Origin of the sequence: Actinoplanes oryzae (assembly GCF_030757795.1) — a bacterium.
Taxonomy (GTDB): Bacteria; Actinomycetota; Actinomycetes; order Mycobacteriales; family Micromonosporaceae; genus Actinoplanes.
In genome coordinates this window covers 1-57,671 of the sequence record NZ_JAUQWH010000029.1, presented here as the reverse complement: position 1 = coordinate 57,671, position 57,671 = coordinate 1, and the positions used below count along the sequence as shown (strand labels likewise).

46 protein-coding genes and 1 pseudogene (1 of these 47 running past the window's edge) are annotated in these 57,671 nt (G+C 74.6%); 20 read left to right on the top strand and 27 right to left on the bottom strand.

Features of this window, described 5'->3' with window-relative positions; all coding sequences use genetic code 11:
• The 3 genes in view from RBH18_RS12850 to RBH18_RS12840 are tightly spaced (each overlapping or abutting the next) and all read right to left on the bottom strand, a layout consistent with a single transcriptional unit that may run on beyond the window.
• Positions 1-2,484: the 5' portion of an SbcC/MukB-like Walker B domain-containing protein gene (locus tag RBH18_RS12850; RefSeq protein ID WP_306207227.1), read on the bottom strand. The gene continues 1,722 nt to the left of window position 1, outside the view; only the first 2,484 of its 4,206 coding nucleotides appear in the window; its start codon is at positions 2,482-2,484; the stop codon falls past the left edge of the window.
• On the bottom strand, positions 2,484-3,635 hold the full coding sequence (locus RBH18_RS12845; RefSeq protein ID WP_306207224.1) for a TIGR02678 family protein: 1,152 nt from the start codon (positions 3,633-3,635) through the stop codon (positions 2,484-2,486). Before RBH18_RS12845 ends, RBH18_RS12850 begins: the two co-directional genes overlap by 1 nt.
• Positions 3,632-5,299: a DUF2397 domain-containing protein gene (locus RBH18_RS12840; protein ID WP_306207222.1), complete on the bottom strand. Its 1,668-nt coding sequence runs from the start codon at positions 5,297-5,299 to the stop codon at positions 3,632-3,634. The genes RBH18_RS12845 and RBH18_RS12840 overlap by 4 nt, the downstream gene beginning before the upstream one ends.
• 187 nt (positions 5,300-5,486) lie before the next feature.
• Between RBH18_RS12840 and RBH18_RS12835 the strand changes: the two genes are divergently transcribed.
• Positions 5,487-6,272: a hypothetical protein gene (locus tag RBH18_RS12835; protein WP_306207220.1), complete on the top strand. Its 786-nt coding sequence runs from the start codon at positions 5,487-5,489 to the stop codon at positions 6,270-6,272.
• A 10-nt stretch (positions 6,273-6,282) separates the two neighbouring features.
• On the opposite strand, the gene RBH18_RS12830 is transcribed toward RBH18_RS12835, so the two are convergent.
• Complete coding sequence (locus tag RBH18_RS12830; protein WP_306207218.1) at positions 6,283-7,227, bottom strand: helix-turn-helix transcriptional regulator; 945 nt, start codon at positions 7,225-7,227, stop codon at positions 6,283-6,285.
• Between the two features lie 62 nt (positions 7,228-7,289).
• On the opposite strand from RBH18_RS12830, the gene RBH18_RS12825 reads away from it, so the two are divergent.
• Positions 7,290-7,655: a VOC family protein gene (locus RBH18_RS12825; RefSeq protein WP_306207216.1), complete on the top strand. Its 366-nt coding sequence runs from the start codon at positions 7,290-7,292 to the stop codon at positions 7,653-7,655.
• Here the strand turns inward: RBH18_RS12825 and RBH18_RS12820 are convergent.
• Positions 7,652-8,188 (bottom strand): hypothetical protein, encoded by a 537-nt coding sequence (locus tag RBH18_RS12820; RefSeq protein ID WP_306207213.1) that lies wholly within the window; start codon positions 8,186-8,188, stop codon positions 7,652-7,654. The two genes, RBH18_RS12825 and RBH18_RS12820, sit on opposite strands and share 4 nt — an antisense overlap.
• A 68-nt stretch (positions 8,189-8,256) precedes the next feature.
• Here RBH18_RS12820 and RBH18_RS12815 point away from each other — a divergent pair, with 68 nt between their 5' ends.
• Entirely contained in the window at positions 8,257-9,081 is an 825-nt protein-coding gene (locus tag RBH18_RS12815; RefSeq protein ID WP_306207211.1) for a L,D-transpeptidase, read from the top strand.
• 134 nt (positions 9,082-9,215) lie between these two features.
• Complete coding sequence (locus RBH18_RS12810) at positions 9,216-9,422, top strand: hypothetical protein (RefSeq protein WP_306207209.1); 207 nt, start codon at positions 9,216-9,218, stop codon at positions 9,420-9,422.
• Here the strand turns inward: RBH18_RS12810 and RBH18_RS12805 are convergent.
• Positions 9,406-10,197, bottom strand: coding sequence for an SAM-dependent methyltransferase (locus tag RBH18_RS12805; RefSeq protein ID WP_306207207.1), 792 nt, complete (start codon positions 10,195-10,197; stop codon positions 9,406-9,408). The genes RBH18_RS12810 and RBH18_RS12805 overlap by 17 nt on opposite strands.
• Before the next feature lie 9 nt (positions 10,198-10,206).
• Complete coding sequence (locus RBH18_RS12800; protein WP_306207205.1) at positions 10,207-10,755, bottom strand: TetR/AcrR family transcriptional regulator; 549 nt, start codon at positions 10,753-10,755, stop codon at positions 10,207-10,209.
• Between the two features lie 80 nt (positions 10,756-10,835).
• On the opposite strand from RBH18_RS12800, the gene RBH18_RS12795 reads away from it, so the two are divergent.
• The 3 genes from RBH18_RS12795 (at position 10,836) to RBH18_RS12785 (ending at position 14,308) form a co-directional block, all read left to right on the top strand.
• The gene (locus tag RBH18_RS12795; RefSeq protein WP_306207203.1) at positions 10,836-11,729 is read left to right on the top strand and encodes an NmrA/HSCARG family protein; all 894 of its coding nucleotides are present in this window, start codon (positions 10,836-10,838) and stop codon (positions 11,727-11,729) included.
• A 97-nt stretch (positions 11,730-11,826) separates the two neighbouring features.
• A complete protein-coding gene (fdhA, locus tag RBH18_RS12790; protein WP_306207201.1) occupies positions 11,827-13,071 on the top strand; it encodes a formaldehyde dehydrogenase, glutathione-independent in 1,245 nt (414 codons plus the stop codon).
• Positions 13,072-13,111: 40 nt separating this feature from the next.
• The gene (locus tag RBH18_RS12785; RefSeq protein WP_306207199.1) at positions 13,112-14,308 is read left to right on the top strand and encodes a 4-hydroxybenzoate 3-monooxygenase; all 1,197 of its coding nucleotides are present in this window, start codon (positions 13,112-13,114) and stop codon (positions 14,306-14,308) included.
• Here the strand turns inward: RBH18_RS12785 and RBH18_RS12780 are convergent, their stop codons facing one another.
• Positions 14,309-15,223 carry a LysR family transcriptional regulator gene (locus RBH18_RS12780; RefSeq protein WP_306207197.1) on the bottom strand — a complete coding sequence of 305 codons (915 nt, stop codon included), beginning with the start codon at positions 15,221-15,223 and terminating at the stop codon, positions 14,309-14,311.
• A gap of 93 nt (positions 15,224-15,316) precedes the next feature.
• Here RBH18_RS12780 and RBH18_RS12775 point away from each other — a divergent pair, with 93 nt between their 5' ends.
• The 4 genes from RBH18_RS12775 (at position 15,317) to RBH18_RS12760 (ending at position 18,821) form a co-directional block, all read left to right on the top strand.
• Positions 15,317-16,489 (top strand): MFS transporter, encoded by a 1,173-nt coding sequence (locus tag RBH18_RS12775; protein WP_306207195.1) that lies wholly within the window; start codon positions 15,317-15,319, stop codon positions 16,487-16,489.
• Positions 16,486-17,313, top strand: coding sequence for a M55 family metallopeptidase (locus tag RBH18_RS12770; protein WP_306207193.1), 828 nt, complete (start codon positions 16,486-16,488; stop codon positions 17,311-17,313). Before RBH18_RS12775 ends, RBH18_RS12770 begins: the two co-directional genes overlap by 4 nt.
• Positions 17,314-17,441: 128 nt before the next feature.
• Positions 17,442-18,203 carry a hypothetical protein gene (locus tag RBH18_RS12765; RefSeq protein WP_306207191.1) on the top strand — a complete coding sequence of 254 codons (762 nt, stop codon included), beginning with the start codon at positions 17,442-17,444 and terminating at the stop codon, positions 18,201-18,203.
• A gap of 63 nt (positions 18,204-18,266) precedes the next feature.
• On the top strand, positions 18,267-18,821 hold the full coding sequence (locus RBH18_RS12760; RefSeq protein ID WP_306207189.1) for a GNAT family N-acetyltransferase: 555 nt from the start codon (positions 18,267-18,269) through the stop codon (positions 18,819-18,821).
• Between the two features lie 83 nt (positions 18,822-18,904).
• Here the strand turns inward: RBH18_RS12760 and copC are convergent, their stop codons facing one another.
• The 4 genes from copC to RBH18_RS12740 all read right to left on the bottom strand — a co-directional run bounded on the left by copC (position 18,905) and on the right by RBH18_RS12740 (position 23,010).
• Positions 18,905-19,534, bottom strand: a complete 630-nt coding sequence (gene copC, locus RBH18_RS12755) for a copper homeostasis periplasmic binding protein CopC (protein WP_306207187.1) — start codon at positions 19,532-19,534, stop codon at positions 18,905-18,907.
• A gap of 172 nt (positions 19,535-19,706) precedes the next feature.
• Positions 19,707-20,447, bottom strand: coding sequence for a hypothetical protein (locus tag RBH18_RS12750; protein WP_306207185.1), 741 nt, complete (start codon positions 20,445-20,447; stop codon positions 19,707-19,709).
• A gap of 179 nt (positions 20,448-20,626) precedes the next feature.
• A complete protein-coding gene (locus tag RBH18_RS12745; RefSeq protein WP_306207183.1) occupies positions 20,627-22,720 on the bottom strand; it encodes an ATP-binding protein in 2,094 nt (697 codons plus the stop codon).
• A 92-nt stretch (positions 22,721-22,812) separates the two neighbouring features.
• A complete protein-coding gene (locus RBH18_RS12740; protein WP_306207181.1) occupies positions 22,813-23,010 on the bottom strand; it encodes a hypothetical protein in 198 nt (65 codons plus the stop codon).
• 122 nt (positions 23,011-23,132) lie between these two features.
• On the opposite strand from RBH18_RS12740, the gene RBH18_RS12735 reads away from it, so the two are divergent.
• Positions 23,133-23,984 carry a hypothetical protein gene (locus tag RBH18_RS12735; RefSeq protein ID WP_306207179.1) on the top strand — a complete coding sequence of 284 codons (852 nt, stop codon included), beginning with the start codon at positions 23,133-23,135 and terminating at the stop codon, positions 23,982-23,984.
• On the opposite strand, the gene RBH18_RS12730 is transcribed toward RBH18_RS12735, so the two are convergent.
• On the bottom strand, positions 23,981-25,009 hold the full coding sequence (locus tag RBH18_RS12730) for a glycoside hydrolase family 43 protein (RefSeq protein ID WP_306207177.1): 1,029 nt from the start codon (positions 25,007-25,009) through the stop codon (positions 23,981-23,983). The genes RBH18_RS12735 and RBH18_RS12730 overlap by 4 nt on opposite strands.
• On the bottom strand, positions 25,006-27,507 hold the full coding sequence (locus tag RBH18_RS12725) for an alpha-L-arabinofuranosidase C-terminal domain-containing protein (RefSeq protein ID WP_306207174.1): 2,502 nt from the start codon (positions 27,505-27,507) through the stop codon (positions 25,006-25,008). Before RBH18_RS12725 ends, RBH18_RS12730 begins: the two co-directional genes overlap by 4 nt.
• 110 nt (positions 27,508-27,617) lie before the next feature.
• Between RBH18_RS12725 and RBH18_RS12720 the strand changes: the two genes are divergently transcribed.
• Positions 27,618-28,172 (top strand): pyridoxamine 5'-phosphate oxidase family protein, encoded by a 555-nt coding sequence (locus RBH18_RS12720; RefSeq protein ID WP_306207171.1) that lies wholly within the window; start codon positions 27,618-27,620, stop codon positions 28,170-28,172.
• Here the strand turns inward: RBH18_RS12720 and RBH18_RS12715 are convergent.
• On the bottom strand, positions 28,163-30,352 hold the full coding sequence (locus RBH18_RS12715; protein WP_372338905.1) for a glycoside hydrolase family 9 protein: 2,190 nt from the start codon (positions 30,350-30,352) through the stop codon (positions 28,163-28,165). The two genes, RBH18_RS12720 and RBH18_RS12715, sit on opposite strands and share 10 nt — an antisense overlap.
• A 100-nt stretch (positions 30,353-30,452) precedes the next feature.
• On the opposite strand from RBH18_RS12715, the gene RBH18_RS12710 reads away from it, so the two are divergent.
• Both RBH18_RS12710 and RBH18_RS12705 read left to right on the top strand, forming a co-directional pair.
• The gene (locus tag RBH18_RS12710) at positions 30,453-31,040 is read left to right on the top strand and encodes a hypothetical protein (RefSeq protein ID WP_306207169.1); all 588 of its coding nucleotides are present in this window, start codon (positions 30,453-30,455) and stop codon (positions 31,038-31,040) included.
• Positions 31,041-31,116: 76 nt separating this feature from the next.
• Positions 31,117-31,923, top strand: coding sequence for an SAM-dependent methyltransferase (locus tag RBH18_RS12705; protein WP_306207166.1), 807 nt, complete (start codon positions 31,117-31,119; stop codon positions 31,921-31,923).
• Positions 31,924-31,926: 3 nt separating this feature from the next.
• Here RBH18_RS12705 and RBH18_RS12700 read toward each other — a convergent pair whose 3' ends face one another.
• Together RBH18_RS12700 and RBH18_RS12695 are read right to left on the bottom strand one after the other, a co-directional pair.
• Positions 31,927-32,928 carry a Gfo/Idh/MocA family oxidoreductase gene (locus tag RBH18_RS12700; protein ID WP_306207163.1) on the bottom strand — a complete coding sequence of 334 codons (1,002 nt, stop codon included), beginning with the start codon at positions 32,926-32,928 and terminating at the stop codon, positions 31,927-31,929.
• 49 nt (positions 32,929-32,977) lie between these two features.
• On the bottom strand, positions 32,978-35,662 hold the full coding sequence (locus RBH18_RS12695) for a S9 family peptidase (RefSeq protein ID WP_306207161.1): 2,685 nt from the start codon (positions 35,660-35,662) through the stop codon (positions 32,978-32,980).
• Positions 35,663-35,762: 100 nt separating this feature from the next.
• Here RBH18_RS12695 and RBH18_RS12690 point away from each other — a divergent pair, with 100 nt between their 5' ends.
• Positions 35,763-36,722, top strand: a complete 960-nt coding sequence (locus tag RBH18_RS12690; RefSeq protein WP_306207159.1) for an ion transporter — start codon at positions 35,763-35,765, stop codon at positions 36,720-36,722.
• Positions 36,723-36,944: 222 nt separating this feature from the next.
• On the opposite strand, the gene RBH18_RS12685 is transcribed toward RBH18_RS12690, so the two are convergent.
• Positions 36,945-37,526 (bottom strand): dihydrofolate reductase family protein, encoded by a 582-nt coding sequence (locus tag RBH18_RS12685; RefSeq protein ID WP_306207157.1) that lies wholly within the window; start codon positions 37,524-37,526, stop codon positions 36,945-36,947.
• A gap of 67 nt (positions 37,527-37,593) precedes the next feature.
• A complete protein-coding gene (locus RBH18_RS12680) occupies positions 37,594-38,427 on the bottom strand; it encodes an AraC family transcriptional regulator (protein WP_306207155.1) in 834 nt (277 codons plus the stop codon).
• 62 nt (positions 38,428-38,489) lie between these two features.
• On the opposite strand from RBH18_RS12680, the gene RBH18_RS12675 reads away from it, so the two are divergent.
• Positions 38,490-38,660, top strand: coding sequence for a hypothetical protein (locus RBH18_RS12675; RefSeq protein WP_306207153.1), 171 nt, complete (start codon positions 38,490-38,492; stop codon positions 38,658-38,660).
• Positions 38,661-38,669: 9 nt separating this feature from the next.
• Here RBH18_RS12675 and RBH18_RS12670 read toward each other — a convergent pair whose 3' ends face one another.
• The 4 genes from RBH18_RS12670 to RBH18_RS12655 all read right to left on the bottom strand — a co-directional run bounded on the left by RBH18_RS12670 (position 38,670) and on the right by RBH18_RS12655 (position 42,604).
• Positions 38,670-39,641 carry an arabinan endo-1,5-alpha-L-arabinosidase gene (locus RBH18_RS12670; protein ID WP_306207151.1) on the bottom strand — a complete coding sequence of 324 codons (972 nt, stop codon included), beginning with the start codon at positions 39,639-39,641 and terminating at the stop codon, positions 38,670-38,672.
• Positions 39,642-39,720: 79 nt separating this feature from the next.
• On the bottom strand, positions 39,721-40,914 hold the full coding sequence (locus tag RBH18_RS12665; RefSeq protein WP_306207149.1) for a cytochrome P450 family protein: 1,194 nt from the start codon (positions 40,912-40,914) through the stop codon (positions 39,721-39,723).
• Between the two features lie 35 nt (positions 40,915-40,949).
• On the bottom strand, positions 40,950-41,672 hold the full coding sequence (locus RBH18_RS12660) for an ABC transporter permease (RefSeq protein ID WP_306207147.1): 723 nt from the start codon (positions 41,670-41,672) through the stop codon (positions 40,950-40,952).
• Positions 41,673-41,677: 5 nt separating this feature from the next.
• Entirely contained in the window at positions 41,678-42,604 is a 927-nt protein-coding gene (locus RBH18_RS12655) for an ABC transporter ATP-binding protein (RefSeq protein ID WP_306207145.1), read from the bottom strand.
• Positions 42,605-42,656: 52 nt separating this feature from the next.
• Here RBH18_RS12655 and RBH18_RS12650 point away from each other — a divergent pair, with 52 nt between their 5' ends.
• Complete coding sequence (locus tag RBH18_RS12650) at positions 42,657-43,199, top strand: PadR family transcriptional regulator (protein ID WP_306207143.1); 543 nt, start codon at positions 42,657-42,659, stop codon at positions 43,197-43,199.
• 195 nt (positions 43,200-43,394) lie between these two features.
• Here the strand turns inward: RBH18_RS12650 and RBH18_RS12645 are convergent, their stop codons facing one another.
• The 3 genes from RBH18_RS12645 to RBH18_RS12635 all read right to left on the bottom strand — a co-directional run bounded on the left by RBH18_RS12645 (position 43,395) and on the right by RBH18_RS12635 (position 54,554).
• Positions 43,395-44,531, bottom strand: a complete 1,137-nt coding sequence (locus RBH18_RS12645; RefSeq protein WP_306207142.1) for a glutamate--cysteine ligase — start codon at positions 44,529-44,531, stop codon at positions 43,395-43,397.
• 44 nt (positions 44,532-44,575) lie between these two features.
• The gene (locus tag RBH18_RS12640; RefSeq protein ID WP_306207140.1) at positions 44,576-54,298 is read right to left on the bottom strand and encodes a hypothetical protein; all 9,723 of its coding nucleotides are present in this window, start codon (positions 54,296-54,298) and stop codon (positions 44,576-44,578) included.
• A gap of 64 nt (positions 54,299-54,362) precedes the next feature.
• On the bottom strand, positions 54,363-54,554 hold the full coding sequence (locus RBH18_RS12635; RefSeq protein WP_306207138.1) for a hypothetical protein: 192 nt from the start codon (positions 54,552-54,554) through the stop codon (positions 54,363-54,365).
• A 197-nt stretch (positions 54,555-54,751) separates the two neighbouring features.
• On the opposite strand from RBH18_RS12635, the gene RBH18_RS12630 reads away from it, so the two are divergent.
• Together RBH18_RS12630 and RBH18_RS12625 are read left to right on the top strand one after the other, a co-directional pair.
• On the top strand, positions 54,752-56,002 hold the full coding sequence (locus RBH18_RS12630; protein ID WP_306207135.1) for an NAD(P)/FAD-dependent oxidoreductase: 1,251 nt from the start codon (positions 54,752-54,754) through the stop codon (positions 56,000-56,002).
• 22 nt (positions 56,003-56,024) lie between these two features.
• Positions 56,025-56,744 (top strand): annotated as a pseudogene (locus tag RBH18_RS12625) (serine hydrolase domain-containing protein); the annotation flags it as partial.
• Here the strand turns inward: RBH18_RS12625 and RBH18_RS12620 are convergent.
• Positions 56,741-57,671, bottom strand: a 931-nt coding sequence (locus RBH18_RS12620) for a zinc-binding dehydrogenase (protein ID WP_306207133.1), incomplete at its 5' end; no start/stop codon positions are given. The pseudogene RBH18_RS12625 and the gene RBH18_RS12620 overlap by 4 nt on opposite strands.

The following is a 57,671-nucleotide window of genomic DNA, read 5'->3' as shown; positions in this document are numbered from 1 at the left end:
GGCGCGGTCGCGTTCCACGGCGGCGGCCGCGCGGGCGCTGCCGGCGGCGGTGACGTCGACGTCGTCGGGTGCCTGGGCGGCGACGGCACGCAGCTCGGCGATCTTCTGCGCCTCCGCGGCGGCGGCGTCCCGGGCCTCGGCCGCCGCGGTCCGGGCGGCATCGGCCTGGGCCCGCAGCTCGGCGACGCGGCGCCGGCGGGCGGCGGCGCGGGCCGCGGTGCCGAGCAGGGACGCGCCTCCGGGGGCGGGCCCGGCCCGGCCCGCGGTGATCGGGGTACGCCACCGTCCGTCCCCGGAGATCGCCACGGTCGCCTCGGGATCGAGCGGCGCACCCGGGTCGGCGTAGGCGACGGCGGCGAGGACGGACCGCACCGCCGGGGCCAGCTCTCCGGCGTCCTCGGCGACCCGCAGCGGCGACGCGCCGGCCGAGCCCGAGGCGACCGCGACCGCATCCCGGCCGTCACGCGCCGGATCCCAGGTGCCGTCGGCGGTGATCCAGGCGTCCAGCAGCCCGGCGGCCGCGAGCGCCGCCTCCACGTGGTCGAGCACGTCCTGGTCGAGGCCGTCGACCGGATCCACGAGCCGCCACAGCGGCGCCCCGGCGGCGGCACTCCGGTCCCGGCGGAACCAGTCCACCGGTGCCGGCGGGGTCACGTCGGCGGTCGGGCTCAAGGAGGCGGCGTCCGCATCCAGCGCGGCGGCCCGCGCATCCCCTTCCGCCGCCTGCGCGCGCAGCGTGCCGATCCGCTCGGTCAGCGGCGTGATCACGGGATCCAGCCAGGCCGTGGTCAGCAGCGTCCGCAGGACCTGCCGCGGCCGCGGTCCGGTCGCCGACGCCGTCACCTCGCGCAGCCACTCCTCGCGCACGGCCGCCGCGGGCGCGGTGTCGCCCAGCTTCTCCGCCCAGCGTTCGAGGTCGTCCGACAGCGACTGCAGGGCATCCGTCAGCGCCTCGGCGGCATCCGACGCGGCGGAGGCGCGCGCGTCCAGCTCCGCCGCCGCGCCCGACGCCGCGTCCTCGGCGGACCGGGCGGACGCGACGGCCGTGGCCGCCGTCCGCAGCAGCTTGCGCAGCACGGCGACCCGCCCCCGGCGGGCGGTGATCGCGGCGGTCAGCCGGTCGGTGTCGGCCACGGCGGCCCACGACGCCGAGGAGTCGCCCAGCCCGGCCCGCGCGGCGGCCGACGCCACGTCCTGCGACAGCGCCGAGACGGCGGCACGCGCCGCGGCGAGCGAGGACGACGCGCGCTCGTGGGCGTCGGCGGCCCGGGCTGTCTCCGAGGCGGCCCGGTCGGCCTGGGCGCGGGCGGCGGTGGCCCGGGTCCGGGCGGTGCCGGCCTCGCGGGTCAGCTGCTCGGCCCGGGCGGCGCGGGCGGCGGCGTCGCGGTAGACGTCCGAGCGCAGCAGTTCCTCGTACGCGGCGTGGGCGTGCTTGACCGCCTGCTCCAGCGAGGCGGTGTTCTCGCCCTCGGCGAGGGAAGACGCCCGGGCGGAATCCAGTGCCGACGTGGCGTCGTCCACCGCGCGAGAGGCGGCATCCACGGACCGGGACGCCGCCAGCAGCGCATCGGCGTGCTGGCGCTGCACGGCGTCGGCCCACGGGCGCCACGCCTTGGCCAGGTAGACGGCGACGGCGTCCCGGGCCCCGGCGGCGTGGTCCCGGTCGCGGCGCAGCTGTTCGAGCTGCTGCCAGCCCTCGGCCAGCTCCTCGACCTCGGTCCGCGCGATCGGCGGCAACGCGGCCCGGATCTGCGCGGTGAACCAGTCCGGGTTGAGCCGCTGGCCCAGATGCGGGGTGCGCAGGACCTTGAGCATCTCGAGCACGGTGGCGTACCGGTCGGTGTCGGCGAAGCCGAAGAGCTCGGTGGCGAGCCGCTCGGCGTACCTCTTGCCGCTGTCGCAGACCGTCAGACCGGGCACGCCGGACAGGTCGCGCGGCTCGACGACGGCCTTGCCCGCGGCCAGGTGCAGGCCGGCGCGGACCCGGTCGGTGCCGTGGCAGATGAGCCACACCGGGGTGAGCTGGCTGACGCCGCGCTTGGCCTGCGCGTACAGCAGGGTGGTGTAGAACTCCGGGCCGCGCGCGCCCAGCCGGCCGTACTCGACCCAGGCCCAGCCCCGGTTCGTGCCCGCGCCGGTCTCGCGGCGGTCCCGGGCGTCGTCGGTGGGCTCCACGTAGTAGCGGAACGACTTGTCGGACTGGCCGAAGGTGTCCACGTACTGCCGGTCCAGGCCGCCCGCCAGCATGATCAGCGTGGTGAGCGCCATGAGCGTGGACTTGCCGGACTGGTTGGCGCCGACGAACTGGGCCCGGCCGTCGGCGAACCAGTACTCGGCCGCGTCGAACTCCCACAGATTCACCACGCCCGCGCGCAGGATCTGCCACCGCTCGCGGGTGGGCGCGGGCAGCTCCCCGCCCGCGGCGGCGTCGCGCCACCGGGCGAGGTGGGCGTCGGAGAGGTCGGGTCCGACAGCGGTCGTCATCAGGCCTCCGTGGCGTCGGTGATGGTCACGCCGGGCGCGCGGTAGCGTCCGGCGACCGGCAACAGGGTCCAGCTTCCGCCGGGGTGGGTCCGCAGCAGGCCGAGCTCGGTGAGCTGCTCCTCGGCCCCGGCCCGCAGCGCGCCCGGCACCTCGCGCTGCGCCTTGTTGAGGTAGTCGCCGCGCCACTCGACGAGGTCCGCCACGACCTCCTCGACCTGCGCGTCGGTGAGCGTGACGGTGCCGTCGGGCTGCCGGGTGCCGTGCTGCCCGGCGCCGTCGGCCATGAGCAGCGCCACCCAGTCGGCGGCGCGGGCCCGGGGCCAGTCCGCCACGGTCGCCGGGGTCTCGTCGCCGGTCAGCACCAGCACGAGCCCCTCCGCGCGCGCCTCGACCTGCCCGCCGGTCATCCGCGCCACGTCGCCCGCGCGCGGCCCGCGGGCCGCCCTCCAGGCCTCGGCGTCGTCGGGGTCCAGGTCGGCGTAGAGCACGGCCGGCGTCTCGGTCAGGCTTCTCAACTGCCGGAGGGTACGGGTGGCGGCCCGCTGTTCCGGCGTGTCCTCGTCCGGTGTCAGGGCCGCGGCCAGCACGTCCGGGCTCGTCATGAGCAGCAGCGCGTCGCGGTCCACGTCGTAGCCGGCGCCCGGGCCGTTGCCGCGTTCCGTCCACTCGTCGAGCAGGTGCTCGTCGCTGGTCCGCCGGCGCAGCACGCCCCAGGACTCCAGGACACTCGCCGCGGCGCGCAGCAGCTTGCGTTGCGGGCGGTCCTCCGGGTCGTACGGCTGGATGCGGACGCCCGCCGTGGCGCTCAGGTCCCGGACCAGATCGGACAGGCGCTGCAGCGTCACCGGCCCGGCGATCTCCTCGCAGCAGGCGGCCAGGCAGCACGTCAGCGCGAGGATCCGCCGGTCGGGCGCGGCGGACGGGCGCGGGGGCGCGGTCACGCCGCCGGCGATCGGGACCCGGATCAGGCGGATCGTGCGCCCGACCCGCTGCACGCGGTAGCCCAGGCGTCCGGCGCTCTCGGTGACCGCGCGCAGGTGGCGCAGCACGAGCCGGTGCAGCGCCGGATCGGTCGCCGGGGTGATCATCGGGGTTTCGAGGAGCCCGAGGAAGGCGCGCTGGGCGTCGCGGGTGTCGGCGCTCGTGCTCATGACCGGGCCTCGATGTGCAGCGTGATGTCGGGGTGGACCAGCCGCCCGTCCGGCGTGTGGACGACGGCCGCGGGCGCACCGGCGGGGGCCGGCTCGGCCCGCACGTACCAGCGGGAATCGCCCGTCACGGCCTCGCGCACACCGTCGCTGCCGGGCCGCGCCGAGGCGACCACACCCAGCAGGAGCAGCAGCATCTGCGTCTCGCCGCCGGTCGGCGACGCCCACTGCGACAACCGGTTGCCCGAGCGGGCCAGCACCGCCGCCTCGGTGCGCGCCGCCTCGCTCTGGGTCTCGGCGGCACGCTGCCGGGCCGCCCGGCGCGCCTCGGTCCGATCCGGGATGCGCGCGGCCGAGCCGGTGGTCGCCTTGGGCCCGTGCTTGCGCAGCCGGGCCTCCACGGGTACGGGCTCCGCGTCCCAGAACGACGTCGCCCCGGGACTGCCCGCCGGGGCGGGCGCCTCCCCCGGCAGGTGCCGCGCCGAGAACAGTCCCGTGGCGGCGCACCACAGCTCCCAGCCGGCCTGCTCGGTCGGCGTGGCCTCGAGCCGGGCGGCGAGCGCGAGCAGCTCGGCGCGCCGGGAGACGTGGCCTCCGACGGCGGCGAGGGTGCGCTGGCCGCGTACGAGCGGGGTGATGGTGTCCCGCATCTGCCGCCGCAGCACGCGAGCCTGGCACCCGGGCCCGTCGAACCACCGGCGCAGCGTGTCGAGGGTCTGCGTGTAGCTGCGCCGCAACTCGTCGATCGCGGCGTCGTCGGCGGCCGGCCCGAGATGGTGCACGGCGATGCGACGCCACCCCGCCTCGCCGGTACGCCGGAGGTCGCGCACGAGTGCCGTGATCGTGTCCGAGTGCGTGTCGACGCCCGCGCCCCACATGTCGACGTACCGGCGCAGGGTCTCCTGCACGAGCGCGAGCTTGTCCGCGTCGGGTGCGCCCGCGAGCGCCCCGGCCAGCCGGGCCTGCCACCCGGCAGCGGCCGCCGCCATCGCCTGATGGGTGGTCTGGATGACCGACCACGCCCCGGCAGCCGCACCCGGATCGCCGGCGGCCGCGTCGCGCAGCGTGGTGAGCTGCGCCGTGAGCACGGACGGCGCCATCGTCGCCGCCGCGGCCGTCGCCAGGTCGTCCTCCCCCAGCCGCCGCACCGCACTGTGCAGCGCCGCCGCCGTCGGCGTCAGCTGATAGCGGTCGAGGTTGCGCAGGAAGTCCTCGTCCCGCCGCGCCCGGTCCTGCCAGATGTCCACCACGTGCCAGGCGGCCAGGCGCCGCATCCGCTGCTCCAGCGCGAACCCCGGGTCGTCGACGAGCCCGGCGTCGAGCCCCCGCCCGCGCAGATGCTCCCGCAGCAGCCCCGGCAGATCCGCGGCGGGCACGCCGGTCAGCGTGTGCTGCTGCTGGTCGAGCAGCACGTCGACGACGAGCCTGTACTGCGCGGCGAGCGGGCCGGTCAGATAGCTGGCCTCCACGAGCCCGCCGGGCAACCCGGCCATCCGCCCGAGGTCGAGCTGACCCTCCGCCTCGTCGCCGCTGTCCGCGGGCAGCATGCCGAACCCCCCGTCCCCGTCGCCGATCGTCTCGCCCCTGCCGGCGAACGCACGAGCATAGGCGCCGGGGTCCACCGCCCCGCCCCGCACGTCACCGCCGTGCGACATTGCCCACTGCACCACGCGATGATCAACGCCCGGCAGCCCCCGACGACACGCGGCGCCCGTCCGCGCCGGCGCCACCCTGGCACACCTCGCCCCCGACCAGCCCTTTCCCGCCCGATCGCGGGCACCGCGACCCGTCACGAGCCGATGATCGCTGATTCGACGATGATCGACATTGCTAGGAGTATTCACGATGGCAGTCGTGCCGACGCCTGCCCGATGGAGCTTCGCCGCGCTCTTCGCCCTCTTTCTCCTGCTGTCGCTCCCCGCCTGCACCGACGACCCCGCGGTCCACCCGGAAGTGCACTTCAAGCCGGTCCTGCTCCCGGTGAAGTTCACGATCGGGCCCGACGGCGTCGACGTCTCCGGCGAGAGCACCATGGTCACGCCCGTCGGCGTCTTCTCGATCAACGCCAAGTACAGCCTGCCCGACCGGCCGCGGGACGCCGTCTACGTCGTGATCCGCGACCGGAGCAGGAATCGGGGCGTGGACGACATCTACCTCGTCGACCACGGCGGTGGGTCGCTGCGGGCCGTGGTCGACGGGCGCACCACGATCGAGGTCCAGGACGGCCGGGTGACCATCGACGTGACCGGCGGCAGGGTCGGCGTGGTCCAGCTCAGCCGGACTCCCTCCGCCGCGTCCGCGTCCCGGCCGAACGCCGTCCGGTCCTGGTGGGACAACGGCACCCGCAAGTGGGACGCCGGCTGGGACCGGTCGCTCTACAAGCCTTTCGTGCTGACCCGCTGGGCGTACGACGACGCGACGCTCGGCAAGTGGCACGGCCTGGGGTTTCTCTGGTTCCTGGCGCGCCTGGCCGTCGCCCTCCTGATGATCCCGCTCGATGTCGTTTGCAGCGTCGTGTTCCTTCTCGCCCAGGGCGCGTACTACTTCTGGGGGCCGACGGGGCAGAACATCGTCTACGGCGTCGGCCTGCTGGCCGTCCTGGGCCTCGGCGCCATGGGGTGGGTGGGTGCTCGCGGCTGACGGCGGGCCGTCAGCGGTGGTTGCGGACGAGGGCCCGGGCGAGGTCGCGGATCCGGGCGCGGGCCTCGGGCGGGGCGATCACCTCCAGGTGGTCGGCGAACTGCAGCAGCTGGCGGACGCCCTCCAGCTGCTCGTATGCGACGGTGATCGTGACCTTTCCCGAGGTGGCGGGGCCGGCCGAGCGCAGGCGGGCGCCGAGGACGCGGCGGGCCAGGTCGAGGCGGTCGGCGGCCAGGCGGGCGGTGATCTCGATCTCGCCGGGCTGTTCGAGGCGGCGGGCCAGGTCGCGGGCGACCGTGTCGAGAGTGGCTCCCTCCCGCAGCCGGCGCGGGCCGGGCAGCGGTTCCCAGGACTCGAGGCGGCTCAGGGCGAAGAGGCGCGGGCTGCCCGCCACGTCGGCGACCAGGTACCAGCGGCCGGCGCGCAGGAGCAGCCCGTAGGGATCCGTGTCCGAGGATCCGGCGGCCGGGTCCCCGCTGCGCCGGTAGCGGATCCGCAGACGCCCGCCGCGGCGCAGGTCGGCGGCGAGGCGGGACACGTCGACGGCGTCGTCGGAGGCGAACCAGCCTCGGTTGTCCACGGTCACCACGTCGGCCAGCGACAGCGGCGGGCCGCCGGGGAGGCGCTTGGGCGTCAGCTTGCCCAGTGCGGCGCGGGCGGCGGGCGCGGCGCCGAGCTGGGCGGCGCGGTCGAGGTCGACGCCCACGGCGCGGAAGATGTCGGCCTCGGCGGGGGTGAGCTTGGCGAGGTCGACCTGGCCGCCGGGCAGCAGGCTGATGCCGCCGTAGCGGCCGCGCTCGGTGACGATCGGCAGGTCCGCGTCGACCAGGGTGCGGATGTCGCGCAGCACCGTGCGCACGCTGACGCCGAACTCCTCCGCCAGGCTCTCCGCGGACGTCCGGCGGCGGCTCTGCAGGGCGGCGAGGATGCCGATCAGGCGTTGCGGACGGCTCATCCGGTCACTCTTCCGCGGTTTCCTGACAAGTTCTGTCCGGTTATGTTGCCAGAGTGGGCGGCATGACCACACCCAACCTCTTTCTCGTGTACGTGACCGACGTCGAGCGCGCGACCGCCTTCTACCGCGACCTGTTCGCGATGGAGCCCACCATGGTCACGCCGCGGTACGTGCCCTTCGAGGTCGCGCCCGGCGTGCTCTTCGCCCTGTGGAGCGGGCGGGCCGACCAGGTGGACCCCGCAACGCCGCGCACCTCGGAGGTCGGCCTGATGCTCCCGGGCACGGGCGAAGCCGTCGACAAGCTCCACGCCGACTGGGTCGCCAAGGGCGTCACCGTGGTGGAGGAGCCGCACGACGAGGTGTTCGGCCGCACGTTCGTCGCCGCCGACCCCGACGGCAACCTGATCCGGGTGTCGCCACTCGATTAGCGCATCGGCGTCGCGGTGCACTGGGCGTCGGCGCGCTCGATCAGCAGGTCCTCGGCGGTCGGGAAGCGGCGGTGCAGGGCGGCGACGGCGTGCCGGTGCGTCAGGCGGTCGTAGGGTGCCTGCTCCAGCCGGGTCACCGTGGCCCCGACCGCCGCGGCGAACTTGGCGGGCCAGCGGACCCGGTGCACCGCCCGGACGATCCGGGTGTCGAGGTCGACCAGCATGATGCGCACGCCCTCGCCGGCGTCGACGCCCGGCGTACCCTCCTCGGCGGCGACCAGGTGCGGATGGTAAGCCACCTGCGCCCACGGCAGCACCGGGCCGAGGCGGTAGAGGAGCATCCCGGTGTCCGCGCCGTCGACCCACGCGAACTGGGTCGGCGCCGCGGTGACCGCTTGCACCTCCAGTTCGTGCGGCCGCCGCAGCGCGATCAGCAGCTCCACCGGCGCGCCCGTGACCATGGTCAGGGCCGGGCCCTCCCCGAGGGCGACGTCGGGATCCAGCCGGCTGCCCGTCTCGATGGTCGTGTGCACACCCCCAGAATATCGGCGGACATGCCGTTGATTGGGCGTTATGGGCTAACTGCGCATACCGTGAGGTGATGGATTTATATGGCGGAAAGCGGGCAGCCGTCGTGATCGTCGCGCTGACGGCCATGACGGCCTGTACGCCTGCCCCCGAGCCGCCGCCCGCCGCCGCCCCGGCACCACTCGCACCAGCGCCGGCGCGACTCGACCAGATCCCGGTCGCCGCGAAGGCTCCGCGCGGGCTGCCGACGATCACCTACTGGAGTGCGCCGGCCGGGTTCCCCCGGGACACCGCGGCCACGACGACGGATGCCGTGCGGGGCGGACTGCGTCCGGACCGGCAGCTCGTGGTCTATGACGGCGTGGGCGGGCGCCCGCGCGCGTACCTGCCGGGGTCGATCGAGGGGATGCCGGTAACCGTGCCGATCGTGCGGCGCCACCGCGGCTGGGTGGCGGTGCTGCTGCCGACGCTCAACCGGCGGATCGGCTGGCTGCCCCGCGGCGGCTGGCAGCCGCGCACCCTGCCCGACCAGCTCGTCCTGGACCGGCACACCCGCCGGCTCACCTGGCTGCGCGACGGCCGGCCGCACCGCCGGTGGACGGTCGCCGTCGGGTCGAAGCGCACGCCCACGCCGCCCGGCCGCACCTTCGTGCTGGGGCGCACCGCCACGAGCGGGGCGGCGTACGCGGGCCTGGACGCCCTGGCCCTCGGCGCGGTCCCCGACCACCCCGGCCGGGTGGCAGCCGGCCTGCGCGACGGCCACACCGGCATCCACGCCTGGCACGACCCCGCCGTCTTCGGCCACAGCATCTCCAACGGCTGCATCCGTACGCCGCCGAGCGCCCAGCGCGCGCTGCTGCACCACATCCTGCCCGGCACGGTCGTCCACGTCCGGTGAGCCGTCACCGGGGCCGACCCTCGCGGGACCGACGGGGAAGCCTTCTGTGCGACCATCACGATCATGAATGCGAAAGGGCCGGCCCGGTGCGGGGCCGCGGTGGCGCTGGCGGGGGTTCTCATGCTGGTGGCCGGGTGTTTCAGCGACCTCAAGGACGCGGCGACGGTTTCACCTCCGGGCACGCCGACCTGACGATCAAGCTGGACGGGGACAGCCGGCCCGTGGAGATCAAGCTGGACCTGGGGGTGAGCGACCAGGGCACCAACTCGTCGGGCAAGTTGCGGGCCACCATGAAGCTGCACGACTACGACGAGCCGGTGAGCATCAGCGCTCCGGCGTGAGCGGGGTGCGGGCGACGCCGGCGTACATGGAGACCTCGGCGGCGGGCGGGTGGGCCGGCTCGCCGTGCCAGTCGGCGAGGGGGACGACGCCGGGGTCGAGGAGGTCGAGGCCGGTGAAGAAGCGGGTCACCTCGGCGCGGGAGCGCAGGCGGCCCGCGCCGTGGCGGCCGGAGGAGATCTCGGCGACCGCGGCCGGGGGCAGCCAGTCGGCGGTGGCGTGGGAGATGACGACGTGGCTGCCGGGCGGGAGGGCGGCCGTCAGGGTGCGGACGATCGCGTACGGGTCGTCCTCGTCGGTCAGGAAGTGCAGGATCGCCAGCAGCATCAGGGCGACGGGCCGCTCCGGGTCGAGGGTGCGGGCCGCCTCGGCGAGGATGCGCTCCGGGTCGCGCAGGTCCGCGTCGATGTAGGCGGTCATCCCCTCGGGGGCGCCGGTGAGCAGGGCGCGGGCGTGGACCAGGACCAGTGGGTCGTTGTCCACGTAGACCACGCGGGACTCCGGGGCGACGGCTTGGGCGACCTCGTGGGTGTTGCTCGCGGTGGGCAGGCCGGTGCCGACGTCGAGGAACTGGCGGATGCCGGCCTCGCGCGCCAGGTGGGTGACGGCGCGGCGCAGGAAGGCCCTGTTCTCGACCACGGCCGTGCGGATGCCGGGGAAGCGGGCGGCGATGGCGTCGCCGGACTCGCGGTCGGCGGCGAAGTTGTCCTTGCCGCCGAGCCAGTAGTCGTAGCGGCGGGCCGGGTGCGCCACCGTGGTGTCGATGACCGGGTCCATCCCGTGACCCTATCGGGCGGCCGCCACCGGGGCGATCCCCGTCAGGGCGAGACCGAGCAGCCGCCGGGAGAGCCCGGGGTCGCCGCCGGCCGCCAGGGAGATGCCGCTCACCAGCACGACCAGGTCCTCGGCGGACACATCCGGGCGGACGGCTCCCGCCTCTCGCGCCCGGGCGACCAGTGTCTCGCTCGCGGCGGCCGTCTTGACCCCGCACGAGTCGTCCTCGGCGAGCCGCTCGCCGCGGGCCAGCAGCGCGGCGGCGAGGCCGCGGGAGGTCGTCACGTACTCGTTCAGCTCGTGCAGCCACCGGACCAGCGACTCCCCCGGCGGGCCGGTCTCCGCGAGCTCTCGCGCCCGGTCGAGCAGCACGGCGATCCGGTCGCGGAAGACCGCCTGCAGCAGCGCGAGCCGGCCCGGGAAGTGCCGGTGCAGCGTGGCGGAGCCGACCCCGGCACGCCGGGCGACCTCCTCGAGGGACACCTCGGCGCCGTCGCGGGCCACGAGGTCGTCGGCGGCGGACACGATCCGGTCGTAGTTGCGCTGGGCGTCGGCTCGCATGGGATCCCTTGCATAAATGGGGTGCTCCCCCATATCTTAGCGCCATTGAAATGGGGTGACACCCCACTTAGGGAGGAACCATGACCACTCTTGTCATCGGCGCCACCGGCAATCAGGGCGGCGCCACGGCCCGGGCCCTGCTCGCGGCGGGCCGGCCGGTGCGCGCCCTGGTCCGCGACCCCGGCGCCCCGAGGGCGAAGGAGCTCGCCGCCCGCGGCGCCGAGCTGGTGACCGGCGACCTCGACGACCGGTCCTCGGTGGAGGCCGCCGTCACGGGCGCGACCAGCGTGTTCTCGGTCGCGGTGCTGAGCCTGGCGGACGCCGGGACGGACGCCGAGCGCGACCGCGGCCTGCGCCTGGTCGAGGCGGCCCGGCGGCAGGGGGTCGAGCAGTTCGTGCACACGTCCGTGTCGGGGGCAGGGGCGTTCCACCGGTCGGTGCCGGGATACGGAACCGGGCGCTGGAACGACCACTACTGGGACAGCAAGGCCGCCATCGACGAGGCCGTACGGGACGCCGGGTTCGCACACTGGACGGTGCTGCGACCGGCGACCTTCATGGAGAACCTGCTCGCATGGTCGCCCATGTTCGGCGACTGGGCCGCCGAGGGCGTGTTCGTCACCAGCTACGCCCCGGACACGGCGCTGTCGTGGATCGCCGTCGACGACATCGGCGCGGTGGCGGCGGCCGCGTTCGCCGAGCCCGGGCGGCTGGACGGGCGCGAGCTCGAGCTGGCCGGGGACCTGCTGACGATGACGCAGCTGGCCGCCACGCTCACCGACGTGCTGGGGCGGCCGGTCACGGCCCCGGTCCTGAGCACGGAGGACGCGCTGGCGCGGGGCATGGCGCCGTACATGGTGCAGGCGATGGACCACCTCGACGCCGCCGGCCAGCCGGCCCGGCCGGGGCACGCCGCCGCGCTGGGCTTCCGCCTCACCGACCTGCGCGCCTGGGCGGCCGGCAGGCTGCGATAGGACCGCATTGCGACTGTTCGCGGCTCTTGCCAACATCGACGGTTCTCTTTGCCGTGCGCGCCGAGAAACATGGGCGTAACGATTGAGGGAGGCAACGATGCCAGCCAACAGAGCAGTCGTGTACGAGGGCCCGGGCCGCGTCGAGGTGCGCGAGATCGACTACCCGGCGTACGAGATGAAGGACGGCCCCGGCGTCAACAAGGCCAACATCGGACGGCGCACCCCGCACGGCGCGATCCTGCGCACGGTCGCCACCAACATCTGCGGCAGCGACCAGCACATGGTCCGCGGGCGCACCACCGCGCCGGAGGGCCTGGTGCTCGGGCACGAGATCACCGGCGAGGTGATCGACGTCGGCTCGGACGTCGAGTACGTCAAGGTGGGCGACATCTGCTCGGTGCCGTTCAACATCGCGTGCGGCCGGTGCCGCAACTGCAAGGAGGGCAAGACCGGCGTCTGCCTCAACGTCAACCCCGACAGACCCGGCTCCGCCTACGGGTACGTGGACATGGGCGGCTGGGTCGGCGGCCAGGCCGAGTACGTCCTGGTGCCCTACGCCGACTGGAACCTGCTCCGCTTCCCCGACCGCGACCAGGCGCTGGAGAAGATCCTCGACCTGGCGATGCTGACCGACATCTTCCCCACCGGCTACCACGGCTGCGTGTCCGCGGGCGTCACCACCGGATCCACGGTCTACATCGCCGGGGCGGGACCGGTCGGGCTCGCGGCGGCCACCTCGGCGTGGCTGCTCGGGGCGGCCGTGGTCATCGTCGGCGACCTCAACGAGGAGCGGCTGGCCCAGGCGCGCAGCTTCGGGTGCGAGACGGTCGACGTGACCCGGGGCGACCCGGCCGAGCAGGTGCAGCAGATCCTCGGACCGTCCGCCCCGGCCATCGGCCAGCCGCTCGTGGACGCGGCCGTCGACGCGGTCGGCTTCGAGGCGCGCGGGCACGGCGAGGACGCGCGGACCGAGATGCCGGCGACGGTGCTCAACTCGCTCATGGACCTGACCCGGGCCGGCGGGGCGATCGGCATCCCGGGGCTCTACGTGACCGGGGACCCGGGCGGCGTGGACGAGGCCGCCAAGGTGGGATCCCTGTCGCTGCGGCTGGGACTCGGCTGGGCGAAGTCGCACTCCTTCGTCACCGGTCAGTGCCCGGTCATGCGGTACAACCGCAACCTCATGATGGCGATCCTGCACGACCGGGTCAGCATCGCGAAGAACGTCAACGCCACCGCGATCCCGCTCGACCAGGCGCCGCAGGGCTACCGCGACTTCGACCAGGGCGCCGCCCGCAAGTACGTCCTCGACCCGCACGGGCTCACGAAACGAGCGAACTGACGGCACTGCGCGCCCACCGTCCATACAGTACGGTGGGCGCGTGGCCGAGCCCGTACGCGAAGCAACGCAGGTCGTGATCATCGGAGCGGGACCCGCCGGGCTGACCCTGGCCGCCCTCCTGCGCCGCGAGGGGATCCGTTCCGTGGTCCTGGAGGTCCGCGAGCGCGCGCACCTCGAGCAACGCCAGCGGGCCGGGATCCTCGACCATCCCGGCGCGCAGATCTTCCACGAGTACGGCCTCGCCGACCAGGTCCTCGCCGACGCGCCCTACGAGAGCCAGGCCGAGTACCGCCTCGACGGCGTGAGCCGCCTCTTCGACACCCCGGCCGTGGCGGGCGGGCGCCCGGGCCGGCTGGTCCCCCAGCAGCTGCTCGTGCGGCGCCTGCTCGCCGTCGCCGAGCAGGAGGACGGCGACCTGCGCTTCGCCGCCGCCGACGTCACCCCGCACGGCCTGGCGAGCGACGCGCCGCACGTCACCTACCGCGACGAGGCCGGCGTCGTCCACGACATCAGCTGCTCCTACGTGGCCGGCTGCGACGGCTTCCACGGCGTGTCCCGGCGCAGCGTGCCCGACGGGTTCCTCACCGAGTACACCCACGACCACGGCATCGGCTGGCTGACCCTGATGGCCGCGTCGCCCGCCCCGAAGTACCCGCTCTTCGCGATCAGCCGCCACGGCTACGCGGCGCAGTACGCGCGGGGCCCGCACGCCAGCCGCTTCTACCTGCAGTACCAGCCCGGCACCGACCACCCGCGGCAGTGGACCGACGAGCACATCTGGCAGCAGCTGCGCCTGCGGCTCGGCGACCGGTCGCTGCCGGCGGGCGCCATCACCGAGCGCGAGCTGGTCGAGATGCGCAGCTACGTGGCCGAGCCGATGACCTACGGCCGCCTGCACCTGGCCGGCGACGCCGCGCACATCATCACCCCGATGGGCGCCAAGGGCATGAACCTCGCGCTCGCCGACGCGTACGTGCTGGCCAAGGCGCTGGGGGCGGCGCTGTGCGACGGGGACGAGGGGCCGCTGGCCGCGTACTCGTCGACCTGCCTGCGCCGCACGTGGGACTACCAGGACTTCTCGAAGTGGTTCAGCGAGATGGTGCACGACGCGGGCGACGACACGGCCGCGGGACCGTTCCGGCGCAAGCTCGCCCTGGCCCGCCTCGAACGGCTGTTCAGCTCGGGCCCGGCGGCCGCCGCCTTCGCGGATCTGCAGGTGGGCATCCCGCTGCCGTGATCAGACGGGCGTCCAGGTCCCCGGCCGGCCGCTCCGGCCCCCGGCGAGGTGGGCGCGCAGGGTGTCCAGGGCCGGGTGCGGGTTGTCCCGGTGCCACAGCAGGGAGTGCGGATAGACCGGCGTGGGATCGACGATCGGGATGCGGCGCAGGTCGTGACCCGCGGGCCACACCAGCCGGGTGTGCTCGCCCAGGAAGGTCGCCAGGGCCGGGGTCCCGGCCACGGTGTCGAGCAGCGCGTCGGAGCCGAAGTTGGGTCCCGTCGCCTCGATCCTGAGTCCGAAGGCGGCCTGCAGCTCGGCGTAGTAGGCGGCCCACTCGGTGCCCGGGGCGATGCCCGGCATCCAGATGCGGTGCCCGGCGAGCCGGTCCAGCGGCACCGACCGGCGGGCCGCCAGGGCGTGCGCCGGACCGGTCAGCAGCTGCAACGGCTCGTCGAGCACGCGGACCGAGGCGATGTCGTCCGGCAGCGGCAGGCCGGGCATGGCGACGGCCCGGAAGGACGCGTCTAGCACGCCGCTGCGCAGGGCCGCCACGGCCGAGCCGAGGTCGTGCAGCGTCACCACGGTCAGGTCGACCGCGGGGTGCGTACGGTGGAAGTCGCGCAGCATCCCCGCCGTGGCCAGCCGGGAGGCGATCACGTCGACGCGCAGCGGGCGGCGGCCGGGAGCCACGGAGGCGGCCGCACGCCCCGCCACGGCCAGCAGCTCGCGCGCGTGCGGCAGGAACGCCTGGCCGTCGACGGTCAGGGCGGCGCCCCGCGGTGTCCGGGCGAACAGCCGCACGCCGAGGCCGCGCTCCAGCGTGGCGATGCGCTTGGAGACCGCCTGCTGGGTGATCGCCAGGTCGTCGGCGGCCTCCTGGAAGCGGCCCGCCTCCGCGGCGGCGACGAACGTGCGTACGGCGTCGAGGTCCACGGCGGGCGACTCTAGCGGCACAACCGGGCGTTGTGGCCGCCCGGCGTGGCGGTTGTTTGATCTCCCGCGCCGCCCGCTGCTTGCATGCTCGGCGTGGAGAGGGACATCCGGTGGCTGTGGGCCGCGTACACGGTGAGCACCTTCGGCACGTGGCTCGGCTTCGGCGCGTTCGCCCTGATCGCGGTGCTGGTGCTGCACGCCGGCCCGGCCGGGGTGGCCCTGCTCGCGGCCGCGGGACCGGCCGCCGGGGCGCTCGTCGCGGTGCTGCTCGGGCCCTGGATCGAGGCGCGCCCGAAGCGGCCGGTCATGGTGACCATGGACCTCGTGCGGTTCGCCGCGCTGGCGAGCGTGCCCGCCGCGTACGCCCTGGGGTCGCTGACCCTGGCCCACCTCGTGGCCGTGTCGATCGTCACCGCCGCGGCCGGCATCGCCTCCCGGGCGGCGAGCGGCGCCTTCCTGAAGAGCCTGGTGCCCCGCGACGTCCTGCTCGCCGTGAACGGCCGCTTCGAGGCCACCACCTGGACGGCCACGCTCGTCGGCCCGCCGCTCGGCACGGCCGCGATCGGCCTGCTCGGCCCGGTGGTCACGGTGGCCGCCGACGCGGTCAGCTACCTGCTGTCGGCCTTGGGCCTGCGCGCGATCCGCTTCCCGGAAGGCACGGTGGACCGGCGGCCGGCCGGCTCCCTGCTCGACGGATGGCGGCACCTCCTCCGCCATCGCGAGCTGCGCCTGCTGTACGCCAACTCGGTCGCGGTCAACGGCCTGATCATGGCCACCTCGCCGCTGGTCGCCGTCCTGCTGCTCGACCGGCTCGGCTTCGCCCCCTGGCAGTACGGCCTGGCCTTCGGCGCGCCCTGCCTCGGCGGCCTGCTCGGCTCCCGGCTGGCCCCGCCGCTGGTCGCCCGCTACGGCCGGCACCGGGTCCTGCGGGCCGCCGGGGTCCTGCGCGTCTGCTGGCCGCTCGGCCTGGCCTTTCCGGGCCCGGGCACCGGCGGGCTCGTCCTGGTCCTCGCCGTGCAGTTCGCCCTGGTCACCTGCATGGGCGTCTACAACCCGGTCCTCGCCACCCACCGCCTGGACCGGATCGCGCCCGACCGCGTCGCCCGCGCCCTGACCGCGTGGTCGGTCTCCAGCAACGCCGGCGTCGCCGCCCTGACCGCCGTCTGGGGCTGGCTCGCGGGCGTCGCCGGCCTCCGCACCGCCATCGCCGCCGCCGGGCTGCTCCTCCTCGCCACGCCGCTGTTGCTTCCTAGACTGCGCGTATGAGAGTGCTGATCTCCGCCGACCTGGAGGGCATCTCCGGCGTCGTGCACCAGAGCGAGATCCAACCCGGCAGGTACGACTACGAGCGCGGACGCGCCCTCATGACCGCCGAGGTCAACGCGGTGGTCGCCGGCGTGCTCGACGCGGATCCCGCCGCCGAGGTCCTGGTCACCGACGCGCACGGTTCCTTCCGCAACATCCTGCCCGAGGACCTCGACCGCCGGGCCCTGCTGGTGCGCGGCAAACCCCGGCCCCACGGCATGCTGGACGGCCTCGACGAGGCGACCGACGCCGTGCTGTTCGTCGGCTTCCACGCCCGCGCGGGTGCCGGTCCGGCCGTCCTGGCCCACACGATGAGCGGCGACATCCTCGAGGTACGGGTCAACGGCCGGCCGTACGGCGAGATCGGTCTGAACGCCGCGACGGCCGGCCACTTCGGAGCGCCTGTCGTGCTGCTCAGCGGTGATGACCAGGCGTGCGCCGAGCTGCGCTCCCTCGTTCCCGGCGCGGTCACCGTGGCCGTCAAACAGGCCATCGGCCAGACCGCCGCGATCACGCGCCACCCCGCCGCCGTCCGCGAGGAGTTGCGCCGCGCCGCCGCCGAAGCCGTCACCCACCGCGCGGAGATCGCGCCGTTCGCGATCCCCGGCCCGGTCCACGTCGAAGTGGACGTCGGGAGTCCCCTCGCGGTCGACCTGGCCACCCTCGTGCCCGGCGTGACGCGGACCGGCGGCGGGCGCACGATCTCCTGCACGGCGGCGGACGTCGCCGAGGCGTACCGGGTCGTGCTGCTCGTGGTCCACCTTGCGGGCATCAAGCCCTCCTGAGCTGGTCGGCTTCCCGACAGGGCGCACCATCGGGGCGGTCCGGGGCACGGGGGCCCGCTATGTTGGGCAGCTCCCCGGGCGCTCCGACCGGCCCGGGGCTTCACGGGCGGGCGGGAAGGGGCACTCTCATGGGGACGCGATCGATCAAGGGCGGCGTGGCCGTGCTGGCGCTGGCCGGGGCGGCGCTGGCGGGCTGCGGCAACTCCGACGGCGGCGGCGGGAATGCGGGCGCGCCGGCGCCGGCGGTGAGCACGTCGGCGGCTCCCGCGGACAACGGGGTGGCGGAGCTCGGGGCCGACGCGATCCTGGCGAAGGCGAAGACGGCGCTGCGGGCCGCCGGCTCGTACCGGCTCAAGGGCGACATCGTGCAGGACGGGCAGCCGATGAAGCTGGACTTCAAGGTGGCCGGGAAGGACCTGGCCGGGGAGATGTCGTTCGACCGGGCCACGGTGGAGCTGCTGGCCGTCGGCGGGAAGCAGTACATGCGGGCGGACCAGGCCTTCTGGACGATGACCACCGGCGACGCCAAGCAGGGCAAGGCGATGGCCCAGCTGATCGGCGACCGGTGGGTGCTCGTGCCCGAGGACGAGAAGGACATGGCCGAGCTGTTCGCGCCGGCCAATGTCGACGAGCTGCTCGAGCCGGACGGCAAGGTGACCAAGGGCGCCGAGAAGGAGGTTGCCGGCACTCCGGCGATCGGCCTGGTCACCGGGGGATCCGACCGCGGCACCATGTACGTGGCGACGGTCGGGGAGCCGTACCCGCTGCGCATCGAGGCCGAGAAGGCGTCGGACGGCGCGATGACCTTCAGCGACTTCGGGGAGCCGTTCGCCGGGATGGAGACGCCGCCGGCGGAGGAGGTGCTCGACCTCGCGGATCTGCAGGACTGATCCGGAGTACGGTGGCCCGGTGGACGAGGACGCCCGGGCCACCCCCCTGCCGGAGGAGCGGCCGTGGTCGTCTTCCCCCGCACGGTCCTGACGACGCCGCGGCTGCGGTTGCGGCCGTTCGCGCCGGAGGACGCCGCCCGGGTGTGGTTCGCCTGCTCGGACCGCGAGACGCAGCGGTGGCTGCCGATGCCCCGCCCGTTCACCGAGGCGCTGGCGCTCTGGTGGTGCCACGAGGAGGCCGAGGCGCGCCGGACCGCCGGGGACGGGTTGCAGCTGGCGATGGCCGATCCGCTCACCGACCTGCTCGCCGGGTGCGTGCACCTCAAGAAGACCTCGTGGCCCCGCGGCACCACGGAGATCGGCTGCTGGATGGCGCCGGACTGCCGGGGCCGCGGCTACGCCACCGAGGCCGTCGAGGTGCTGGCCGCGTGGGCGCTCGGCCACGAGCTGATCCACCGGGTCGAGCTGACCGCGGCCGCCGGCAACGTCGCCGCGCAGCGCGTCGCCGAGAAGGCCGGCTTCACCTTCGAGGGCGTCGCGCGCAGCGCCGGCCACACCCACGCCGGCCGGGTCGACCTCGGCGTCTACTCCCTGGTGCGAGCCGACCTGGGCTGGTGACCCGCGGGCCGCGAGACCCCGGCACCAACTCGGCAGGCCGGCCGGCCCGGCACCCGCTCAGGCGGCGGGGCCACGGCGCCCCCTCAGGCGGCGGGGCCACGGCGCCGGCTCAGCCAGAAATAGCCGGCCCCGGCGACGAGGAGCAGGGCCACGACCCCGATCCCGACGAGCACGCCCGCCGGAACCCCGTCGTCCTCCGCGGACTCCTCGGCGAGCGGCACCGTCGCCGGAGCCGCCGAGGCCGCCGCCGACGCCACCGGGGCGGGAGCCGCGGACGTGGCCGATGCTTCCGGGGCCGCGGAGGTGGCCGACGGCGCCGGGGCAGCCGTGGCGGACGGGTCGGCCACGGTGAACGAGTACGACCCCTGCACGGTGTGCCCGTCCACCGACACCACCCGGTACGCGACCGTGTACGTCCCGTTGGCCAGCGGCTCCGCCGGGGTCAGCGTGCCCTCGCGCCCGTCGACCTCCGGACCGTCGGCGCCGACCTTCCGCTTCGCCGCGTCGCTGAGCACGATCGTGGTGAAATCGGGGTTGAGGCGCTCGCTGAACTTCAGCGTGATCTCGGCGGGCGCCTTCTTGACCGTGGCGTCCTCCTCCGGGGTGGAGGAGGTGAGCTGGGCGTGGGCCCAGGCGGGCGAGCCGGGCAGCACGAAGGCGGCGCAGGCGGCCAGGAGCAGCGGCAGGAGACTGAGGCGGCGTCGGTTTCTCACGCGGACTGGTCGCTCGCCGGGCCCGGAAAGTTCCCGGCGCCCGCGACGATTCTCAGCCCAGCTCCGCCAGGTCCATGCGGCCGTGACCTTCCTCAGCCCAGCTGTGCGAGACCGATGCAGCCGCGACGCTTCTCGGCCCGGCTGTGCGAGGTGGATGCGGCCGCGACGTTTCTCAGCCCAGCTCCGCCAGGTCGATCACCTGCGTGGTGGCGGGCGGCGTGGCGCCCTCGACCTCGGCGCCGAAGCCGCTGAAGGTCAGCGAGCCCTGCTCGGCGTCCTTGCTCTGCAGGCTCAGCGGGTACGGCTCGCCACTGGTCGCCACGTAGAGCACGCCGCCGTCGGCGCTGTCGACCAGCCCGACCGCCGGGGTGCCGTGGATCTCGCCCTCGACGCCCTTGGTCAGGGTGCCGGTGGCGGTGAGCAGCTGGTCGGCGTCGGCCAGGGCGAACAGGCTCGCGTAGGTCTGGTTGGTCGCGGGCACCAGGGCCCACTTGTCGCCGAGCTCGGCGACCATGGCGTCGGCCTTCTTGGCGTTGCCGGTCGCGGCCAGGAACGCGGCGTCCGGCCGTACGTAGTCCTTGCCGTGGGCCCGCAGCAGCTGCACCCGGCCGGAGCCGACGAGGACGTTGCCGACCAGGTCGGTGCCGCCCACCGCCAGGTCGAGGGTCAGCTCCTCGGCGCCGTCGCGCAGGGTGCCGGACAGCGTGTAGGACCCGGCCTTGCCGACCGCCGCCTTGCTGCGGCTGAGGATCTCGGCCGGCTCGAGCGCCGCGACGCCGTTGCCCTCCTCCGAGGGCGCGGCCGCCGCACCGGGCGCCGTGGTGCTCCCGCCGTCGGTGCCGCCACAGCCCGAGAGCAGCCCGCCGGCCACCACGAGGGCAGCCACGCTCGCCTTGATCGACCTGTTCCGCATCTCCGCCCCTTCCCCGTCGCCCCGGACCGCTCGTGACGGTCGGTAGCGGTCAGAAGAATAGCGGGGGCGTTACGGACTCATTTCGGACACCAAGGCACGACCCCTCCCACCAGCTCAAAACTGTTACCAACACCACTCCGTCGATCCGCCCTCCGAAACATGACCATGACACACAGTGTTCACGGCGCGGTCGACCGGCGTTCCCAGAGGGCCGCGGCGACCCGGTCCAGGCCCCGCGTGAGGTGCCGGCGATAGGTGCTGAAGGGCAGCCCGAGACGCTCGGCGGCGGCCTCCTGCGTGGGGACCTTGTGGAAGTACGTGGTGGCGAGCGCCCGGTGCAGCTTGTTCTCCCTCGGGTCCTCGCGCAGCGCGTCGACGGTCTCCTCCAGCAGGTCCCGCAGCCGCTGCTCGCCCACCTCCGGCTCTCCGCGCACCCCGGCCGTCACCAGGCGCGTGGCGAGCAGCGGGTTGCCCAGGAACGCCGGCCGGTTGTGCCACGCGCGCAGGGCGTCGCGGACGGCCGCGTCGAACTCCGCACGGCCCAGCACGAGCTCGCCCTGCTCGGCTCCCGGGCGCCCGGCCGGCCCGTACAGGGCGATGTCGCTGAGCTGCGAGATCCAGGCGTCGTACGGCATCTCGCGCCAGTCGTGGCCGTACAGCTGGAAGGTGATCCCGCCCAGCCGGACCGGCTCCCCGGCGCGCGCGAACCCGCCCAGCTCGAGCAGCGGCCCCAGCGGGCTGTCCGCGCCCAGGAGCACGAAGGACCACGCCACCCGCTCGGTCAGCAGCCAGTCCTCGGCGATCGTCAGGCGCAGCAGGCCGTCGACGCCGGCGGGCCGGCCGTGCACCGGGAAGTGGAAGCACGAGACGCAGATCCGCTCCCCCGGGCGCGGGCCCCGGCCGGCGACGGCGCGCCAGGCGGCGGCGACGGCCGGGTCGGCGGCCACGTCGACCGGGTCGGGACGGTCGAGCAGCAGGGCCGCGCCGCTGGCGGCCACCGCCCCGCCGGCGGTGCCGCGGAACACCCGGAACGCCTCGGGCTGCCGGTCGAGCCAGTGCCGGACCACGTCCACCGCCCCGGCGCCGCCGGCCTCCCGGGCGAGCCGCAGCACCACCTCGGTGTCGGCCGGGGTCAGCGGCGCGGCGTAGAAGTCGCCGGTGTGCTCGTCCTCCAGCTCGGGCGCCACCGTGTGATCGGGGCTGATGAGCTGGTAGAGCGCGCGGACGGCGGGCACGGCAGCGCCCCCGGTGGAGCGGCGGGCGTGCTCGGCGAGGTGGGTGACGATCGCGCGGTGCATCGCCGCGTAGCTGGACGGGTCCCGCCAGCGGTAGTGCTGGTCGACCACCCCGCGCACGACCCGGTGGGCGGTGAGGCCGCCGGCGTGCGACTCGGTGAACGGCTGGGCGCGCAGCCAGTCGAACAGCTCGGCGGCGCGCTCCCCGGCGACGGCGCGCAGCAGGTCCTCGGTGGTGCTGGGCGCGTGGGCGAGGACGCCGAGGGCGAGCCGGTGGGCGTCGGACTCCACGGCGCCGGCGAACTCCTCCACCAGCGCGGTCAGCACGCCGGGCCCCGGCTCCCAGTGCCCGGCGGCGCCCGAGCGGCCCGCGACCACGGCGGCCAGGCTCAGCGCCAGCGGGTGGCCGCCCGCGAAGCGGATGACCGGCTCGTGCAGGGACTCCGGGATGCCCCGGCGGGTCAGCAGGTCCACGGCCTCCGCCCGGGTGAAGTCGTGCAGCTCGATCACCCGCAGCAGCTCCGACCAGGCCAGGTCGGCGGTCCACCGCGGGTCCGGCGGCCGGCGCCCGGCGATGACCACCAGCGCCCCCGCCGGCAGCCGGGGCAGGAACCTGTCGCGCAGCCACGGCCCGAGCCCCTGGCACTGCTCGAACGAGTCGATCAGCAGCACCCCGGCCGGCTCGGCGAGCGCCGCGCTCGCGGCGGCCTCGAAGGCGGCCGGCGCCGGCTCGATCGCGGCGCCGTCGACCTCGATCACCGTACGCCCCGCCGCCCCGGCCTCGTCCGCGAAGCGCCGCAGCAGCGTGGTCTTGCCGACTCCCCCGGGCCCGGTCAGCGCGAACACCGTCGCCGAGCCGGGCTCCCCCGCCAGCGCCGCGCGCAGCACGGCCAGCTCGGCGCCCCGGCCCACGAAGGCGCGGCTCCGCGACTCGCGCAGCCGGCCGGCCAGCAGCCCGCCCCCGGGCGCCGCTCGTCCACTCTCGTCCGGAGCCGTCCGATCGGGCACGGCGTGGTCCGGTTCCCCCCAATGTCGCACGGCCGGAATGCTAGGGGGCTTTGTCACATCGAGTTCGATCTTGTCGGTTTATTGATCGAACCGCTGTCCAGAGTGTTACTTCGGGCGAGGTATCACCGCGACCAGGGCCACTTCTTGCCACCGATCAGATACACCGCGTACGCCACGGCGGCGATCGCCGCGAGCACGCCCGGCCAGCCGTAACGCATGATCAGCGGGGGCGCCGTGGAGACCAGCGCGAGGGCCAGGGCCATGCGGTGCGGGCTGAGCTTGCGGGGCCCTCTGCGCTTCCTCGGCTGCGCGGGATCCACTACCGCTCCTCCCGCGCCGCTTCGAGGGTACGGGTCCGTCCCCTCGTCCGTGATCGAGCTTAATCCCCGGCGCGTCCGATTCGTTCAAGACCCCGGCCCGGCGGGGCCCTACGGTCGGGGGCATGACAGCTGACTTCGACGCCGCCGAGCGCTTCCTGACGACCGAGGCGCGCCTGCTGGAGCGCCGCCTCTTCGCGACCCTCTTCCGGGGCGCTTCGCCGGCCGGTGTGGTCGCCGCCCTGCGCGCCCACCGCAACGAGGACGGCGGCTTCGGCCACGGCCTCGAGCCGGACACCCGCTGCCCGGCGAGCCTGCCGATCTACACCGAGATCGCCCTCCAGTCCCTCGCCGCCGCCGGCGCGCCCGATCCGGAGCTGCTGGGATCCGCCTGCGACCACCTGGCACGCATCGCCGCTCCCGGTGGCGCGGTGCCGCTCGCCTTCCCGGTCATCGAGCGGTATCCGCGGGCGGAGCACTGGACGGAGTGGACGTACGAGCCGGGCGTCAACCCGACCGCGGGCCTGGCCGGCCTGCTGCACCAGCTCGGCTTCGACCACCCGTGGCGTACGGCAGCCACCGAGTGGTGCTGGCGGGCCGAGGTCCCCGACGAGGTGCACGCCCTGGCGGAGATGTTCGTCTTCCTGGCCCACGTCCCGGACCGCCCGCGCGCCGAGCAGGCCGCGCCCGCCCTCCTGGAGCGCCTGCGGGCGCACTCCATGTTCCAGGCCCGGCCCACCCCCGGCGAGTACGGCCTCACGCCGCTGCACATCGCCCCGGCGGCCGGCTCGCCGTGGCGCGGGCTGTTCCCGGCCGCGGACCTCGAGGCCCACCTGGACCACCTCGCCGCCGCCCAGGAGAAGGACGGCGGCTGGCCGATCACCTGGGAGCCCCCGGGCACGGCCGCGCGCCTGGAGTGGCGTGGCATGGTCACCCTCCAGGCGCTGCGGACGCTCCGCTCGTACGGGCGGATCTAGATCGACGCCCCACCCTGCGGGATGCCGAAGTGGGGGGTGCCATCGGCGTTCCAGGTGAGGCGCTGGACCCGGGTGTGGCGGTTCGGGTCGTAGAGCGGGTCGCCGGTGATGTCGCGGTAGTCGCGGGCGTGGTAGACGAGGACGTCCGTGACGCCGTCCTCGGCGACCGTGAACTGGTTGTGTCCGGGGCCGTACTGGCCGGTGGTGGTGCTGGTGACGAACACGGGGTTGGGGTTCTTCGTCCAGGAGGCGTTGCGCAGCAGGTCGGCGTCCGCGGAGGCGGACAGCAGGCCGACGCAGTAGCGGGCGTCGGTGGCGCTGGCCGAGAAGGACACGAAGACCTTGCCGTTGCGGACGATCACCGCCGGGCCCTCGTTGACCTTGTAGCCCTGGATCTCCCAGCTGCGGGTGGGCGTGGCGATGCGCACCGGCTTGGAGGACAGGGTCCACGGGTTGGCCAGCGACGCGATGTAGAGGCTGGAGTTGACCGCGATCTCCGGCTCGCTCTGCGCCCAGATCAGATAGCGGCGGTTGCGGTGGGCGAAGGTGGTGGCGTCCAGCGCGAAGCTGTCCCACTCGGTCACGATCTTGCGCGGGGCGCCCCAGCCGGCGGGATCCCGGGGGTCCGCGCGGGAGGACTCGAGGACGTACATGCGGATCCGGAAGACGTCGTCCTTGTCCCCCGCGGCGAAGTAGACGTACCACTTGCCGTCGATGCGATGCAGCTCGGGCGCCCAGATGTGGCCGCCCATCGTGCCGGTCGCGGGGCGGCGCCACACCACGGTCTCGGCCGCGGATCCCAGGCCGCTGATCGTGGCCGCGCCGCGGATGGCGATCCGGTCGTACTCGGGCACGGATCCGGTGAAGTAGTAGGTGCCGTTGACGCGCGGGGTGATGAACGGGTCGGCGCGCTGGCTGATCAGCGGCGGGGTGGTCGCCGCGGTGGCGGCCTCGGGCAGGGCCAGGGCGCCCGCCCCGGCCACGGCCAGGCCTCCGCGCATCAGGCTTCGGCGGCTGATCCTCATCGGGACCTCTCTTTCAACCTGAGGAACGTGACGGAGTTCGCGGGGAACGTGCGGGTGAACGTGGATCCCAGCCCGGTGACCCGGGAGGTGACGGGCTGGATCGGCTCGGCGGTACGGGTGTTCTGCTCGCCCGGGTCGCCGGTGATCACCGTCTGGGTGCCGGTGGCGGCCACGCGTGCCCGGCCCAGGTCCACCCGGGTGACGGCCGGGGTGTCCTGCGCGTTGACCACCTTGACGATGAGCTCGTGGCTCGCGACGTCGCGGGTGACGACTTGGGCGAACGGCTCGGTGACCTTGTCGTCGTCGAAGCTGCCCCACAGCTGCCCGTCGAGGTAGAGGTCGGCGTGCGTGCCGCGGACCGAGACCCGCAGGTCGTACGTGCGCCCGGTCTCGACGCTGTTCGGCTTGGTGAGCAGCTGCTCCTTGGCGCTGGTGAAGCCCTTCTCGACCGCGCCCTGGGTGTTGTTCCAGCCGCCGAGGTTCCACCAGTAGAACTGGCCGGTCTCCTGGATCCCGAAGGCCACCAGGAAGCCCTCGTCGCCGGCGGTCTTGGTCGCCTTGACGCTCAGGTCGTAGTCGGTGTCCGTGATCGTGGCCGCCTTGACCATGGTGTCCTCGGCGGCGGTGTCGGTCTGGGCGTACGCCCCGTTCGTCACCGACCAGGACCCCCGCTGCGTCACCGGCGTCCAGCCGTCCGCGTTGCCGTCGCCGAAGTCGTCGGCGTACAGCAGGCTGCCGTCGGGACGGGTCACCCGCACGTCGTCATAGGTGGCGGCCGTACGCCAGGTCGACAGCCCGACCGCGCCGGTGATCGGCCGGGGCTGCACGACGTCGCCGGTGGCCGTGCTCGGCACGACCTGGTCGCCCACGTTGGTCATGAACAGCTTCTGCATCTGGTAGCTCGTCGAGCCCCACGACTCGTCGTTGTCGAACCAGATGAGGTCCGGGCGCCACTGGACGTTGTCGATGTTGGCGAGCAGCGGCGCGTAGGAGGCCATCCGCACCACGTCGGCGTTGCGCTCGAGCCCGGTCATGTAGGCCGCCTCGGACAACGAGTTGAACAGCTTGGCGTCCTGCGAGGCGTACTCGCCGAGGAAGACCTTCGGGCCACTGCGGTCGTACGCGTCGTAGCGCTTGTTGTTCTGCAGGAACCAGGTCGGGCTGTTGTAGTAGTGCTCGTCGACCATCTTGACGCCGGCGGCCCTGTTCTTGGCCCACAGGTTCTCGAACGTGGCACCCTGATCGTCCGGACCGGAGTTGGACACCACCGTGATCCCGGGGTAACGGGCCTCGATCGCGGCGCGGAACTTCACGAAGTTGGCCCAGTACTCCTCGGGCAGGTTCTCCTCGTTGCCGACCGCCACGTGCGTCAGGCCGAACGGCCGGGGGTGCCCGGAGCGGGCGCGCAGCTTGCCCCACGTCGACGTGACCGGCCCGTTGGCGTACTCGATGAGGTCGAGGGTGTCCTGGATGTGCCGCTGCAGCAGGGCCTCGTCCAGGGTGGCCCGGTTCTGGCCGCAGCCGGTGACGAGCGCGGGCACGACGGGCAGCGGCATGGCGCCGATGTCCTCGGCGAACTGGAAGTATTCGTAGTACCCCAGGCCGTACGACTGGTTGTAGCCCCAGAAGTTGGCGTTGGTCGCCCGGGTCTCGACCGGGCCGACGGTGTCCTTCCACTGGTAGGAGCGGGCGCGCGGGAAGCCGCTCGCCGCGTCGTAGCCCTCCATGCTGCCGGTGTTGACCAGGCAGCCGCCCGGGAAGCGCACGAAGCCCGGGTGCAGCGCGGCGATCTTCTCGGCGAGGTCGCGGCGCAGCCCGTTCGCGCGGTGCTGGTAGGTGTCGCGGGGGAAGAGCGAGACCTCGTCCAGCCGTACGGTGCCCGCGCCGCCCGCCACGACGGTGATCCGGCCGGCGTCCGTGGTCTGCCCGGCCGCGATCGACAGGGTGTACTTGCGCCACGCGTCGCCGCGGATCCTCAGGGCTCGCGCCGGTGTCCCGGTGAGGCCGACGGTCAGCGTCGTCCCGGCGGCCGCGGACGTGCGCGCCCAGACCGAGAAGTCGTAGCGGGCGCCCTTGGTCAGCGGCAGGCCGGTGTTGTATCCGGAGTTGGTGACGCCGTATCCGCCGCCGGTCAGATCGAGCCTCAGGTAGGTCCGGTTGCGCTCGTTGAGCCGGGCGGCGTCGTTGACAGTGGTGGCCGTGCCGCCGGTGCCGGTGGGCGTCCACGCGGTCAGGCCGGTGAACGAGCCGTTGTCGGCGGGCAGGAACTCGAACGATCGGTTGCGGACCAGCTCGGCGTAGAGCCCGCCGTCGGCCGCGTAGTTGATGTCCTCGAAGAAGACCCCGTACATGCGGTCGTTGATCTCGGGGCCGGAGGCAGTGGTGTCGACGGTGATCGTGTAGCCGGGGTCGGCGGCCTGGGCGGGCGCCGCGCCCGTCAGCGTGACGGCCAGCAGGGCTGCGGTCGACAGCCCCAGCAACGGCCGGGCGTAGGTCATGGGATCACTCCGATGTGAGCGCTAACACTTCGGCAGACGCAGTGATTATGTTCGATGCGTTACGGCTAGTCAACGACTGTGTTACGCCGTGCAGTTATAGGGTCGATCCCATGAAGGTGCATGAGGGGATCACGGGGCGGCTGCGGACGTTCGTCGAGAAGCAGCCGATGTTCTTCGTCGCCACGGCGCCGAGCGGGCCGGAGGGGCACGTCAACGTCTCGCCGAAGGGCATGGGCGGCACCTTCGCGGTGCTCGGCGAGCACGAGGTGGCGTACCTGGACTTCCACGGCAGCGGCGCGGAGACCGCCGCCCACCTGGCCGACAACGGCCGGATCACGATCATGTTCTGCGCGTTCCAGGGGCCGCCGAACATCGTCCGGCTGCACGGCACCGGGCGGGTCGTGCCACTGACCGACCCCGGCTTCCCGGCGCTGCTGGCCCGCTTCCCGGACGCCCCCGACACGCACGGCGCCCGGTCGGTGGTCGTGGTCGACGTGCACCGGGTCAGCGACTCCTGCGGCTACTCGGTGCCGCTGATGGCCTACGAGGGCGACCGCGACACCCTGCTCCGCTGGAGCGAGCGGCGCAGCCCGGCGAAGCTGGCGGACTACCGGCGCGCGAAGAACGCCACCAGCATCGACGGGCTGCCCGCCTTTCACGACTGATTCACCACGTAGGACGCCACCCAGGCGAGCGCGGAGTTCCAGTTGATCGTGAGCTCGTTGGTGGACCACGACTGGATGTCGTCGATGTAGCAGAACTGGCCGACGCAGCCGGTGAGCTTGCTCTGCGCGTACGGATCCTGGATCGACGAGTTGGGACCCCCGGCGAGCGAGCCGACCGGCGGGTCCGGCAACGCGGGATCCAGCTGGCGGGCGTACCAGCGGCTGTGCTGACGGTGCGAGCTGACCTCGCCGTACCCGGTGACGTAGGACTGGTTGAGCGCGTTGCGGCCCAGCATCGCGTCCATCGCCTCGAGCACGGCGTCGCGGTACTGCGCCCGGCCGGTCAGGTCGTACGCGGTGGCGAGCACGACCGTGTTGTTGAGGATGACGCTGTTGGATCCCCAGTCCCAGCTGTTGTTCGCCGGGGCGTAGGGGATGCCGTACGGGTGCTGCCGCTGGACGGCGAGGTACTGGTCGGCGCCGCGGAGCACGGCCGCCCGGATCGCCGGGCGCTGCGGCAGCTTGTTCGGCAGCACGGCCAGGTCGAGCAGCCCGGCGACCCCGGTCCGCGCCCAGTCGAAGGCGCCCGGCCCGAACTCCGGGAGCTCGATCCACCGGGCGTAGGAGTTGTCGCCGGTGGTCAGGTACAGCTCCGCGGCGGCCCAGGTGAAGTCGTCGCGCACGTCGGTGTCGTTGTAGGCGCCGCCGCCGACGCCGTCGCTCTCGGGCGCCAGCAGGGCCGGGTGGGCCTCGGCCGCGGCGAAGGCGGTGCGCGCGGCGCTCAGCGCCCGGGCCGCGAAGGCCGGGTCGAAGCGCCGGTAGACGCGGGCGGCCTGGGCGGCGGTCGCCGCCAGGTTCAGGGTCGCGGCGGTCGAGACGGGATGCAGCTCACGCTGCTGCGGATCCAGGTGCGGGAGCAGGGGAAGCCCGGTCCAGGCCGCGTCGTGGATCTTGTGGTGGACCAGGCCGGCGTACGGCTGCCCGGCCGGCACCTGCATCCGCAGGAGGAAGTCGAGCTCCCACCGCGCCTCGTCGAGCACGTCCGGGATCCGGTTGCCGCTCTCCGGGATGCTCAGCGCGGTGGTGACGTGGTTCCGCTCGTAGGCGCTGAGCACCTGCCACGTCGAGATGCCGCCGTTGACGACGTACTTGCCGTGGTCGCCGGCGTCGTACCAGCCGCCGCGCACGTCCAGGGTGTAGTCGCAGACGCCGGGCTGGCACGGCACGGCCCCGTCGCCCCGGTTGGGTGCGACGTCGACGTGGCCGGCCGGGCGGCCGTACCCGGGGCGCAGGGTGTCGTCGATCGCGATGCCGCTGCGCTGGGTGTAGAAGAACTTCAGCGCGTCGGTGCGCAGCTGGTCGTAGATCCGCTTCCCGACGTCGAAGGGCCGGCTGGTGTCCCCGTCGGCGGTCAGCGTGTATCCGGCGCCGGCCTTGAGGGATCCCATGTCGATGGTGTGCACGTTCTCGCCGGAGGAGACGTCCACGCCGCGCGGGGTGCTCGTCCCCCGCGCCGCGACCCGGCCGGCCGCGGTGCGCACCTCCCACGGCAGCGGCGTCGTGCTGTCGGTGACCAGGGTGGCCCGCTGCGGCCCGCCGGGCAGATAGCCGACCTGGTTGACGCGCACGCGCGGGCCGGTGTCCGGCTCGTAGACCTCCGGCGGGACGCCCTCGACCAGCGACACGTCGTCCACGCAGAACTCCCACGGATCCGCGCCGCCGCCGACCTGGAACGCCACCTGCGCCTGGTCGGTGCTGGTCGGCGCGGTGAAGACGTACGCATGGCTCGCGGGGTCCGTCGTCAGGGCGGGAGAAGCCTCGAAGTACGTGTCGTAGGGCGCGACGCCGAGCCCGGTGATCGCCCGGACGACCTGGCCGCCGGGGCTCGACGACGCCCGGAAGCTGAACCGGTAGTTCTCCCCGGCGACGAGCGCGAGCCCGCTCTGCCCGAGCGACACGTCCCACTTGTTCGCGGTGCCGCCCGGCACGGTGACACAGGCCTGGCCGGCGCGGGCCTCGATCGTCCCGGAGCTGTACCACCACGGGGAGGTCCCGCCGTCGAAGCCGCCGTTGACCAGCAGCTCCCGCTCCTCGGCGGCTTCGGCCCCGGCCGCCGGGGCGACCGCTCCGGCCGCTCCGGCCACGAGGAGCACCACGACAGCACCCAGCGCACGCACCACGGCCAACCCCCTGGGAACGCTTCCATCGACAACAGCCCATATGCTGCGGCTCGCGTCACGCGCTGTCAACACACCCGAAACACTCCCCTACGCTGACCCGATGCGCACCGCAAGATCGATAGCCGTCGCGGCCACCCTCGGCGCCGTCCTGGCCGCGGCGGCCGCCGTCGCCAACCACCTGCCGGTCGCCATGGGCGAGGTGGGCCTGGCCCGAGCCGACCGCAGCCCCGCCGCCCAGGCCGCCGAGTACGTCAACCTCCTGCTCGACTCGGCCCCGGCCTGGATCGTCCTCGGCGCCGGCGCCGGCTGGCTCGCCGCCCGGTGCGGCCTCGCCGTCGCGGCCCTGGCCGGGGCCATCGCCACGGTCACCGCATCACTGGTCTACGACAGCCTGGAAGCCGTCCTCGCCGGCGGCTTCCACGCCGGCGACGTCCGCCCCGCCTGGCTCGCCCTGAGCCTCGTCGTCGGGCCGGTCACCGGCATCCTCGGCGCCCTGGCCCGCCGCCCGGGCCCGGCCGGCCTCCTCGCCGGCCTCGCCGCGCTGGCCGCCGCCGCGGCAGCCCGCGTGGCCCTGCCCGCCCCGGCCGAGAGTCCCGTCGCCGGGCCCGCCACCGCGACCCTCTGGGCCGCCGTCGCGGCCGGCGCCGTGGCCCTCGTGCTCCGCGCCCGCCCGGCGGCCCGGCAGTGACCCCCTGAGCTGGTCCGCGATCAGGAACCGGCGCCCCCTTGCAGCACCACCCCCGCCGCGCGCGAGAATGCCTCTCATGACCGACGATCGAGCGCATCCCTCAACCTCCATTCTGGACACGACGGTCCCGCACTCGGCGCGGATCTGGAACTACTGGCTCGGCGGCAAGGACAACTTCGAGGCGGATCGCGCGGCCGGCGATGAGGTGATCGCGCACATCCCGGACATCCCCGTCGGGGCCCGCTCCGAGCGTGCGTTCCTCAAGCGCGTCGTCAAGTTCCTCGTCGAGGAGGCCGGCATCCGCCAGTTCCTCGACGTCGGCACCGGGCTGCCCTCGGCGGACAACACCCACGAGGTCGCGCAGGCCCTCGACCCGCGCAGCCGCGTGCTCTACGTCGACAACGACCCGCTCGTCATGGCGCACGCGAGGGCGCTGCTGGCCAGCACGCCGGAGGGCCGGTGCGACTACGTCGAGGCCGACCTGCGCGACCCGGAGGCCATTCTCGCGGCCGCCCGGCGCACGCTCGACTTCTCCCGGCCGATCGGGCTCATGCTCCTCGGCGTCGTCAACCACCTCATGGACGACGAGGTGGCGTACGGTTCCGTCGCGCAGCTGGTGCAGGCGATGCCCGCCGGCAGCCACCTCGTGCTCACCCACTCCACCGCGGAGATCCACGGCGAGCCGATGCTGCGCGTGATGCGCGAGACCACCGAGCGCGGCGGCACCCCGATCCGCGCCCGGACCAAGGCCGAGCTCGAACGCTTCTTCACCGGCCTGGAGCTCCTGGACCCGGGCGTCGTGACCTGCTCCCGCTGGCGCCCCGACCCCGGCTCGGACGAGCCGGAGGTCTACCTCTTCGGCGGCGTCGGCCGCGTCGGCTGATCCCTAGGCGCTCCACGCCTCGACGCCGGTGACGATCTCGCGGCCGGTGTCCGCGGCTTGGTCGACGGCCAGGGCGAGGGCCTGGTCCTGCAGGCCCTCGGCCAGGGGGTAGGGCGGCGGGCCCGAGCCGCCGACCCAGGCGGCCATCGCGGACAGCAGGCTCGCGGTCGCGATCTCGTCGTCGTTGAGGCGCAGGCCCGGGTACGGATCCCGGTGGAGGACCCGGTCGCCGAGCGTGATCGTGCCGGCGTCGCGGGTCAGGCGTACGCGGGCGATCGTGCGCGGCGCGGCCAGGTGGACCAGCTCGTCGTCCCGCAGCTCGCCGTGGCTGCCCCGGATCAGCAGGCGCCGGAAGCGGAGCTGGTTGCGCGTCTGGTTGGTCGTGAAGTCGTAGACGCCGGAGCGGCCGCCGCCGAAGTCCAGGGTGGCGATCGTCGTGGTGGCGGGCCCGACGGCCGGGGCGGCGACCCAGCCGGAGCGGTCGAGCGGGTCGAGCAGCGGCGCCACGTGACGCGACGCGCGTACGGATGCGGGGGCCTGACCGGCACCCAGCAGGCCGCGGATCAGGGACACCGCGTGGTACTGCTGCGTCGAGGAGACCTGGACCTGCGTCGGCGTGCCGATGATGCCGGACCGGACGGCGGCGCGGCGGGCGGCGTGCGTGGGCATGAGCAGGTACTGCTCGGCGATCTGCACCAGGCCGGAGGCGCCGGCGGCGGCCCAGAGCGCCCGGAGGCCGGCGAGGTCGTGGGCCGGCGGCGTCTCGGCGAGCACGGGGAGGCCGAGCGCGACCGCGGCGGTGACGAACGAGGGAGTCACCGTCCGGGGCAGCGCCGTGACGACGAAGCCGGGGCGTGGGCAGTCGGCCAGCCGCGCGTAGGCCGGCACCGGGAGCGGGCGAGGGGTGCGCACGATCGCACCGACGCAGTGCAGGCCCACGGCCTGGGCGACCCGCAGGATCGTCGCGGCACGGAAGCCGAAGCCGGCGAGCGCGAAAGTGGTCACAGCGAGGACGGTACGCGGGCCCGGTGCACCACCGGGCCCGCGCAGAGAGTCAGTCCGTCACGGTGCCGGTGACCGTCCCGAGGCCGCTCTCCTCGTCGAAGTGCAGCTCGACGACCTCCGGGCCCTCGGTCGCGCCGTCGGCCACCGTGGGCACGGTCAGGTCCGTGGTGGTCGTGCCCGGCTCGAAGACGGCGTACGGCTGCACCCACGTCTCGGACAGCGGCCGGGCCGGCTCGGGCTCCTCGCCCGTCTGGTCGCGGAACCACTGCGGGTCGACGTCGGTGCTGGACAGTTCGGTGCCGCTCGCCGGGGCATGCGGGGTGGCCCACGTCCCGACGTACGACTCGGCCGGGGCCGACAGCGACACGCGCCACGTCAGCGTGCCGCCCTCGGTGACCCGGTCGGCCACGGGCGCGAGCGTGATCGCCGGCTCAGGGTCGTCGTTGCGGATCTCGACGTTGCCGATCCAGTCGCCGACGACCAGGCCACGCTCGGCCTTGGCGGCCAGGATCAGGCCCTCGCCCTCGCCCCACAGGGTGTCGCCGACGACATCGACCGGCACCCGCAGCGTGCGCGTGCCCGGCCGGACGGTCGCCACCCAGGACTTCGGCTCCCACGTCAGGGTGTCGAGCAGGATGAACCGCAGCTGCCCGCCGCCGGAGCCCGTCACCTTCACCGGGACCTGGTAGGTGCGCGTGCCGGAGTCACCCTCGTCCACGGTGAGCCCGCCGACGTCGATGCGCGGCAGGCCGGTCTCCCGCGGGTCCGGCGTGCCGGGACGCCAGCCCCACGCGTCGATCAGCCACGCCTGCCCGCTCGCCGTCCGCGAGGTCAGCTCCAGCTTCGCGAGCGACCCCCGGAAACCCTTCAGGGGTACGCGCACCTCCTGCGCCCAGTGCGCGGCGATGTTGTCGGAGGCGGGGAGGCCGTTGACCGTCACGTCCCCGAGCGGCGTGCGCCTGCCGGACTTGTCGACAATGGTCACGCCGAGCCGGGTGCCGGTGGTGTTCGGCGGGACGGCCAGCCGCAGCGCCAGATCCTTGGCACCGGCGAGCGAGGTGGCCCCCTTCGGCGCCAGGGTCATCGTCCGGCCGGTCGCGGACCAGGCGAGCGCGGCGGCGTACCGGCCGGGCTCGGGCACCGCACCGTAGAGCGTGGTGAAGTGGATCGAGCGGTCGAGGTACGACTCCGGATCCAGGCAGGACTTCGCGGGATCATTGGTCACCTGCTCGCAGATCCGCGCGCCGCCGGCCGCGCGCACCGAGGCGTCGGGCAGCACCGCCGGGGTCCGCACGCCGCCGAGCGCGTGGCTGAGCACCCGGGCCGGACCGGCCGAGGGCGCCCGGACGCCACTGCCGTCGAGCAGCGGCCGCACCCGGTCGTCCCCGGTGACGAAGAGACGCGCGGCGGCGGCGATGTAGGTCGCGCCCACGGTCTGCTCCTGGGCCGCGGTCAGCCGGGTCGGGGCGCCGGGCCCGCACACCGGATCCTCCTCGTCGAACCAGTCGTCGTTCGCGGGCGCCACGGCCTGCCCGGGCGTCCACTCGGTGTTGAAGTAGTTGTGGTTGGCGCCGACGACGTACAGGCTGCTGTGCAGGGCCTTGCCCCGGCTCACGCCGCGCGTCTCGTCGATGAAGAGCTGCCCCTGCAGGTCGGACACGTCGCCGTCACAGCCGGGCAGGATCGTCGCCGACGGCACGTCCGGCACGGTGTTGTGACCGAAGATGGTCGGCCCGATGAGCAGCATGCCGCGGATCGTCCACCGCACCTTGCCGTGGTAGCCGTCCTGGGCCGCGGGCGGCGGGGTCAGCGTGTCCATGGCGGCGCGGCTGACGCCCTCGCCACCCCGCGAGTGCCCCATCAGGAAGACTTTCCCCAGGTCAGCGCGGGGCGCCGTGCGGACGATCGCCGGGGCCGAGCCGCGCTGCGGGCCGGCCCAGTCCGCCCACTTCGCCAGGTGCAGGCGGACCAGCGACGAGCGCGCCTGGGCCCCGCCGTCCTCGGCCGCGTAGTCCTGCCCGTTGATGCCGTTGGCCGAGATCGACACCGTCACGTAGCCCTGCGACGCGAGCAGCTCCTGGGCCTCCAGGTAGCCGCGGTAGCTCGGGATCGGCAGCATCCCCGCCGGGCACGGCCACGCCGCGTCCGGCTCCTCCGTCGGCTCGCCGTAGCAGACCGAGTGCCGCCCGTGCAGGAAGAGCGCCAGCGGCCGCTTCCCGGGCGCCCCCTTCGGCGCGACGACGACGGCGCGCATCTCGACCTTCGCGGGGAACTCGGGCAGCTGGACGCCCGGCAGGTCGTACTCGCCGGTGACGGTCTGGTACCTGCCCCGCACCCCGGGATCGACGGTGTGGGCGGGCTGCTGGGCGAGCGCGGGCACCGTGGCGCTGCGGCGCGTCCGCGGGGCGGGCACGTCGATCCGCCGCCCGCCGGCGCGCACCTCGAGCGTGGCCGGGTCGGGGGCCGTACCCGTGTCGAGGGTGAAGGTCCGCTGGTCGGCGGCGGGCCGCGGCCGGCCGAGCAACCGGCCCCCGGACCAGAACTCGACGGCGGCGTCGCCCATCGGCACCCGCTCACCGGCCCGCCAGACGAGCCGCCCGGCGCCGGCGGACCAGCCCTCGGGCAGCGCCGCGGCGGACGGCGGCGTGGACGGCGAGGGCGCCGCCCAGCCCGGCCCGGCGGCGCCGATCACCAGGGCCGCGGCGAGCGCGGCCGGCATGAGAAGTCTGCGCATGCGCCCGTGTCTATCGAACCCATGCAACGACGTCGATGTCCCTCGAAACACCGCCTGTCCCATTGCTGCCCGGGTGTCCGGCATGTCATAGGCTGCCGCCGTGATCCCCACCGTTCCGCCCGGGGCCCGCCGGCGCGTGGCCGCCCGCTGCGAGACCGTCGTCGAGAGCGCCTGGTTCGCCCTGGCGGGCTTCGCCGTCATCCTGCTCAACGCGGTGCTGCTCGGGCTCGAGACGTACGACCCCGTGGTGGCCGCGGCGGGCCCGGCCCTGCGCGCCGCCGAGCACCTGTGCCTGGTCGGCTTCGCGGCCGAGCTGGCCCTGCGCTTCGCCGCGCGGCTCGACCGGCCGGGCCGCTTCTTCCGCGACGGCTGGAACCTGTTCGACCTGGCCATCGTCGTGGCGCCGCTGCTGCCGGGCGTACGCGAGAACGTCTCGGTCCTGCGCCTGGTGCGCCTGGCCCGGCTCATCCGCGCGTTCCGGCTGTTCCCGAGCCTGCGCGTGATCCTGGTCGGCATCCGCCGCGCGCTCCCCGGCCTCGGCAGCTTCCTGCTCATCACGCTGCTGGTCGTCTACGGGTACGCGATGCTCGGCTGGATGATGTTCGGCGACGCCTACCCCGAGAAGTACGGCACCGTCGGCCAGGCCATGCTGACCCTCTTCCTCCTGCTCTCCCTCGACGGCATCACCGACACCCTCGAAGCGGGCCGGCAGGTGCACGCCGGCGCGGTGCTGTACTACATCTCCTACATGGTGGCGGCGTGCTACCTGCTCACCAACATGCTGGTCGGCCTGGTCCTGACCGCCCTGCAGGAGGCCCACGAGGCCGAACGCGCCGCCCGTCCCGCCGTCAGGAAGGCGCCGGCCCACCCCGTCCACCCGCACCTCGCGGACCTGCGCGCCGCCCTCGACGCCCTCGAACGCCGGCTGACCGACCTCGACCCCGCACTCCCGGCCCCGCGCGCCGCGCCTTTGCCTGCGCCTTCGCCAGCGCCCGCGTCTTCGTCTGCCTCTTCGCCTGCGTCTTCGCCTGCTGAGAACGAGCCCGCACATCCCGCATGAAAGGTGTGCACCACCAGCCCAGCGTCCCGCCCAACGCCCCGAGCCCCGTCACCGCCCAGGTCAGCCGCCGTGTGACACCTCAGTCTCGCACCGCCGCCCACGACGATCGGGTCTTTTCACCCGGCTGAGCGTGCCCTTCGAAGGCGAGAACCCGCGCATCCTGCTGGAGATCCCCGTCATGCGCTGGCTGCTCGCCGGCGTCGCACAATAGGGGGCTTCCGATCAGCGGCGCACCCGGTAGCGCAGGTGCAGCACCCGCTTGCCCTGGATCGTCACGTCGGGGTCCTCCAAGAGGTGCTGGGCGTCGACCGCTCCGAAGTAGCGTTTGCCGGATCCGAGGACGACCGGGACGACGTCCATGCGTACCTCGTCGACCAGGCCGGCGGCCAGCGCCTGTCCACCGGCGTCGCCGGCGGCGATCTCGACCATGCGGTCGCCCGCGAGCTCCTGGGCCCTGGCCACGGCGGCCTCGATGCCGTCGACGAAGTGGAACGGCGCCTTCTCGTCCCAGCCGTCGGGCGGCGGGCGGTGGGTCACGACGACCACGTGGTCGATGCCGCTCGGCGGCTTGCCGCCCCAGCCGTCCGTCATGTCGAAGACGCGGCGGCCGCAGACGGTCACGCCGATCTGGTCCCAGTACGCCCGGGTGTAGTCGTACGAGGGCTGGGAGACCTTCAGCATCCCGCTGTCGTCCAGCGGGACGTCGCCGCCGGACAGCCAGTCGAACAGCGGTCCGGGCTGATCGTTGTCGTCGGCGACGAAGCCGTCCACCGACACCGAGCTGTACAGGACCACCTTGCCCACCGGGCTCTCCTCCGCCTCGCCGTTGCCCCCAAGGTAGCGGGTCGTGAGCTGCGGTTCTTGTAAGAAATCAATCGGCCGGCAGCGACCAGCCGTCGAGCACGTGGCCGGGATGGTCGCGCAGGAAGCGCCGCCGGACCTCGGCGTAGCGGGTCGGCGTGAGGCCGGTGAACGCGCGGAACTCGTGACCGAAGTGGGCCTGGTCGAAGTAGCCCGCGTCGCCGGCGACGGCGCCCCAGTCGACCGGCCCGGCGAAGTCGATCGCGAGCAGGGTCGCGGCGAAGCGGTGGGTGCGGGCCATCCGCTTCGGGGTGACGCCGACGAGCTGCTTGAACCGCTGCGCCAGGTGGGTGCTGCTGACGCCGGCCGCCACGCTCAGGTCGCCGATCGCCACCGCCCCGCCGGTCGCCGCGATGAGGCCGCTCGTGTGGCGGACCAGGCCCAGGCCGGCGGTCCCGCCCAGCCGTCGCAGCAGGTCCTGTTCGAGCAGCGTCAGCATCTCCTCCGGCCCGCCCGCCGCGGCCAGCCGGTCCCGCAGCCCGGCCGTGGCGGCCCGGCCCCAGACCTGCTCCAGCGTCGCCGGGCGGTCGCACAGCTCGGCCGCGGGCATCGGCAGGAACGGCGCCAGGCCCCACGGCTTGACGTGCACGCCGACGGACCGGGTTCGAGGCGGGTACCCGAATTCCCACGCGCGGGTGGGCATGGTGGCCACGCAGCCGTCCGCGTACTGGGCCGTCCCGGAGCCGGCGCGGATGCGGAACGGCGCCCCGAGGTTGACGATGAGCAATGCCGACGGTGCCGGGGGCAGGACCAGCCGGGCGTACGGCGGGGCGCCCTCGAGGTAGTAGAGGTCGTCGATCAGCCCGTCCAGCGGCGGTCGCGGTGCTCGGGACACGTACTCCACGCCCCCAGCATCGCCGACGCCCCGCCGGCAGCGCGCCCCGGTACGGTGCGCCGGTAAACATCGTGGCGCAGCTCCCGGCCGGCACCACGATCGAGCGGCTGCTCTGTCACCCCCGCCTGCCGTGGATCGCCGGCCGGAGCTGGCGGGCGGGCGACCTGGAGACGGTCACCGACGTATCGGACGGCGATCCGTCGTGGCTGCGGATCCAGGCCGCCGTGAACGGGCGGCGCTGAGCCCGGGCGTCAGTGGACGTACGGCCAGGCGGCCGAGTCGAAGCCGAGCAGGTTGATGCCGAGCTTCGCGTCGTTCGTGGCGGTGTAGTAGTGGTAGACCAGCACGGCGCCGTCGGTGTCCTGCAGGACGGCCGGGTGCCCGGGGCCGTAGACGGCGTCGTGACTGGACAGGACCTCGGTGCCGCCGCCGGCGGTCATGGCCTTGCCGGTGCGGTCCACGTACGGGCCGGTGATGGTCTTCGAGCGGCCCACCATGATCTTGTACGTGCTCGCGGCACCCTTGCAGCACGAGTCGAAGGCCACGAACAGGTAGTAGTAGCCGCCGTACCGGTGGATGTAGGGCGCCTCGATCGCCTTGTCGGTGGTGAAGCGCTCGGCGATCGCCCGCACGGTCGAGTCGGCGCGCTTGCCCGTGGCCGGATCGAGCTTGATCATCTTGATGCCGCTCCAGAACGAGCCGAAGGTCATCCACCACTCCCCCGACGACGTGACGACGAGGTTGGGGTCGATGGCGTTCCAGCCCGTGGCGTCGGTGCTCTCGATGACGAGGCCCTGGTTCGTCCAGGTGCCCGACGCGCCGGTGGGGCTGGTGGCCAGGAAGATGGCGGACTTGCTGTGGCCGAAGGTCGACGCCGAGTAGTACATGACGTACTTGCCGTCGCGGTAGGAGATGTCGGGCGCCCACAGGTTGGTGTCGCCGCCGGTGTAGGGGTCGGCCCAGGGCGTGCCGCCGGGGAAGGCCTTGCCCGCGTCGGTGAAGGCGGTCCGGTCGGGCGACGTCTTCAGGCCGATGCCGGGCGCGGTGATCGCCAGCAGGTAGCCGCCGGTGGGCCGTTTGACGATCGTCGGGTCGTGGGCGAACGTCGACCCGGTGACGACGCCGGGATTCGGGTAGGTCGCCGCGTCGGCGCTGGTGAGGCCGTAGACGCTGGCCGACACGGCGAGGACGCCGGTGGCGACGGCGAGCAGGAGCTTGCGCATCGGTTCCCTTTCCGGGCGGGACAAGTGACAGCGGGGAAGTGTCCCGGAACGCCGGAAAGGTTGCCTCGGCGCGATCTTCTCACTGGTGCAGCCGCACCGGCAGGTCGACGAGGCCACGGATCAGCATGCCCGGCCGCCACGCCAGCGACGTCGCGGGCACGGCCAGCTCCATCCGCGGGAAGCGCGCCAGCAGCTGGGTGAAGGCGACCTGCGCCTCGAGCCGGGCCAGGGGCGCGCCGAGGCAGTAGTGGATGCCGTGGCCGAAGGCGAGGTGCGGATTGTGCGTGCGGTCGAGCCGCAGCTCCTCCGCCTCGGGGAAGCGCTCCTCGTCGTGCCCGGCCGACAGCAGCCCGACCACGACCGGGTCACCCGCGGCGATCCTCCGGCCGCCGATCTCGAGATCCTCGGTGGCCACCCGGAACGTCGCCGTGGCGACCGGCCCCTCGAAGCGGAGGAACTCCTCGATCGCGGTCGGCAGCAGCGCCGGGTCGGCGCGCAGCCGCTCCCACCGCGACCGCTCCTTGAGCAGCAGGTAGACGCCGTTGCCCAGCAGGTTGACGGTGGTCTCGTGGCCGGCGATGAGCAGCAGGAACACCATGGACGACAGCTCGTCCTCGGTGAGCCGGTCGGCCTGGTCGCGGACGGCGATCAGCCCGGAGAGCAGGTCGTCGCCCGGCTGCGCACGGCGGGTGGCGAGCAGGTCCCCGATGTACGCGCTCAGCGCGCCGAGCGCCTCCGGCATGCGCGGCCTGTCCCCGGTGACCAGCACGTCGGACCAGGTGCGGAACGAGTCGCGGTCGGCCACCGGGACGCCGAGCAGCTCGCAGATCACCTGGATCGGCAGCGGGAACGCGAAGGCGTCGATGAGCTCCGCCTCCGCCCGCCCGGCCAGCGCATCGAGCAGCTCGGTGGTGATCTGCTCGATGCGCGGCCGCAGCGCCTCGATGCGGCGGGCGGTGAACGCCGTGGACACCAGGCGCCGCAGCCGCGTGTGGTCGGGCGGGTCGAAGGCCAGCATGTGCCGGCCGAACACGTCGCGGTTGCCCGAGGCGGCCGAGCGGACCGTGCCGGTCTCGGCGCGCTGCTTGGACAGGCGCGGGTCGGACAGCGCCCGGCGCGCCTCCTCGTAGCGCGTGACGAGCCACACCTCCGCCCCGCCGCCGGGCAGCCGGGTGCGCCGCACCGGGCCCGCCGCGCGCCACTCGGCATAGCGGGGATGGGGATCGTCCCGGAAGCCCGGATCGGCGAAGTCCTCGGCCACGTCCTGACTCACGGCACCCTCCCACGCATCGACGTCCATCGAGGACACTACGCCGTGCGGCGCCCGAAGAGTCGGGAACCGGCGAGGAATGACACCACGGCGAGCCCGGCGGCGGCCGCGAAGCCGATCCACACGGTGGCGCCGGCATCGCCCGCGAACAGGGCCCGGGCGGCGTCGACGACGTAGCGCAGCGGGTTGAGGTGGGCGAGCACGTCGAGCCAGAGCGGCGCGCCGTCCAGCGGCAGCAGGATGCCCGACAGCAGCATCAGCGGGACGGCCAGGGTGGTGACGACCGGGGCGAAGAGGTATTCGTTGGGCAGGGCGAGCGCCAGCCCGTAGGACAGCGAGGCGAGGGCCACCCCCGTGATCAGCACGAGCACCACGGCCCCGAGGACGCCGAGCGGATCGGCGCGCATGCCCAGCAGCCAGCCCGCGGCGATCAGCGGCACGGCCTGCACGACCAGCACGACGGCATCCTTGAGCACCCGGCCGAGCAGGATCGCGGGCCGGCCGACCGGGGTGACGCGCAGCCGCTCGACGAAGCCGGCCCGGATGTCGGGGATGAGGTTGAAGCCGGCGAACCCGGTGCCGAAGAGGCCGAGCTGCAGCAACAGCCCGGGCACGAGGAAGAGCCAGGGGTTGGTGGCGCTGAGCAAGGGCCCGAAGAGCAGCAGGTAGACGAAGGGCTGGACCAGCCCGACGGCCAGGGCGATCTTGGTCCGCCACGCGAGGGCCAGCTCGTCACGGAAGACGATCAGCAGGTCGGTCATCCCGCTCACCGCCCCTGCGCCGCGACGGTGCGGGCCAGGAAGACGTCGTCGAGCGAGGGGCGCCCGACGCTGAGCCCGCGCACCTCGACGCCGGCCCGGTGCAGGGCCAGCACGGCGGGGGCGAGCAGCTCGTCCGCGTCCGCGCAGCCGATGCGCAGCTCGCCCGCGGCGGCGTGCACCCGCTGCACGCCGGGCAGGCCGGCGACCGCCTCGCGCGCCCGCTGCGGGTCGGGCCCCGGATCGAGGGTGATGACGTCGGCACCCAGCTCGCGCTTGAGGGCGGCGGGGCTGTCCTCGGCGACGATGCGGCCGTGGTCGAGGATCAGCACCCGGTCGCACAGCGAGTCGGCCTCGTCGAGGTGGTGGGTGCTGAGCATCACGGTCGCGCCGGTGCGCTCGCGCAGCTGCCGCAGGTGCGCCCACAGCTCGAGGCGGCTGGGCGGGTCGAGCGCCGCGGTGGGCTCGTCGAGGAAGATCACCGACGGCCGGTGGACCAGGCCGATCGCCAGGTCGAGGCGGCGGCGCTGGCCGCCCGACAGCGTCGCCGACGGCCGGTCCGCGAGCCCGGCGAGGTCGAACACGTCGATCATCTCGCGGGCGCGGGCCTCGGGCGCGGCCAGCCGGTGCAGCCGGGCCTGCAGGACCAGCTCGTCGCGGGCGGTGGCGATCGGCCGGGTGCCGCCCGCCTGGGCCACGAGACCGATGACCTTGCGGACGCCCCGCGCGTCACGGACCAGGTCGAGCCCCGCCACGGTGGCGGCGCCGCCCGTGGGTCTCTCCAGCGTGGACAGCATGCGCATCGTGGTCGTCTTGCCCGCCCCGTTGGGCCCCAGCAACCCGACGAACTCCCCGGCCGCGACCCGGAACGACACCCCCCGCACGGCATGGACGTCCGCCCCGAACGTCTTCGTCAGCCCTTGAACCTCGATCACAACTGCTCCTGTTCGTATACGACTACCCGTATACGAACACTACCATGGAGGCATGCCGCTGCGCGCCACCGACAATCCGCTCGTGCTGCCCCTGCTCGGCCTGCTGCTGGAGCAGCCGAGACATCAGTACGCGCTCCTGGCCGCCCTGCGCGAGCGCTACCACCACTTGCGGGTGCGCACGTCGTCGGTCTACACGCTCGTCGGGTCGCTGCGGGAGGCCGGCTGGATCGCCCCGGAGGGCAGCGAGCCCGTCGTGTTCCGGCTCACGGCGGAGGGCGCCAAGGCCTTCCGGCAGAAGGTGGCGGCCGACCTCGCGGACACCGACCCGGCGAACGCGACGAGATTCGTGACAGCCCTGGCGTACGTCGGCATCCTCGACCGGGCGACGGCGAGCGCAACCCTCTCGCGGCGCGTCGAGGAGCTGCAGGAGCGCGCCGCCGTGCTGGAGAAGGCGGTGGGCTCGGTCGGCCTGCCGCCCGTCTTCATGATCGAGACCGAGTTCGTCGCCGCGCAGACCCGGCACGACATCGCGTGGCTCGAGAGCTTCATCGGCCGGATCGGCGACCCCGCCTACCCGTGGCCGGCATCACGCTGAGCCCGCGCCCCGGAGCGCCCGCGATCGGGCTCAGCGCGCGGGCCGGAGCGCCCGCGATCGGGCTCAGCGCGCGGGCCGGAGCGCCCGCGATCGGGCTCAGCGCGCGGGCCGGAGCGCCCGCGACCGGGCTCAGCGCGCGGGCCGGAGCGCCCGCGACCGGGCTCAGCGCGCGGGCCGGAGCGCCCGCGACCGGGCTCAGCGCGCGGGCCGGCCCTCGCGCAGCTCGCGGACCAGCGAGGACACCACGGCCTTGAGGCTGCCGTCGCTGGCCGCCGCGACGCGCAGCTGGCGCTGGTAGCTCGCGCCGTGCGTCACGATGTCCCGCACACCGGCCAGCTCCGCGGTGCAGCCGAGCGCCTCGGCCACCGGGGCGAGCGCGGGCAGCAGCTCCTCGAGGTCCTTGGTGACCAGCTCCTCGTCGCCCGCGGCATTGCGGATGATGATCGCGTCCATGCCGTAGCGGGCCGTGCGCCACTTGTTCTCCCGCACGAACCACGGCTGCAGCTTCGGCACCTCGCGCCCGGCATCGAGTTCGCGGGAGAAGTGCTCGACGAGGCACTGGGTCAGGGCGGCGAGCGCGCCGATCTCCTGGGTGGTGGGCACGCCGTCGAAGGAGCGCACCTCGATCGTGCCCCACTTCGGCGAGGGGCGGATGTCCCAGCGCAGCTCGGACAGGTCCTCGATGACGCCGACGTGGCGCAGGTCGCCGACCAGGGCCTCGTACTCGGCCCAGCCGGTGACCTGCGGCGGCAGCCCGGCGGTCGGCAGCTGCTGGAACATGAGGGCGCGGTTGGAGGCGTACCCCGTGTTCTCGCCCGCCCAGAACGGGCTGGACGCGCTCAGCGCCTGGAAGTGCGGCAGATAGGTGAGCAGCCCGTCGATGATCGGGAACACCTTGCGCCGGTCCTCGACGGCCACGTGCACGTGCACGCCCCAGATCATCATCTGCCGGCCCCACCAGCGGGTCCGGTCGATCAGGGTGTCGTAGCGGGGCTTGTCCGGCGTCACCTGCTGCTGGAACCACTGGCTGAACGGGTGCGTGCCGGAGCACATGAGATCGATGCCCAGCGGCTCGGCCAGGGCACCCATCCGCTCCGCCAGGCCGGTCAGGTCGGCGACGGCGTCGCGCACCCGGGCGTGCGGCGCGCTGACCAGCTCGACGGTGTTGGTGAGCAGCTCGTTCGTCACGTGCGGGAACGACTCGGTGCGGCCGAAGCGCTCCAGCAGCTCCGGGGCGCGGGGGGACAGCTCGCCGCTGCGCCGGTCGACGCAGGCGATCTCCCACTCGATCCCGAGCCGTGACCGGTCCGCCGCGGCGAATTCGATACCCATGAGATCACTGTACGAACAATCGCCGTCGCCCGGGCGGTGACGGCCTACCGTGGACCGTCGCGCCGGGCGGCGAACCGGGCGATCGCACCGGCGGCCACGAGCAGGGTCGCCAGCACGACCAGGCCGGCGACGTTGCGCCCGGTGGCGGCCAGCCCCGGCGTGCCCGGGTCAACCGCGTCCGGGGTTCCGGCGATGGTCAGGCGCGCGGTCGCCACGTTGTCGATCACGTTGCCCTCGGCGCCGGCCGTGCTGATCGTCACGGTCACCGGACGGGTGCCGGCCGGCGCCGACTGTGCCACGGCCAGGTGGAGCCACAGCTCGCTCGCCGCGCCGACCGGCGCCTCCGGGCCCGTGCACTCGACCATGGGGGAAGGCTCGGCGACACACGCGATGTCGACGGTGGCGGTGCCGGACGCGTCGGCGAGGATCGAGGCCCGGCGGACGGTGACTCCCGGCGGCAGGCCGATCAGGAAGCGGACGCCCGCCGCGTTGGTGGTGCCGTTGTTGCTGTACGGCAGGCGCAGCAGCACGGTCCCGCCCGGTGCCGCGCTCGGCGTGGGATCCGCGTGGTCGATGGTCAGATCCACCTCGGGCGCCGCGACGGTGAGCGCGGGCAGGGCGACGTCCGCAGGCCCGCCGCAGGCCCCGTCGAAGGTGGCGGGCAGGAACGCCAGCCCCTCGTCGACGCACCCGCCGCCGAGCGTGGAGCCGACGGCCGCGCCGCGCGCGACGGTCAGCGGGACTCGGACGGTGGCCGACTCCCCCGCCGCCAGGGACACCGGGCAGACCACCGTGGATCCGCCGGCGCCGGTGCCGCATCCGCCGGGCAGCGCCGCGCCCGGGGCCGTGCCGGTGGGCGGCACCACCGACAGGGTGAAGGGATTTAGGTCCGCCGGGCCCGGATTCGCGATGCGGATCGGGACCACCGTGGTCTGCCCGGGCGCCGGGCCCCGCACGGTCGGGGTGCCGGCGGTGACGGTGACCGTCTGGTCCGCCACCGTCGTGGTGACCAGCGTGGCCGCGAAGACCAGCTGGTCGAGGGTGATGCCGGTGGCCTGCCACGCCGTCCCGGCAGCCACGGTCGCCGCCACGGCCACGCCGAGGTCGAGCACGGCCGTGGTGCCCACGGTGAGTGTCACTCCGGTGCATGTGACGGCCGTGTCGCCGATCGTGCAGTCGGCACCGTCGAGGGACGCGCCGGTCACCGTGACGCCGGCGGGCAGCGACGTCAGCGGCACGACGAGGGTCAGGCCGTCCACGTCGGACTCGGCGGCGACGGACACCTGGGCCGTGCCGGTGGATCCCGCGGTCACGACGACGGGGTCCGCGGTCAGCGTGACGGTGTCCCCGAGGCCGGGCAGGGCGAACTCGCCGGAGACCGTGGCGGCGCCCCCGCACTGCCGGGTGGATTCCGCCGTCACACAGGCGCCTGCGATCGTCTGGCCCTCCGTGGCGGTGCTCGCCACGAGCAGCGGGAGGGCCCACTGCTGCGTGGTGGCGTCGGCGGGCACGTCCACGGTGCACGTGAGCGAGGTGTCGCTCGTGGCGGTGCAGTCGGCGGCGGCCCGGCCCGACAGGGTGCCGAAGGTGGTGCGGCTCGGCGCGGCGACGGTCAGGCGCACGCGGGTGGCGTCCGAGGGCCCGGCGTTGGTGGCCGCCACGGTCATCGTGGTCAGGTCGCCGGGGGCGAGGGTGCCGGTCGGTGCGGTCACCGTGTACGTGACGGCGCTCTGCGGGGTGCCGGTGACCGCGAGCGTCCGGGTGGCCGTGGCGGTCTCGCCCTCGTAGGCCAGGGTGATCCCGGCGGCGGTCCACGTGACGCCGGCGGGCAGCCCGGACGCGGCGGTGAGGACGAGGCCGAGGACGGTGTCGATGCCCGCTTCGAGGGCGAGTCCCGTACAGGTGATGGCGGTGCTGCCCAGGGCGCAGGTGGATCCCGCCGGTCCCGAGGCGCCGGTGACGGTCAGGCCCGCCGGCAGCCCCGCGAGCGGGACCGACACGGCGGCCCCGGGCAGGGCTCGCCGGGCGCGGACCTGCAGGACCGAGGTCCCGTACGAGCCGGGGGTGACCGTGCCCCGCACGGCGGTGAACCGCACCTCGGCGCTGAGCGGCTCGCCCAGCTCGATGGGCGGAACGGGCCGATCACCGCGCCCGCCGCAGGAGCCGTCGCGGCCGACGTCGACGCAGCCGCCGGTGAGGGGCGTGGCCGGGTCGGCGGTGCCGGGCACCTGGATCCGGATGGCATGGTCGGCGCGCCCGCCGGCCGGCACGGTCAGCGTGCAGTCCGCGCGGACCGGCGTGGCCAGGGTGCACGGACCGGGCACCGACAGCAGGGTCGTGCCGGCCGGGGCCAGGACGGACGCGGACAGGCCACGGATGTCGGTGTCGCCGCGGTTGACCACGGTGACGGTGATCAGCCCCGTCCCGCCCGGGCGCACGGTGCCCGGATCCGGTACGGCGACGGAGAGGACCAGGGCGGGGGTCAGCGGGATGCCGGGCAGCGCCACGTCGCCGGGGCCGCAGGTGCCGTCGCCGTCGCGGTCGACGCAACCGCCGCTCAGGCCGGTGTCCGGGTCGGCGCCGGGCGGGACGACCACGGGCAGCGCCCAGATCAGCGGCGGCGCGCCCGCGGCCAGGTCGAACCGGCACGTGAGCCGGTCGGCGGCGGCGCTCAGGCACCCGGCCGGCAGCGGAGCCCCGAAGGTCGTGCCGGCGGGCGCGATCAGCCCGGTGGTGACGCCGGCGGCGTCGGACGGGCCCGCGTTGGCCACGGTCACCGTCATGGTGACGGTCGTGCCGGGCACGGTGGGATCCGGCGGGGGCGTGATCGTGTACGTGATGCCGATGCGCGGCGCCCCGGCGACGGCCAGCGCCGCGGTCACCCGGCTGGTGGAACCGCCGACATCGGTCAGCGTGATCGCCGGCGCCCACGTGACGCCCTCGGCCGCCCCCGCGGGTACGCCGACGGTGAGGCCGACCAGTCGCTGCTCGCCGGGCACGGCCGCAAGCCCGGTGCACACGATCTCGGCGTCGGTGCGGGCGCACCCGTCCCCGGGATCGGCCGTGAACCCGGCGGGCAGGCCCGCGAGCGGGATCGTGGCGGTGAGCGCAGTCAGCGGGCGGTCGGCGGTGAGGGTCACGGCGGCCGTCCCGGACGTGCCCGGCGTGACGGTGGCCGGCTCGGTGCCGAGCCGCGCCTGGCCGCTGAACGGGATCCCGAGCCGGAACGCGGGGATGCGCTGGTCGGGCGGCACGGTGCAGGCGCCGTCGAGGTCGGTGTCGAGGCAGCCGCCCCGGATCAACTGGCCGGGCGTCGCGGTGGGCGGCACGGCGAGCCCGACGGTGTAGGTGGTCGTGCCGACGGCGATGTCGCGCTCGCACGCGGCGAGGGCCGGCGAGATCAGGGTGCACGCGGCGGCCGTGGGCCCGCTGAGCCCGGTGAACGAGGTGCCGGCGGGCGCCACGAAGTAGCTGCGGGCGTCCTGGAACACCGACGGGCCCTCGTTGGTCACGTCGACCTGCAGCTGTCCCGTGCCGCCGGGCAGGAGGGTGCCCGAGGCCGGGACCTTGAACGTGACGGTGGTCGGATGCGCGGCGGCGCCGACGGTGGCCAGGACCGTGCGGGCCACGTACACCTCGGTGCCCTGGCCCAGCGTGAGCACCGGCGCCCAGACCGAGCCGGTCGAGGTGTCCGCGGCGGCGCTGAGCTCGAAGGTCCACGGGACGGCCACCCCGGCCGGCAGGTCGGTCAGCGGGCAGGTGATCACCGAGCCGGCCACCGGGCAGGTCACGCCGTCGAACCGGACCCGGTCGACGGTCAGCCCGGCCGGCAACGAGGCGGTGTTGGCCCGCAGGAAGACGTCGTCGCGGGCCTCGCGGGCGGTGATCGTGCCGGCCACCGTGCCGGCGCCGCCGGGCGGGATGTCGGCGGGCGTTCCCGTGGCCGTGAGCACCTGGGTCAGCGGGAAGCGCAGGATGAGGTCGGGCAGGGCGGCGTCGGCGTCGCCCCCGCAGGCCGCGTCGCCGTCGAGGTCGACGCAGCCGCCGGTGAGCGCTTCGGCCGCCGCCGCGGATCCCGGTACGGCCACCGGCAGCGCCAGCGGCACCGAGGCGCCCGCCCCGAGCGTCACCGTGCACGTCAGCGCGGTGTCCGACGAGCGCGCGCAGAGCTGCCCGGTCGCCGCGGTGAGCGGACCGAAGGTGGTGCCGAAGGGCGCCCGTACGGTCACGGGGGCCGCCGCCGCGGCGGACGGGCCGGTGTTGCGCAGCACGGCGGAGTAGACGCCGACGGTTCCCGGCAGGATCGTGTCGGCGGCCGGCGCCGTCGCCGCGGCGGTGAGCGTGAAGCGGGGCGCCCCGGCCCGGACGAGGACGCCGGTGCCGGTCGCGGTGGCGCCGGACGCGGTGGTGAGGATGATGTCCCGGGCCGTCCAGGTGGCATCCGTCGCCGCCGTGGTCAGCGCCACGGGCACCTCGATCGCGCCCGCGCCGAGGCCGGTGCACGTGATGGCCGTGGCGGTCCGGGTGCAGCCGGCCGGGGTGCCCACGGTGACGCCCGCCGGCACGCCGGTCAGCGGGACGGTCAGGGTCAGCCCGCTCTGCGGCCGGTCGCTGGTGACGACGACCGACGCGGTGCCACCGGCGCCGGGCGTCACCGTGGCGGGCACGGTGGTGAGGGTGACCTGACGGTCGAAGGGCGTGGCCACGGTCAGCCCGGGCAGCGCCTCGTCGGGCGGCGTGGTGCACCTGCCGTCGCCGTCGAGGTCCAGGCACCCGCCGGTCAGGGTCGTGCCGGGCGCGGCCGCGGCGTCCACGCGCAGGGGCAGGCCGAGCCGCAGTGATCCGCCGGCGGCCAGGTCGGCCCGGCACGTGACCCACGTGGTGCTGAAGGGGATGCAGCCGTCCGGCAACGGGGTCCCGAAGGTGGTCCCGGCCGGGGCGACCACGCTCAGCTCCGCACCGGTCGCGTCGGACGGCCCCCGGTTGGTCACGGCGAGGCTCAGCGTGCCGGTGGCGCCGGGCTCGACGGGATCCGGCATCGTCGCGACGGTGTCCAGGTCCGCCACGGCGGCTGTCGTGCGGGCCAGCTCCCCGGCGGTGGTGACCTGCCCGAGCGCCCCCTGCACGGTGATGCCCGCCGCCCGCCACACCAGCCCGGGCGCCGCCGCCGCAGCTGCCAGCACCCGCAGGGTGACGGGCTCGCTCTCGCCCGCGGTGACGTCCAGGCCGGTGCAGCGGACATCGGAGGCGGTGATCGCGCACGTCGCGTTGGCGGTGACCCCGGTGACCGTCAGGCCCGGCGGCAGGGCGGCGAGCGGCACGACGACGGTCAGGTCCGTGAGGTCGTCGCGGGTGGCCGTGACGACGACCGTGGCGGTGCCGGACGTGCCCGGCGTGACGGCCGCGGACGTGGTGGTGACCTCGGCGCGCCGGGCGAACGGCACGGACAGCTGGATCGCGCCGATCTCCTCGTCGCCGGGTCCGCAGCCGGGCGTGCCGTCCAGGTCCACGCAGCCGCCGGTGAGCGGCACGAACGGATCAACGGTGGCGTCCACGGTCAGCGGGATGCTCAGCGCCGGCGTGGGATCGCCGACCGCGAGGGTGGCCGTGCAGCTCAAGACCGTGGGGAAGGCGGCGGTGCACAGGTTCGCGGCGGTGCCGGTGAGCGTGCCGAAGGCGGTGCCGGCGGGCGCGCGGACGGCGAAGGGCACCCCCGTGGCATCCGACGGCCCGGTGTTCGTAGCCACCACGGTGAACTCGGTGGTATCCCCCGCGCCGACCGTGCCCGCGGCGGGCCCGGTGACCATGGCGGCGAGCACGGATCGCGGGGCGGCCGCGCTGGCGAGCAGCCCGCCCACGGTGACGGTGCCGCCGGTCGCGGGGTCGGTGACGGTGACGCCGCTCGCCGTCCACGAGGCCGGGGGCCGTCCGCCGGGATCCACGGTCACGGGGATGTCGATCGTGACGGGTTCGCCGGGATCCAGGTCGACGCCCGTGCACACCGCCGGGGCGCAGCCGGGCGACGTGAAGCCGGCGGGCAGGTCGCCGAGCGGGATCGTGACGGCGAGGCCGGTCTCCGGCTGCGTGGAGGTGAGAGTCAGGCGCGCGGTGCCGGTGGTACCCGGGACGACGGAGGCGGGCGTGGTCGTGACGGTCAGCCGGCCGCTCAGCGGTGTCGCCAGGTAGATCGCCGGCAGCTCCTCGTCGGGCGGGACCGCGCAGAAGCCGTCGTCGTCCAGGTCGACACAGCCGCCGGTGAGCTGGGACCCGGTCGCCCCGGCATCGACCCGAAAGGGCAGCGTCACCGTGTCCGTGGCGCCGGCGGCGGCCGAGATCGGGCAGCCGGCCCGGTCGCCGGTCGCCGGGCAGGGGCCGGGCTCCCAGGTCGCGCCCGGGGGCAGGAGCACCCCGAAGCGGGCCGCGGCGGCATCGGACGGGCCGCGGTTGGTGACGGCGACGGTGAGGGTGCCGCGGTCGCCGGGTTCGAGGCGGCCGGCGGGCAGCGTCGCGGTGGCGGTCAGCGTGACGACGGCGGGGCCCGTGCGGGCGAGCTCGGGATCGCTGCCGACCGAGCCGTCGGCGCCGGCGACGCTCACGCCGGTGGCGGTCCAGGTCGTGCCGGGTGCCGTGGCGGCGGTGGCGGCCACGGTCAGCCGCACCGTGCCGGTCTCCCCGGCGCCCACGGTGAATCCCGTGCACCGGATCTCGGATCCGGCGACGGGACAGTCCGGGGACGTGACGGTCAGGCCGGGCGGCAGGGCGCCGAGCGGCACGACCACCGTGAGATCGTCGAGGTCGCCGTGGGTGGCGCGGACGGCCACGGTGGCCGTACCGGTGGCTCCCGGGGTGACCGTCGCGGCGGTCGTGGTGACGGCGACCTGCCGGGCGAACGGCACCTTCAGGTAGATCGGCCCGATCGGCACGTCGCAGCCGCCCGCCGGGTCGAAGTCGACGCACCCACCCACCAGCGGGTCGAAGGGCGGCGTAGTGGCGGCGACGGTCAGCGGCACGGTCAGCCCGGGCGTGGACGCGCCGGCGGCGAGGGCGACGGTGCAGCTCAGGCGGGTGGAGCTCGCCGCGGTGCAGCCGGCCGGGAGCGGGCCGCCGAAGCTGGTGCCGGCCGGCGCGCCGACGGTGAAGGCGGCCGCGGGCGCGTCGGAAGGGCCCGCGTTGGCGACCACGATCCGCAGCTCGGTGGTCTCGCCGGGCTCGATCGTGTTGTCCTCCGGGCCGCTCACCGTGGCGCCCAGCCCGGTGCGCGGGGATCCGGCGGTGGCGAGCAGGCCGTCGAGGGTGACCTGCTCGCTGCCGTCGCTCACGGTGATGCCGGTGGCGGTCCAGCTTGCCGGGGGTACGACCCCCGCGCCCACCCGCACGCGCAGCGGCACGTCCCCGGGGGCGACGTCCGTACACGTGATGGTGGTGGGGTTGCCGGTGCATGTGGCCGTGGTGACGGTGAAGCCGGCGGGCAGTTGGGCCGTGGGGACGGTGACCGTCAGGCCCGGCTCGGGCTGCGAGGAGGTCAGGCGGAGGACGGCGACGCCTTCGGTGCCGGGCGTGATCGTGGCGGGTGTGGTCGTGACGGTCAGCCGGTCCGCCAGCGGGGTGCGGAGGGCGATGGCGGGCAGTGCGCGGTCGGCGGGATCCCCGCAGGTGGCGTTGTCGTCCAGGCTGAGACAGCCGCCGGTGAGCGGGTCGGTCGGGTCGGCCTCGGCGGACACGGCGAAGGCGAAGCTCAGCGATCGGGTGGCGCCGGCGGCGAGGTCCAGCGTGCAGCGCGCGGTGGTGGGAGACAGCGACTCGCAGGCCGGCGGCAGCGCGCCGATGGTGGTGCTCGCCGGGGCGACGACGACGAAGGGCTGCCCGTGCGTGTCGGAGGGGCCCTGGTTGCGGACGTCGGCGGTCACGGGGGCGGTCTGGCCCGGCCGGATCGTCCGCGCGGCCGGTCCCGTGGCGGTGGCGGCGAGCGTGACCTGCGGGTCGGGTGTGATCAATGTGCCGGTGACCGTCCCGGTGGAGTCGCCGCTCGTGGCGGTCACCTCGGGCGCCCAGGGCGCGGTGACGTCCGGGGCGAGGGTGACCGGCACGGTGACGGTCACGGCGCCCATGGCCGGGACCGTGACGCCGGTGCAGCGGATCCCGTCCGTGGTGGTGCAGGATCCGCCGCCGCTGGTGGTGACCGGCCCGACGGTGTAGCCCCCGGGCGGCGCGGCCACGGTGATCGTCGTGGCGGTGGCCGGGATGATGCCGAGGTTGCGGGCGCGGACGGTGGCGGTCGCCGTCACTCCCCCGGGCACCGCGGTGGCCGGGCCGAGGCTCACGCCGCGGTCCAGGTTGACGTCGGGGTCGCTGACCGTCAGCAGGCGCCCCTGGCCGGTGATCGCGGTGCCGTTGAGCGTGGCGCCCAGCCCGGCGAGGTCCCAGACGGTGCCCGGCAAGGTGGTGGTCGTGGCGGTGGCCCGGATGCTGACGGCGATGGACCCGGCGCCGGGGACTGTCACGTTCGTGCAGGTGATGTCGGTGGTGGTGACCGTGCACGGGATGCCGTCCACGGCGGCGGAGGCGACGGACACACCGGCGGGCCGGTTCCCGATCGGGATGCGGACGTCGGTGGTCGCGTCGGAGGGACCCTGGTTGGCGACGGTCACCGTGGTGGTGGTGCTCTTGCCCGCGGCCAGGTTCACCGGTGCCGGGGTGAGCGATCCGCCCGTACTGACCGGGGGCAGGGCCGTGGCGAGGGTGCCCGCGCCGGCGGTCGTGAGCCTGGTGCCGGTGACCTCGGCGATCGGGGTGCTGGTGGCGGTGATCGAGCCCGGGTCCGGCGCCCACGCGGAGGCGCCGGCCGCACCGGGCGCCAGGGCCACCGGCAGGGCCACCGTGGCGGAGCCGCCGCCGGGCACGGTGACGCCGGTGCAGGTCACGTACGTGCTGCTCCGGGTGCAGGTCCCGCCGCCGGTCACGGTCGGGGTGCCGAGCGTCCAGCCGGCCGGCGGCGCCGGGATGCGGACGACCGTGTTCGGGGCGGCGATGTCCCCGGGATTGGCGATCGTGACCGTGGGCGTGCCCGAGGTGCCCGGGACCACGGCGGCGGGCGCGGTCGTGACGGCGCCGAGCCGCACGATGCCGGAGCAGGTGGCCTCGGCCAGGACGACCGAGCCGCTCGCCACGATGCTGAGCCCGCCGAGCAGGTCGAGGTCGAGGCCGCGGACGGTGTAGTCGAGGCGGCCGGTCGCGGGGTCGTACGTGGCGGTGCGCTTGTCGAGGGTCGCGGTGAGCACCCCCGGCACGCCCAGCGAGAGGCCGATGCCGGGGTTGATCGTCTGCCCGAGCAGGGTGAGGTTGGCGACGTCGACGTCGGTGGTGATCGCCGTGCCCGTCATCTCGCAGGTGGCGGTGATCGCGTCGAGGCCGAGCGTGGTGCCGAGCAGGGTGAGGCCGGCGGTGTGGGCCTCCGCGCGGCCGCCCCCGCCGGCCGGGCGCGCCGAGGTCGTCGTGGCGCCCACGGTGAGGATGCCCGGGACGTCGAGCGACAGCGTGCTCTGCGCGCTGGGCGGGCCGCCGCTGGTCCAGCTGACCTGCTGCTCGGGCAGGTTGATGCTGATCGGCAGCAGGCCGCCGAGCAGCCCGATGTAGATGCGGGCCCCGGAGGCGGTGGTCGTGACGGTGCCGGCCGCCGCGAGGGCAGGCTGCGGCGGCGCGGCGATCAGCACCAGCGCGACGATCAACAGGGCGACGGCGAGCTGCCGGACCCCGGGAGAGGCACGCACAGGCCGACAGTAGGCTCGGCCGGGCGAGGATATTTCGCTTTCGCGGGGTTTGGCCCTAGCGGTCCTAGCGGTCCCGGGGGTGCAGGCGGCCGTGGAACGGGCACGCGGGCAGGCCGGCCCGGGCCGCCTCCTCGCGGATCCGCCGCAGGGCGCGCCGCAGCAGCAGGTCGCCGCCGTCGGGCGGACCGTCGAGCTGCATGGCCTCGGCACGGGCGGCGCGGTCGCCGTCCGGCCCGGAGCTGTCGGGAGTCCTCATCCTGCACGTCCCATCGCCGGTCTCCCCCGTCATACGGATCGTCCGGCGTCCGCGGTTCAAACCCTCCGCGACGAGCGGGCCGCCCGGGATGTGACAGCCTCCGGCATCGATCTTCGTGAGCATCGGCACGGTCCCGGGCGGGACTGGGCGTACCGGCGGGGGCGTTGTTCCTGATGAGAGATCAGGAGCGTGGACAAATGCCGGAGAACAGGCATCGTGTGGTCGTCGTCGGGGCGGGCTTCGGCGGCCTGTACGCCGCCCGGGCCCTGCGCAAGGCGCCGGTCGACGTCGTCGTGATCAACGGGACGGACCATCACGTGTTCGAGCCGCTGATCTACCAGGTCGCCGCCGGGGTGCTCAGCCCCGGCGAGGTGGCCACCCCGGTGCGGTGGGCCCTGCGCCGGCAGCGCAACGCCGAGGTGCGCCTGGGCACGGTCACCGATGTGGATCCCGCCGCCCGCACGGTGACGGCGGAGATCCCGGGCGGCGGCGGCTACACGGTGGCGTACGACACGCTGATCGTGGCCGCGGGCGCGACCGGCTCGTACTTCGGCAACGACGGCTACGCCGCGCACGCCCCCGGGCTCAAGAGCATCCGCGACGCGCTCGACATCCGGGCGCGGATCTTCGGGGCCTTCGAGCGAGCGGAGGTGGACCCCACGGCCGGCGGGCTGACCTTCGTCGTCGTGGGCGCCGGCCCGACCGGCGTCGAGCTCGCCGGGCAGATCGCCGAGATCAGCCGGCGCGCGCTGCGCGGCCAGTTCCGGCACATCGACCCGGCGAGCGCCCGGGTGATCCTGCTGGACGCCGCCGACCGGGTGCTGCCGGCCTTCCATCCGGCCACGTCGGCCCGGGCGGCCCGACGGCTGCGCAAGCTGGGCGTCGAGGTCCGGCCGGACACCCGGGTCGTCGACCTGGACGCGACCGGCGTCAAGGTGGACACGGCCGGCGGCGCCGAGCGCATCGACGCCCTGACGAAGATCTGGGCCGCGGGCGTCGCCGGCACCAGCCTCGCCCGACGGCTGGCCGAGAGCACCGGGGCGCCGGTCGACCGGGCCGGGCGCGTCCTGGTGGATCCGGACCTCACCGTGCCGGGACACCCGGAGATCTTCGTGCTCGGCGAGGCGATGAGCCGCGACGGGCTGCCGGGCGTCGCGCAGGTGGCGATGCAGGGTGGCACGTACGCGGGCCGGACCGTCGCCCGCCGCCTGGCCGGCAAGCCGCAGGGCAAGCCGTTCCGCTACTTCGACAAGGGCAACATGGCGGCCGTGTCGCGCTACTACGCCGTCGCGGACATCGGCCCGCTGCACCTGGGCGGCTTCGCCGGCTGGGTGGCCTGGCTCGGCGTGCACCTCTTCTACCTGTACGGCCTGCGCAACAAGGCCACCGTCGCCTTCCGCCAGCTCGTCAGCTTCGTGGGGCGGGCGCGGTCCGAACGGGCGACATAGGGGTGGTGCTGGCGGTACTCCGGAGCTGCTGCAGCACCAGAGCGGCCTGCCCAACTACACCGAGTTCCTGCCGGTCGACGACCCGGAACTGCTGCGCACCTACTACGAGCCGCGCGAGCTGCTCGACCTGGCGCTCGCGCACCCGGCGGACTTCGCGCCGGGCACGAGGTGGGCCTACAGCAACACCAACTACGTCGTCGCGGGCCTGCTGGTGCAGAGGGTGACCGGCCGGCCGCTCGCCGAGGAGATCACCACCCGGGTGATCGACCGGCTGGGCCTGCGGCACACCTCCTTCCCGCCCGTCGGCGAGCAGCGCATCCGGGAGCCCCACCCGCACGGCTACCACGTGTTCGGCACCGGCGCGCCGGTCGACGTGACCGAGCTCGACCCGTCGTGGGGCTGGGCGGCGGGCCAGATGGTCGCCACGCCGTCGGACCTCAACGCCTTCTTCGGCGCGCTGCTCGACGGCAAACTGCTGCCGGCCGCCCAGCTGGCGGAGATGAAGCGGACCGTCCCGGCCGAGATGTGGCCCGGCGCCCGCTACGGGCTCGGCCTGGTCAGCATGCCGCTGAGCTGCGGCGGTCTCGCCTGGGGGCACGGCGGTGACATCCCCGGCTACGAGACCCGGGGCGCCGCGACCGAGGACGGCCGCGCGGCCACCGTCGCCGTCACCATGCTGCCGCCCTCCGACGAGGCCGAGGCCCACGTCCGGCAGGTCGTCGACACCGCCCTGTGCAGCTAGCAGGGCCCGGGCGGGCCCTGAGGGATGATCACGGTCGTCCCGGGCGGGAAGGGCTCGGTCAGGGCGGCGGGCGCCTCGTCCAGGCCGATCCTGCGGGTGATCAGGTCGGCCGGGCGCAGCAGGCCGCGCTCGACCAGGCCGAGCATCCGGTCGTAGGCGTGGGCCGGCATCCCGTGGCTGCCCACGAGCTCCAGCTCGAGGGCGACCACGAGCTCCATCGGCACGGCCGGGCGGCCCTGCGCGGCGGGCAGCAGCCCGACCTGCACGTGGCGGCCGCGGCGGCGCAGCGACTCGATCGAGGCGGTGAGGGTGGCGGCGCTGCCCAGGGCGTCGAGCGAGACGTGGGCGCCGCCGCCCGTCGCCTCCCGGACGGACGAGGGCACGTCGCCGGCCGTGGTGTCCACGGTCGCCTCGGCGCCGAAGCGCTTCGCCAGCTCGAGCGCGGCCGGGGCGACGTCCACGGCCACCACCCGGGCCCCGCTCGCGGCGCCGATCATCACCGCGGAGAGGCCGACGCCGCCGCAGCCGTGGACGGCCAGCCAGTCGCCGGGCCGCACCCGCCCCTGGTCCACCACCGCGCGGAAGGCCGTCGCGAAGCGGCACCCCAGGCTCGCCGCCTCGGCGAAGTCCAGCGCGGCGCCGAGGCGTACCAGATTGGTGTCGGCGTGGTGGATCACCACCCGGTCGGCAAAGGATCCCCAGTGCGTGAAGCCGGGCTGCTCCTGGCGGTGGCAGACCTGCTGGTCGCCGGCGAGGCAGGCCGGGCAGGTGCCGCAGGCGCACACGAAGGGCGTGGTGACCCGGTCGCCCTCCCGCCAGCGGGTCACGCCGGCGCCGACGGCGGCGACGACCCCGGCGAGCTCGTGCCCCGGGACGTGCGGCAGGCGGATGTCCGGATCGTGGCCGCGCCAGCCGTGCCAGTCGCTG

Bases quoted from the DNA above. Each gene is read 5' to 3' on its own strand.
- RBH18_RS12845 (WP_306207224.1), bottom strand. From the start codon at position 3,635: ATGAGCACGAGCGCCGACACCCGCGACGCCCAGCGCGCCTTCCTCGGG.
- RBH18_RS12830 (WP_306207218.1), bottom strand. From the start codon at position 7,227: ATGAGCCGTCCGCAACGCCTGATCGGCATCCTCGCCGCCCTGCAGAGC.
- RBH18_RS12825 (WP_306207216.1), top strand. From the start codon at position 7,290: ATGACCACACCCAACCTCTTTCTCGTGTACGTGACCGACGTCGAGCGC.
- RBH18_RS12815 (WP_306207211.1), top strand. From the start codon at position 8,257: ATGGATTTATATGGCGGAAAGCGGGCAGCCGTCGTGATCGTCGCGCTG.
- RBH18_RS12805 (WP_306207207.1), bottom strand. From the start codon at position 10,197: ATGGACCCGGTCATCGACACCACGGTGGCGCACCCGGCCCGCCGCTAC.
- RBH18_RS12800 (WP_306207205.1), bottom strand. From the start codon at position 10,755: ATGCGAGCCGACGCCCAGCGCAACTACGACCGGATCGTGTCCGCCGCC.
- RBH18_RS12795 (WP_306207203.1), top strand. From the start codon at position 10,836: ATGACCACTCTTGTCATCGGCGCCACCGGCAATCAGGGCGGCGCCACG.
- fdhA (WP_306207201.1), top strand. From the start codon at position 11,827: ATGCCAGCCAACAGAGCAGTCGTGTACGAGGGCCCGGGCCGCGTCGAG.
- RBH18_RS12770 (WP_306207193.1), top strand. From the start codon at position 16,486: ATGAGAGTGCTGATCTCCGCCGACCTGGAGGGCATCTCCGGCGTCGTG.
- RBH18_RS12765 (WP_306207191.1), top strand. From the start codon at position 17,442: ATGGGGACGCGATCGATCAAGGGCGGCGTGGCCGTGCTGGCGCTGGCC.
- RBH18_RS12750 (WP_306207185.1), bottom strand. From the start codon at position 20,447: ATGCGGAACAGGTCGATCAAGGCGAGCGTGGCTGCCCTCGTGGTGGCC.
- RBH18_RS12735 (WP_306207179.1), top strand. From the start codon at position 23,133: ATGACAGCTGACTTCGACGCCGCCGAGCGCTTCCTGACGACCGAGGCG.
- RBH18_RS12730 (WP_306207177.1), bottom strand. From the start codon at position 25,009: ATGAGGATCAGCCGCCGAAGCCTGATGCGCGGAGGCCTGGCCGTGGCC.
- RBH18_RS12725 (WP_306207174.1), bottom strand. From the start codon at position 27,507: ATGACCTACGCCCGGCCGTTGCTGGGGCTGTCGACCGCAGCCCTGCTG.
- RBH18_RS12720 (WP_306207171.1), top strand. From the start codon at position 27,618: ATGAAGGTGCATGAGGGGATCACGGGGCGGCTGCGGACGTTCGTCGAG.
- RBH18_RS12710 (WP_306207169.1), top strand. From the start codon at position 30,453: ATGCGCACCGCAAGATCGATAGCCGTCGCGGCCACCCTCGGCGCCGTC.
- RBH18_RS12705 (WP_306207166.1), top strand. From the start codon at position 31,117: ATGACCGACGATCGAGCGCATCCCTCAACCTCCATTCTGGACACGACG.
- RBH18_RS12695 (WP_306207161.1), bottom strand. From the start codon at position 35,662: ATGCGCAGACTTCTCATGCCGGCCGCGCTCGCCGCGGCCCTGGTGATC.
- RBH18_RS12670 (WP_306207151.1), bottom strand. From the start codon at position 39,641: ATGCGCAAGCTCCTGCTCGCCGTCGCCACCGGCGTCCTCGCCGTGTCG.
- RBH18_RS12660 (WP_306207147.1), bottom strand. From the start codon at position 41,672: ATGACCGACCTGCTGATCGTCTTCCGTGACGAGCTGGCCCTCGCGTGG.
- RBH18_RS12650 (WP_306207143.1), top strand. From the start codon at position 42,657: ATGCCGCTGCGCGCCACCGACAATCCGCTCGTGCTGCCCCTGCTCGGC.
- RBH18_RS12645 (WP_306207142.1), bottom strand. From the start codon at position 44,531: ATGGGTATCGAATTCGCCGCGGCGGACCGGTCACGGCTCGGGATCGAG.
- RBH18_RS12635 (WP_306207138.1), bottom strand. From the start codon at position 54,554: ATGAGGACTCCCGACAGCTCCGGGCCGGACGGCGACCGCGCCGCCCGT.
- RBH18_RS12630 (WP_306207135.1), top strand. From the start codon at position 54,752: ATGCCGGAGAACAGGCATCGTGTGGTCGTCGTCGGGGCGGGCTTCGGC.